Origin of the sequence: Mycoplasma sp. 06067-C1-B144P-99-0482-3 (assembly GCF_051053925.1) — a bacterium.
Classification (GTDB): domain Bacteria; phylum Bacillota_I; class Bacilli_A; order Mycoplasmatales; family Mycoplasmataceae; genus Mycoplasma; species Mycoplasma leachii.
The window spans coordinates 1095757-1153427 of the sequence record NZ_CP144017.1 but is presented as its reverse complement, the minus strand read 5'-3'; the positions used below and the strand labels follow the sequence as shown (position 1 = coordinate 1153427).

Below are 57671 nucleotides of genomic sequence, written 5' to 3'. Positions count from 1 at the left end.
CTAAAAACTAATCAATTGCAGTCAATAGTTATTGAAATTAGATTTGAAGGTTATGTTAAAAAAGAACGTCAATTAGTTGATAAATTGGTTAAACTAGAACGTAAAAAAATTCCTTTAGATATTAACTATTCTAAAGTTGATAATCTAGCAACAGAAGCTAAAGATAAATTAGAAAAAATTAGACCCTTAAATATTGGACAAGCTTCAAGAATCACTGGAGTAAATCCCGCTGATATTCAAATGTTATTATTTTATTTGAAAAAACAATATCCTTTAGAAAGTATCGATGATTAAGAATTGCTATAGCAATTCTTTTTTTATGACATAAAAAAGAATTAATTTTTAGCATTTCTATAGGGTTGAGACTGCCATAGGTTTTTGAAAAAACAATATACTTTGTAAAAGACAAATAATCTAATATTATTTAGCAGAAAATTAATAAAATTGAAGTAAAAAGGAGTCGTAAAAAATAAATCTGTCCTACTTTCAAGAGTCGTCTAACTTGTTTGAAACCAACATCTATGGTGAAATTATCAAAATGCTTAATCAATACAAAAAAACCAAATATCAGGAAAAACTGATATTTGGTATGAAGTAATAATTGCTAAAAAATAAACAAATAATGGATAAAATATTGATATAACTAATTTTTTATAAAAATTTTAATTAATCAAGTAAAGGTTCAATAATACTTCTTAAATCGTCAATAGTTGTCTTCAAAATTTTTTTAAATTTGTTTCTTGATAGATCAAGTTTTATACATATCTCTTTGTTAGAGTAATTATTTAAATACATTTCAAATACTTGTTTTGCCAATTTTTCATTTGAATTTTTAAAATATGTGTCTACTATTTCTTGTATTGGCATACCATTATTTTGATAATTTTCATCTTTTATATTTTCAATAATTTCTCTTTTAATACTAGAAGTAGAAACACTCATATTTAAAATCTTATGTCTATTATTCATATATTTAGTACATACATCAGTACACTTTCAACTAACAGCATCAATAACAGATCAAACAAACTTTTTTCTAATTTTTTTAACCTGATAAACTTTTAAAAGATTATCAAATGCTATTCATGCATAGCTTAGCAAATCAGAATGTTCTAAGGGTAATGAGTGAAATTTAGACATTACTTTTTTTATAGCAAAATTAATAGGGGGTAATAACAGAACAAATAAATTTGTCTTTTCTTCTAAACTTAGTTTAGATAAATCTTTATTTAGGAAATGTTTAATAGGTTCCATATTAACTCCTGATGAAAAATGAATATTATATTTTAATATTGTCTAAAATGATTTTTTAAGTAGTTATTAAAGAAATAAAGCTATTTTGAATTAAATTCAAACTAACAAAAGCGAAATCTAAATTATTATTATAATTATGTATTTTGTTTACAATTAATTGAGTTAATTTACTTAAGAGATAATGTAATGGCCTTTTGTAAATCACGTATTGTATTTTTTATGATTATATTAAATTTATTTTTTGATATATCAAGTGTTGCACATATTTCTTTTTGTGAAAAAATATTTTCATACATTTCAAATACTTGTTTTGCCAATTTTTCATTTGAATTTTTAAAATATGTGTCTACTATTTCTTGTATTGTTAAATTATTTTCGCTATTTAGTATAGTGCTTTTATTTGTTTTTTTATAACTAAGACTACAAGTTGCAATACTAAAATTTAGATTTTTATAATAGTTTTTAATATTTTTTACACAAACCTCTATACACTTTGATTTAATAGCTTCTAAAACTTTTAATAACAATTCTCCATTAAACTTTTTTGCTTTACTTTTGTTTAATATTTCTTGAAAAGTTAATCAAGTATAAAATAATAAATCTTGATATTCTAATGGCAATGGATGAAATTCTAGAATTGCTTTTTTTATAGAAGCATTAATTGGATCTAATAGTTCTGAAAATAATTTAGTTCTTTGTTCTAAACTAAGTTCAGATAAGTATTTATTTAAGTATTTGTTCAACTCGTTCTCCTTTCCAAATTTTCTAATTTCTTTTTATAATAAATTTCTAAAATATGCAATAGTTTTTTTAATTTTTTTTTAAAAATAAATAAATTTGGAAAATTTATAATAACTTTTAAGAAATTTGTAGCAAAAATTATCAAATGAATTAGTGCACATAGATAATTTCATTTTTTTTATTTCTATTAGCTTATAAGTTCAAAACTTAACAAATCTAATTTTTTAAAACCTAAAAAAGTCATTAAACAAAGTTTGTTACGCACACTAACTAAGCAAAGTCTATATAAAGTCATAGTTTTACACAATTAATTTGTGATACTAACAATTTCTTTAATAAAAGTTAATGTGAAGTTAGTTTTAACACTAAAAAATAATTAATTTTAAAATCAATTAATATTAAATTCTTTTTATTCTTTATTCTTTTATATTCATTCCCTTCTGTTTTCACTATTGTTTTAGAATTTTTTTTAAAAGAATGACCAAAAAATAGCAAAAAAATAAAAAATCAGCATAAATATGCTGATTTATAAAAGATAAAGTATAAATTATTTTTTTTTAAAAAAACAATAAAAATTTATAAAAACAGATATAACATAATATATTAAATTGGTTATATTAATTATAATCAAACTGATCTAAATTTAGTTAGACTAAATATTTTTATAGCTTTAAATATCTTTTAGGCTTCAACTATTTGTAAATGTCCTTTAGAAATATCTACTTTTTTTCAAAATCCTAATATTAATGTCATTACAAGTGTTCCTATTAAAATAGCAAGTATAAATAAAGCTATACCCATACTTTTAGCAACACTATGTTGAGTAAATAATTCTGAATTTAATAAAGGAAATACAAATATTCCTCCATGTGGAGCTGGTAAAGTAATTTTAAATGCACCAACCAATAAACCTGTAACAAATCCACCACTTAAAGCTGAAACTGAGATATGTTTTGGATCAGTTACCATAAATGGAATAGCTCCTTCACTTATAAAAAATGACCCCATTAATCAATTTGCTTTTGCTGCGTCTCTTTCTTTTGAAGTTCAAACTTTTTTAAAAAAAACTGTACATAAAGCAATACCTAGAGGTGGAATCATTCCTCCAGCCATTGAAGCAGCCATAATATTTGTAAATATAGCTTCTTTTCCAAATGATCCTGCTACTGAAGCTGTTCCTAAAACATAAGCAATCTTATTAATAGGACCACCCATATCAACACACATCATTAACCCTATAATAGCTCCTAAAATAATTAGTAAATTATTTTTAGCCATATAAGTTAATCCCAATTGAATTCCATATAATAAATAACCAAGTGGTATATTTAACACAAACATAGTTAAAGAAATTACTAATAAAGATAAAATTGGAATAAACACTATGTCTCTTACACCATGAAATGGTTTTTTAAATTTTTGCATTCCTACAGTTAGACCAAAAACAATAAAAGCAGCTAAATAACCACCAACCATAGCACCAATAAATCCTGAATTAGTTGGTAAGTGTTCTGGTAAAATTCTTTTTCATAACCCAGATCAAGATCCTATAGTTCCATATGCAAAACTACCTGTGTTATCTGCTAATAATCCAGCTACAACACCAGGCATTAATCCTTGTGGTCCTACAATTGCATAAGCAATATAACCACCAAGTATTGGAACCATCATCATCATTGCAGTTTTTCCAGCTGCTGCAAATCAACCAGAAACTTTGTTAACTGTTCCAAAATCACCTTTAGCATTACCATTACCAGTAATAAAGTCTAATAAAAAAGCAATTCCTAAAATAATTCCACCAGCTACAACAAAAGGAAGCATTCTAGAAACCCCACCTAACAAATTACCCTTAAAGTCTTTAAATTTTTTTAAACTTAATTCCCCAATAGTTGAATCATCAGCTTTAATATTTTTAATTTCTTTTAATTTAGAATGTTTATCAAAGTTAGAGATCAATTCTTTTCCATTGTAAATTGCATCTTTTGTGCTTGTGTCAATAACTTTACAATTATTAAATCTAGACATTCCTTCAATTGCTTTATCATGAGCTAAAATAATTACTTTAGCATTTTTAATATCTTGTTCAGTTAACTTATTTTCAATTCCTCTTCTTCCTTGTGTTTCAATCTTAATGCTTAGATTTAAACTTTTTGCATATTCAGTTAACTTATCACTAGCTAAATATGTATGAGCAATTCCTGTAGGACAAGCAGTTATTCCAACAACATCAAAAAATTCATTTTTATTAATTTGTTTTTCTTTTAATTCTTTTTTATCATCAAAAATTTCTACTAGTTCTATAAAACTTTCAATTTCTTTTAAATTTATTAAAACACTAGAATCTAAGAATTTAGATGAAAGACCTGCAATTGCATCCATATGATCATTGCCATTTTGATCATTTGTTACTATCATAAAAACTAGATCAACTAATTGGTTATCATTATTATTTCATTTTATTGGAGTTTTTAAACTCATAAAGCAAACTGTTGGTTTTAGTACTGCTTCATTTAATGCATGTGGAATAGCAATACCATCACCAATAGCAGTTGATTCTAATTTTTCTCTTGTTTTAATTGTATTTAAAACCGCAGTTTTATTACTAATAATTTTTTGTTCTAATAATTTTGAAACTAAAAAGTCAATTATTTGTGTTTTTGTTTTAAATTCTTGTTTAAAAAAAGAAGTATTTTGATTAAATAAATCTTTTATTTGCATAACTACCCTTCTATTTTTTTAACTTTAATTTCTTTTAAGTGTTTATTAATTTCTTTTTTTGTTGCTAGTCATTTACTAAAAGCAGTACTTGACCCGCAGCTAGCAGCATATTTTAAAGTTTTTATAATATCTAATTGTTGATTTAATCCGTGAACAAATCCAGCTAACATTGAATCACCAGCTCCAGTTGAATTAACTAGTTTTCCTTTACCAACCCCTATTTTATAAATATCATTGTTTTCTGAAAAATAATAGCTTCCTTTATTTGCCATACTTAATAAAATATTTCTAGCACCTAAATTTTGTAGTTGCTTTATTTTTTTACAAATTTCATCAAATTCATAACTAATAGGTTCATTAAAAACTAAAAATAATTCACTAATGTTTGGTTTAATTAAAAAAGGTTTTGCTCTTAGACCTTCTAAAAGATATTTTTTAGAGGTATCTAAAATAAATAAAGCTTGTTTTTTATTAATAAGATCACCTATAATTTGATAAACATTATCATTAAATGATTTATTAACACTTCCACTAGCTATAACAATATCATTTTCTTTTAAATTATCTTTAAGATATTTTAATAACTTATTTAGATAACTTGATTTAAGATCACAACCAATACCATTCAGCTCTATTTCATCAAAAGTATTTAAATTTTTAATTTTAAAATTAGTTCTAGTTATACCATTGTATAAAAAGAAATGATTTTTTAAATCCAATTTTAAAAATTTATCTAAAAATTGATTGGCATTATTTTTACCTAAAAAACCTGTACTTATAACATCATTTTTTAAATTATTTAAAATAATTGCTACATTAATTCCCTTACCACCAATTAATGAATAACTATTTGTATAATAATTAGTGTTATTAAAATCTATTTCATTAGTTTCAATTACACAGTCAATAGCAGGGTTTAAAGTAATTGTATAAATCATTAATCTTCAATTAGCTCTAATTCTAAATTTGTAGCAAATTTATAAAATGATTTAGAATGTTTTTTAGATTGATCAATTAACCCATAGCTTTTATTTGAGTTCTTAATTACTTGAATTTTTAATTGAGCATGATCATCACTAGTTGTATAAATATTGTTCTGATCATCAACTGCATTAATGCCAATAAAACTTAAATCAAAAGCATAGTTTTTCAAATCATTAACTGCTTGATAACCTAAAATAGAACTAGTAATAACTTGATATTTTCCACCTAATAAATAAATATTTTGATGATTATTTTTACTTAATTCTTGAACATTTAAAATTGAATTAGTAACAATTTTTAAATCCAAATTAGGATCTAAAATTTTTGCTAAATAATAAGTTGTTGAACCTGAATCTAAAAAAATACAAGTTTTAGGTTTTATTTTTTTAAGAGCTTTAATAGCAATTTGTTGTTTAGCTTGAATATTTAAATTAATTTTATTATCTAAATAATCTTCAACAATTAAATTACTTTTATTAAGTTGTACTCCTCCATGTGTTCTAATAACTTTATGTCTTTGTTCTAGTTCTTTAAGATCTCTTCTTAAAGTAGTTAAGGGAATATTTAAATCAGTTGATAGAAACTCTAAAGAAAGCAATTCATTTATTTCTAATTTTTTTAAAATCTCTTTGTATCTTTGTTCTTTAATCATATGAATCCCTCAAGTTTATTATAACCGTTAATTTTTTAGTATAAACCAAAAAAATCCAAATTACACCAAAAAACGCCAAATAAAATCTTTATTTAATTAAAATTTAATAACCACACTATTTTTTGTTAAATTTATTAATAGAAAGAAAATATATGTTTTATTACGCTACGCACTCAGTTTTAATTCAAATAAATAAACTAAATGATAAATATTTAATTGGTGAACAAATTTTTGAACAAATTCCAAGTTATATTCTAAATAGCTTATATACTTCTGCTAATTGAAATAGAGCCTTAAAGTATTATTGTTTTAAAGGTAATTTAGTTGGTTATTATATGTTAAATTTTGACATTTATTTAGATTTTCAAGCTAAAGAGATTAACCTTTTAACTAAAAATAGTTTTTTTATTAATATTATTAATCAAAACCAATTTAAAACTGATTTTTTACAAAAAGTTTTAGATCATAAACATAGACATAGATTAGTATTGAATACTAATTTTGATATTGATAAAGATTTTATTATTAAAACTAATCCAAATATTTTTTTAGATATTTTAAGAATTTCATCTATTAATGGATTTTTTATAAATAATCAAATAGACTTAAATAAATATAAGTTTAAAGATGTATTTGTATTAAGTGATAAATTTGAATTTGTAATCACTAATAAAAACCAAAGAATTTATAAAATACCAAAAGATCAATTAAGTATTGATAATAAGCCAATTTTTATTGATTTAATTAATTGTAAAACCTATTTAATTACTACTTTAAATTGATCTCATCAAATAGTTTTAGAACTAGAATATGAAGATGTTAACAATATTATTAATTTAAAAACACAACTAATTGAGATTTTTAAAAATAACTTTGCAACTGATTTAAACTGACATTTATATAACCTAACTTTAGATGAAACATATTTAGCTAATGCAATTAAAGAAGTGTTTGAAAATAATTCATTTATTATTTCTATTAATGTATTAGAAAAAATTTTTAAAAAATTACTTATAAATTATTTTTTTATTATCTTTCGTTCAAAAAGTTTGATAAATCTTATAAAAGGCTATATTAAAACTAATGAAGATACTTTAATCTTTAATAATCTTTTAAATAGATATAACAAATAATTTACTTAATAATTTTTAAAATTTAAAATAAATTAATTATTAAAAAAATTACTAATAAACAAATGTAATCTAAACTTTTTGTTATTGTATTAAGAAAAAAATGATTAAAAAAGCAAAATTATTTTAAAAATAATAAAAACTAGTAAAAACTAGTTTAAAACTTTTATTAATCTATTTGTTTTTAGTAATCTATAAATAGATATAAATAAACTTAGTTAGGAGAAAAAAGTATGCATATTGATAAAAATGCCGATATTGCTAGTGTTGTACTAATTGCAGGAGATCCTAGAAGAACTAAGTGAGCTTGTGAAAACTTGTTAACTGATTATAAACTAGTAAGCGATGTAAGAAATGCTTTTGTTTATACTGGTTATTATAAAAATCATAAAGTTAGTTTTGCTACAAGTGGAATGGGTCAACCTTCAATTGCTATTTATGCTCATGAGTTATTTAATGATCATAATGTTGATACTATTATTAGAGTTGGAACTTGTGGAACATATAATAATGATATTAAAATAGGAACTGTAATTGAAGCAAAAAATGCTTTTAGTGAAGTAAATATTTTTGAACCAGATAAAACAGGATGACAAAAAAATCAACCTAGTTTAGATTTAAATATTGGTTTTAAAGCAAATGTTCACTGTAGCGATGTGTTTTATAGAATATCTAAATTAGATGTAAAAGAACATAATTTAGATGTTGTTGATATGGAAAGTTTTGCTTTGTTTTATTTAGCAAATCATTTTAATAAAAAAGTAGCTACTATTTTAACTGTTTCAGATAATTTAAACGATCATTCAAATGACTTAACTGCTAAGCAAAGAGAAAAAGCTACACTAAAAATGTATCAAGATGTTCTAGAAAAATTATTTACAAATTAAAAACCTTAGCTGTTTGCTTGCTAAGGTCTAATTTTTATAAGTATGTTTATTTTGTATCTTTTATATTTAATTGCTGTTTTAGTTCGTCAATTTGCTGTTCTAAATCAGCAATTTTTTCTTCTAACTGTAAAAAGAGTTGTTTATAAGAATTAGCACTATTTTTTGGTCTGCCGATTTGATTACTTAAACCTTTTATTCCTTTTTCTTTAAACTGTTTTTCTCACAAAGCAACAGTTGAAGAATTTTTAATACTAAATAGTTTTATGGTTTCTGGATAGCTTAAGTTATATTCTTTTTTATGATTAATAACATGTAGTTTAAATTCTGGATCATATTTAGTATGAACTACACTTTTACTAATTCCTTGCTCAGCAAACATATTATATTGATGAATTCAATCTCTGATTGTTCATATACCAATATCATATTTACTTGCTAAAGATTTAACTGAAGCTCCCTTTTTATGTTCTTCTATAATTTGTAGCTTAAAATCAAGGTCTTTTGGCAGCATATTTATACTCTTTTTCTATTTAATAGTTATTATAAAGATAAAAATTAATAAATTACATAAATTTTAAAATATCTCTTATCACTAAGTTTTTATTTAATTCATTTAAAATTTCATGTCTAAAATTTGGATAAATAATTAATTGAGAACTATAACCTAATTTATGTAATTTATTATTGAACTTAACTGCATCTTTACTAAAGTGACTTACAGGATCATCACCACCAGTTAATAACAAAATTCTTAGATTTTTATTCATCTTTTTTAAGTTCTTAGTTTTTAAATTAAACAACATCCCTTTAAACATATCTTTAAAAGCACTACTACTAAATACAAATCCACATAATTTATCATTTAAAAATTGATTTTGGATTTTTTTATTTCTAGTTAATCATTCAACACCATTTGCATTATCAGTATTAAACTTTTTATTTAATTGTTTATAACTAATATTTCAAATAATTTTATTTGGTTGTTTTTATTTTATAAATAAAGAAGTTAAACTTGTTAAAAATAAGACTGAAATTAAAATAAAACTATTAGTTTGATTAGTTCCACTTAATATTAACCCTTTAATAGTATTTGAATATTTAATAGCATAACTTCTAGCTACAAAACTTCCCATTGAATGGCCAAACATATAAATTGGTAAATTAGTATAATTAGTTTCAATGTATTGATTAACTAGTAATTGATCTTCAATTAAATATTCTCAACCTTTAGTTTTATTAAAATATCCAAGCTCATTGTTTAAAACACTAGTCTCTCCATGACCTCTTTGATCAATACCAATTACTATTACATTGTTTTGATTCATCTTTTTTGCAAAAACCTCATATCTTTTTAAATGCTCACAACTACCATGAACTATTTGAATTACAGCCAGTGGTCTTATAACTTCATCTCATTTATATAAAACTATTTTTTTATTATCTTTAGTGTTAATAATTTCTGTTTTCATATAATCTCCTAAATTATTTATTAGATCAGTTGTGTAGCAAAAACTCATTTTGAGATGAGTTGATGTTTAATTTATAGACAATAAGTGTATTGCTTGTAAAATTTTTCAAGTTATATATTTATTTTATTAACAACTTTCTTAATTTTTTTTAATTACTTTTTGACTTTAACTTCTCTATTTTTAATTCCATTATAGTATTTATTTTTTTTATTTTGTTAGATTTTTAAATAAAATGGTAATCTAAATTGCAATTACAGTCTTAGAGAAATTAGAGAATAATAAACTTAAGAAAATAATTTTTAGACATAATAAAAGCGGCTATGCCGCTCTTTTTAATTTATAAATTTTTATTAGATTATTTTATTTTTTTTAAAAATTTTTTTATTTAAACCAATAGCTGTTCCACAAATACTAATTGCTAGTAAAGTTAAACCAGAACCTATACTAATTGCTATTTTTTGAGTTTTATCTAAAGAATTAGAATCAATTTTATTTTTTGATGAGTCACTATGTGAAAAATGCTTATTTTCTTGACCTATTGCTCTTAATAATTCATCATATTTTTTTAGTTTTTCTTCAGCTTCTACCTTATATTTTAATAATTCATTTTTTGAAGTATATTCGTTATTTAAAAGTTCTTTAAATTCTTCTAATTCTGCTTTTATTTTCAAATAGTCTTTTAAGATGCCTTGAAGTTTTTTGTTTTCTTCTAGTAATTTGTTACTAAAAGTATATTCTTTATCTAATAAATCTTTTGTTTCTAAAAGTTCTTTTTCAAGTTCTTCTAGTCTTTTTTTGTCTGTCTCATTTATGCTTTCATTTTTTAGAATAATACTTGTGTTATTGTTATTTTTTAAATAAATAGCTGTAATAATTAATAAAACTAGTAAAAAATTAATACCTAAAATATTGAATAATTTCTTCATAATTATTTAACCTCAACATACTTTGCATAATATAAGCAATTTAATTATATTTATAATTTCTAGAAAATATAATGTGTATTTTTAAAAATATTAATCAATAATAATTAAAAAATTAAAAATAAAAAAAGAAGTATAAAATACTTCTTAAAAAATTATTTTATAACGATGTAATTATCAGCTTTCTTTTCAGCGAATGCTCCTTTTTTAAAATTATCCTAATTACATCAATAATAAGTATTATACCTAAAGTAACAAAACGTAGTAATCAGAAAATAAATCTTCATAAACCAGGTCTACCCATTCTTTTACTACTATATTTAGTTTAGTATTTGTTATTCTCATTTCTCATGATGGACTACTTTTTATGTATAAAATAATAAAAATAATTAAATAAATACCTAAGGTAAACACTAGTGATAAGGAATCTATAATAGTTTTAAAAACTCTTCTTCAAAATCCAGCTATTTTCATTTTTATTCTTCTATTTTTTACTATTACATTAATAAGTATTTTTTTTAAATATTAATAAAAAGTATTTAAGTAAAAATTAAAATATTTTAAATAAATTTAAGGATTCAAGCTAACAGTTGTAAGTTTATCTTCTTTTAGTTTTTCTATTAATCCATCAATTATTCTAGGTTCTTTATTATTTTTAGTTAAATAATCATTACTTAAATAAAATAACTCCATTAGTTTGAACACGTACTGGTAAACTAACTTTTTGTCCTTGATATTCAAATAAGGGAATTGAAATATATCTACTTCCTAAGACATCTTCAACTTCTGTATTTAAAATTCCAATAACATTAAAAGAAGAATCAATAACCATAGAACCAGACGCACCTTGTTTTAAGGTAATTTGACCAAAAGGAACATTTGTATATAATGTTGAAAATTGATCAGCAATAGTTAAATTCATACTATGCTCATTATCAATAAATGGCTTGACATATTTTTATAGTTTTCATTTAGAGCATTATATTCTTTATTTTTTTGTTCATTATATTTTAGTCAAATATCTCTAAAGTAAATATCTTCTAAAACTTTTCTTTGTGTTGAAATTATTCCACCTTCTGATTTAAGACCTCTAAATTGAGTTTTTCTAATAAATGGATTTCAATGCTTAGGATAACCTGCATAAAATTGAGTTTGTAAAGGACTAAATTTAGAATTTTTAAACTTAATATATCAATCTTTTTCTTGATCTTTTTCAATAACTTTAGCTAAACTTGGCAAAAGTTTCTCTAATTTATTTTTTTGAATTTTTAAGCGTAAAGTTACAAAGTCAGCACCAGAATTATTTGTTTTTGATAAATAGTTGTTATCATTAAAATACTTATTTTTTTATTTATAGTCTTTAAAGAAAATGTGATCAGTACTATATCTAGGCATATAATAAGGAGCTTTTAAGTATTGTGAATAAATTTCAAATACTTCAATAGATTTATCTTTATCAACATCACTTTCAATTAAGCCGTTTTTATTATCTATTTTTTCTGTTCTATTAGCTTTTAAATAAATTTTCATTTTTCTATTATCTTCACTACTTGTTGTATCTTTTCCATCATAAAATCCAACAGGAAATTGTTTTCATTTATTATCTTCTAACTTATTATTAAAAATACTTTTATCAAAAGTTTTTCTTAAACTAAATACATGAATATTTGTAGCTAATAAAAGTTCATAGTTATTTTTATCTTCTTTATTATCAATTCTATCTATTATTCAAGCAGTTCCTGAAGCATTAGCAAAGTTTAATCTTTCAATTTCTTGTAAAGTTTTTTCATCTTGATCAATAACTCATTGTTTTACATTAATTTCTAATTGAAAACTACGTTCGTGAATGTATTTAAAATAATCTTCATTAGTTTTTAAAAAGTTATTTTTATCTTTAGTAGTTTTATAATAGTATTTTTTATTTTTTGTTTTGATCAATAGCTCAAAACTTCCTTTAATATCATCGTGCTTAGATTTTAAATTAATAATATCTTTTATTTTAAAAAGTTTTTCTAATGAATTAAAACTTGCATAAGACAATAATTGACTTAAATTAGATGGTAAAGACCCAAAAGGATTTGTTTTAACTAGAGTTTTAAAATCAAAATCTGTAGAATTTAAACCTTTAATTTCTTCATCTTTTAATTGTTCTAGTTTTTGTTGTTTTATTGAATAAGAAAGTGGAATATGTGGATTATAAAATTTAGTTTTACTAATTTTATCTTCTTCAATGTTTCCATATTCTTCTAATTTTGAAGCAAGTTCTCAGTAGTTTTTTTGATATTCTTTATGATCATAAAGAGTAAAATCAATATTATTATTTTTTACAAAGTTATTAAATTCTTTTTGACCAGTTATATAATCTTTAGTTTGTTTATGAATTTGATATGGTGTTAGGTCTTTTAATTTATTAATATCTAAAAAATGTGAATTAAATAGTTGAATTTCATCATTTTTATCTATTTTATTATTTGAATCACTTTGATTCTGATTTTGATTTGTTTGATCATTTTGATTTTGATCATTATTTGAATTATCATTGTTATTAGGTTTTTGATCAATTTTATTTGAATCAGTTTTATAACAAGAAATAGTAAGAACGCTTGGTATAAGAATGATATTTGATACAAAAAGAAATTTAAGTTTATTTGTTAGTTTATTCATATAAGAATTCTCCAACATAATTTTAGTATTAGTCTATAGGAATTCTTTTTTAAAAGATGAATTAAATTTAACAAAATAAAAACTTTAATAAAACTATTAAGGTTAATTACAATTTAATATCATAAGTTATAGTAGAATTTACTAATTTATTAGTCATTCTTTTTTAAGTACTCTAAAAGATCACTAACATGTTCAATATGATCAACATTTCTAAATTCTTTTAATAAATTTAATTGGTTATCTAAAACAAATGTTGAACGTTCATATTTAACAAATGGTTCATCATCTAAAACAATTGTTTCACTTGTTAAGTTAAATTCATTTACTAAATCTTTGTTTAAATCAGAAAGTAATAAAAAGCTTAAATTTTGTTCACAACAAAATTCATCATTTTTATTAGGTTCATCTTGACTAACTCCAACTACATTAAATCCTAATTGCTTAAATTCATCTAAATGTTTTTGATATTCTATAACTTCTAAAGTACATAAAGAGGTTTTAGCTTTAGGATAAAAAAAGATAACAAGACCTTTTGGTCCAACTAAGCTGTTTAATTCTACTAAGTTATTTTTATGATCTTTTAATTGATAATTTGTCATAACTTCCTCCTTAAAATCATATGAATATTGTAGTCCTTTTTTTAAAAAAAGCTAATCTAAAGTTTTTTGTCATCATTTATTAATTTTTTCAATATTTTAAATTATGAATTATAAATTAATAAATGAACTACACTAAATTTACTTTAAATTTTTTATAATTACGTTATTAAGAAACCTAGAACCCCTTATTCTGCACTAAAATTGAGAAAATAGGGTTTGTGAGAGAATAAATTTTATTTAAATATTTGTTAAATTAAAAATCCATTTTATTCAAGCAAAAACTGAATTAGATCTTCTCTCCACTAGATTTTTACTACATACGTTATTTTCCAGCATAATGCTAATAATTTTTTCCTTGGTTGGGAATTGTTGGTTAGTATAAGTTTGGATAAACAATTCGTTAAATATCTTATGTTCTAGAATTAAATTTACCAATTTTAATTGACGTTGTTTGTAATTAAGTTTTATTATCTTTTTAGCTGTATTAGTCAAAAACACTTGTTTGGTATTTTTATTCTTATCTCACAATTTTAAATATTTACCAGCATTAAAATAATAGTCAGCTTGCCTATCTGTAAAATTCATAATTTGCGCAATTTGTTTTTTAGTTTTAGTTTTTCTTGATAAAAATTCTAATATATCTATAATTCTTCAAAAAGAATCTGCTTGAATAAAAACAGTATCCGATTCATATTGGTTATCTGTGTAAATAACTTTAGTTTCTAAAAAAACTTTATAAATATCATCAAGTGTTATTTTAGTATCGTATAAAGAGTAGCTTTTTTGTTTAATTAGTTTAATCGAAGATAAATTATTAATATCTTCAAATTTATATTCAAATAATCTAAAAATTTGATTAAAGTAATTTATAAAGACTAATCTAATAGGTTTTTCAACTTTATTAGATCATAGTCTAAATGGATAGTACAATTGTCTAATATTAAAGTCTGGATCACTTGATAATTTTGCTTCTAAAATAACAAGTGATTTTTTGTTTTCTAAACCGGCATCTATTTCGCATTGAGAATTATTAACTTCAATTTTCATACTTTTGTTATCTATTTTATCTATAAAAAAATCAAAGTTTTTTGTTCACATTCTACCAAAGAATGTCATTGTATTATCGTTTTCGACTAAAAAATTATCTAATGTTTTAGTTAGAATTAAGCTCATAATAGCACTTGATTCAGAAGAAATATTATTAATGTTAATTGACTGATAATTATGTTCAATTATGATTTTTTCTATATTATGTTTATTATTTTCACCAAGCTGACCAATATATTCATATAGTTTAAAACTAGATAGTATATATTTCTTTTTACTAATAGGTAAAATATTAATATTGTGTTGTTTGAAAATTTCAGGTAGTTTTAAAGAACTATCGAATTTAGCCATTAATCTTGGTTCATTAAATTCCTTAATAGTTTCAGTTTTTATTATATAAAAACCTTTTTTATTTATTTCATCTAGAATTTTGTATTTATCAAAAAGTTTGTTTCAAGCATCATTTATATTCATACTAATAATTCCTTACTAATATTTCGTTAATTTCTCCTCTTTTATCAGATTTGCTATTAATTACTCTTTTAGCCTTGATAATAGTAATTGTATAATTCTTATATAAATCTTTTATAAATGGATGATCTGAATTAGACAATAAAAACTTAACCCCCTTTTTATTCAATGCATCACAGATTTGCTTTAATTTGATTTGTTGATTTGCATCAAAACCGCTTTGTGTATAACCTGTAAATGAAGAAGAGCTACTTAAAGGCATATAAGGAGGATCTAAATAAACAAAATCCCCCTTTTTAAGATTTTTAAGAACTTCTTCGTAACTTTTGTTAATAATTTGAATATTATTATCATTAAAATATCTTGACATTTCTGATATATTGTTCAAATCAAATATATTTGGCTTTTTGTATCTACCATATGGGGTATTAAATTGACCTGCCTTGTTTACTCTAAACAATCCGTTATAGCAAGTCTTGTTTAGGTAAATTATTCTTGCTGCTCTAAAAACGTTATCTAATTGATGAAAATCATTATTTCTATCTAATGATCTTAAGTCATAAAAATACTTTTCTGAATTTAGTGATTTTAATTCTTTTAATTTAGATATTAATTCCTTAGGGTTATTTTTAATAGTGTTATAAACATTAATCAATTCTTTATTTAAATCGTTTACTATAGCTTTTTTTGGCTGAACAAAAAATAATACAGCTCCGCCACCTAGAAAAGGTTCAACATACGTATTGATTTTCTCTGGTATTAGAGGAATAATTTCATTCAATAATTGTCTTTTTCCTCCAACTCATTTTAATATTGGAGTTAAATTGTATTTTGCTTTTTTCATTATTCCACCCCACAGTTTAGTATTTTTTCAACTTATATTTTATATTTATTTTCTTTAAATAGTTAATAATAAAAACATAAGCTTAAATTTGGTTTTGTTGAGTTACAAGTAGCTGCTTATCATTTTTTATAATATGTATAAAAAGGTAAGATTAGACATCTAATTTATTTTATCTTTCTAGAAAATGTAGAAAATAAAATAATATAAGGATTCAATAGATTTTATATATTTGGAATGTCTTCAATAGTTTTTGTTACTATCTTATTCAATAGTTTACTATTTTAGTTAATTAAAGAAATAAAAGCAAGAGATTAGGAGGATAAGACAAAGTTAGTAATTAAGTCAAAAAATAAAAACATAATGTCTTACTTTCGGTAATCTTTTTCTTAAAAATTCTCCACTTTTTAAAATTTTTGCGCTATCTTTAATCATAATTTTGATTTTTTTAAATTTAAGTAAATACTATAAAAACCTAGTACACATAATAGTTTTAAAAATTTTTTGTTCAAATTAACTTATTTTATTAGATAATTTATAGCACTATGTTATTATAGTTTTAAGAAAGAGTGAAATATATGTTCAGAAAGATATTTAAAATACTAATTTCTTTAGTTTTAGCTATTATTGTTATTTTGATTGGAATTATTGTTTTAGGATTTTCACAATCACAAATTGATGCAAATTTCTTACAAAGAGCTACAAAAGTTCTTAAAGACACTAGCACAATTGATTTATTAAAATTAAACGTAGCAACATTAGGACAAAAAATCGGAGTATTATTAGTTATTTACATAGGACCACTAATTTTTATAACTGGTTTTATTTGAAACTTTTTTAAATTATTATTTGGTATATTTAAAAAATAAATAAGATAGAATAATTCAATGAGTAACAAAAAAATAATTATTAATTGAATTTCTTATTTTAAAAGTATTAAATATATTGTTTTAACAGCAATTTTGTCAAGCTTATTAACAGTTATAGCCTTAACTACTTCTATGATTCAAATAGCAGGAACTGCTTTGTTTCAAGTTGCAGATGGGTTGTTTTTAAGTTTGACTTTTTTTATTCTTGGTCCTATGATGCTAGTTGTTGGTTGTGTTTATGCAATGATTTTTAATTTAGTTTCAGGAGCAGCTTTTTATGTTCCTATTTCAATTATTATTCATATTTTAATGTTTGTTTCAATTAAATTATTAATGTATAAATTACCATTTTATTTAAATATAATGATTTCTGAACTCTTTATATTTTTATATGTTTTATATGCTTATGTAATTAATTATTATTCTAATTCTAGTGATACTAGTCAAGCTAATGTTAAAGCACTAATATCTTTAATAGCTGATTTTATTCAATATTTAGTATCAGTAATTTCTGCAATAGTTTTATATAATGTGTTTAATACTCAAAGTTTTTTAAACTTATTTAAAAAATTAGATATTGATATTTATAAAAATAAATAAGCTTTTTGCAATTTTATATTTGATTTATATGTAGTGATAAAATAAAACCATAAATGCCAATCATAAATAGTATGACATTTTATTATATATATTTGTTTGATTAAGGAGAATAATATGAAAATAGGATTACCTAAAGAAATTAAACAAAATGAAAATCGTGTTGGTATTACTCCTATGGGAGTTGTTGAATTAGTTAGAAATAATCATGAAGTTTTAGTTGAATCAGGAGCTGGATTAGGTAGTGGTTTTAGTGATCTTGAATATGAAAAAGCAGGAGCAAAAATCACTAAAAATGTAGAAGATGTTTGAAAACAAGAAATGATTGTTAAAGTTAAAGAACCTTTAAAATCAGAATACAAATATTTTTATGAAAACCAAATTATTTTTACTTATTTTCACTTAGCTGGTTTAAAAGATTTAACAGAAGAATTAATCAAAAATAAAGTCATTGCTATTGCTTATGAAACTGTTCAAACACCAGACAAAGCTTTACCTTTATTACGTCCAATGAGTGAAGTTGCTGGAAGAATGGCAGTTATTATTGCTTCAAATTTATTATTAAAAAATACAGATAAAGATGCTTTAGGAGTACTTGTTAGTGGAACTCCTGGAACTCCAAAAGCTAATATTACTATTATTGGTGGAGGAGTTGCTGGGTCTTCAGCTCTTAGATTAGCAATAGCTATGGAAGCTAATGTTACTATAATTGAATTTAATGAAAATAGAATTAGACAACTATATGAAACATATGGACACAAAGCAAACATATTAAAATCAAATTATGCAAATATTGCAAAAGCTGTTAAAGAAAGTGATGTAGTTATTTCAACTGTATTAATTCCTGGTAAGTTAGCACCCAAATTAGTAACAACAGAAATGGTAAAAACAATGAAACCAAATAGTGTTATTATTGATGTTGCTATTGATCAAGGTGGAAGTGTTGAAACAGTTAATCATATAAGTTCACATGCTAATCCTACTTTTATAAGACACAATGTTATTCATTACTCAGTTCCAAACATTCCTGGAGCAGTTCCAAGAACTTCAACAATTGCTTTGACTAATGCTACACTTACTTATGTAGTAGAAATTGCATCAAAAGGGTGAAAAAAAGCTATTCAAGACAATAGTGCATTAAAATTAGGTGTACAAACTGTTAATGGTAAATTAGTTTATAAAAATGTTGCTGATTCATTAAATATTCAATATACAGAAATAGATAATGCAATATAATAAAAAAACAAAATCTAGCACCCCCCCCCGCTAGATTTTTTATATCTATTTTTAAATCTTAATTAAATTGATTAGAAACAATAAGAATATTTTTTTAATTAGAAAATAGATTGTGTTTTTAGGTTTTAACTTTTTTATTATCAATTTTATTATGTTATTAGTAAGTTGTATTTATGTAATGATTTTTAATTAATATTTATTTTAATTCTTGTGCAAATTTTAATAATTGAGAATAGGACAAAATTATTATTTAGTTGAACTTTTATTAAATTTATTTAGCCTATTAATAAATTAGATATTGATATTTACTATATACTTTATTAAAAAAATGTTAAAATAAATGTTTCCTAGGTTATAATATTATGAAAACTAAAAAGGAGATAGAGAATGAAAAAATATTTTTGCAATTTAAAAACAAGTATTAGTCAAAACAAAAAACAATACTTAATTAGGTTAGGTTGTTTACTAATTGGATTGTATTTGTTTTCATTGTCAATTGCTTTATATGTACCAACAGCAGTAGGAGCAAGTCAAGTAGATTTTACAAACTTTAGTATATTAGCATTGTTTAAAGATTGAGCAAAAGTTGGAGACAAAACTGTTGAAGGATTAGTTGCTGCAACTAATTACAAACTAGCTTTAATGTCATTATATGGATTTTTATTACTAGTTTCAGTTGTGTTTCTAGTGTTATCAATTATTAGAGAATACAAAATAACAAAAGATAAAAAGTTATGATTACAATTAATACCACTAATTGTTTTAGATGTAATAATTAACGTCGGATTATCATATGTAATTGATGGTCAAATTGAAATGTTAAAAGTAATTGGATATTTAGATTGATTGTTTAATCAATCAACTGCTTACCAATTTAGAACAATATTTTTCACAATTGCATTTGTTTTATATATTGTTGGACTAACATTTTGAATTCACTCAGGTTGATTATTAGGATCATATAACTCAATCAACACAAACTTTATGAGATTAACTAAATTACCATTTAATGTTTCAAGAGTGTTAATGGATGTATTAATTATTATTCCTGGAGTTATTATGCTTTTAGTAAATCCTATATCTTGAGATATTAAAGCTAAATTCTTACTAAACTATGTAAATATTGGTACTATAGGATTCTTATTCTTAGCAGGACCAATGTTAGGAAAAACATTAGGATTACTTAATAAGATTACAAAAATATATCAATAATATCAAAACAAGCTACGGCTTGTTTTTTGTTTTAAGAATTACTTATAATATAATTAATTTTAATAAAAGGAGTTTTTTGTAATGCTAGACATTAATTATATTGAACAGAATTTAGATGAAGTAATTCAAAGATTAAATAAACGTAATCAGCAAGATTATAGTGAAGATTTAAAATATGCAGTAGAAAAAAATCTTAAAAGAAAACAAATATTAGTTAAATCTGAAGCATTAAAATCTAGAAAAAATCAGTTATCAAAAGAAATTGGAATATTAATTAAAGATAAAAAAAATGAACAAGCTGACAAAGCAAAAGCTGAAGTTGTTAGTTTAAATGAACAAATTATCAAAATAGATGATGAGTTAAGAACTGTTAATGATCAAATCTTAGAAAAACTATCATATATTCCTAATTTGCCACACAAAGATATTTATTTTGGTAAAAGCGATGAAGATAATGTTGAAATTAGAAAATCAAACCATTCCAATTTATTAAAACATTCTACTCCACATTGACAAATAGCTACAAAATTAGGTCTAGTAGATTTTGAAAAGGGAGTTAAATTGAGTGGGTCAAGATTTTTAATTTATACTGGATTAGGTTCAAAATTAGTTAGATCCATTGCTGATGTTTTATTAAAAAGACATGAAAAAAATGGCTATAAGGAAATTTTTTGTCCTTTAATTGTAAATAAAAGCGTTATGTTAGGAACAGGCCAATTACCAAAATTTAGTGAAGATATGTATCAAGTTGGAGAACAATATTTAATTCCAACAAGTGAAGTTCCTTTAACTAATTTGCATGCTAATGAAATTTTGACTTATGATGTTTTACCTTTAAAATATACTTCTTTTACTCAATGTTTTAGACAAGAAGCAGGAAGCGCTGGAAGAGATACTAAAGGAATGATTAGATTACATCAATTTAATAAAGTTGAGTTAGTAAAGATTGTTCATCCAGAAGAATCAATGAATGAATTAGAAATGCTAATTAAGGATGCTGAAGATGTTTTAAATATGTTTGATTTACCTTATAGAGTTGTTGAATTATGTAGTGGAGATATTGGTTTTAGTTCTGCTAAAACCTATGATTTAGAAGTTTGATTTCCAGAACAAAATAAATATCGTGAAATATCTTCATGTTCAAATTGTACTGATTTTCAAGCTAGAAATATGCAAACAAGATTTAAAGATAAAGATTCAAAAATTAAATTAGTTCACACATTAAATGGAAGTGGAGTTGCAGTTGATAGACTGATTGCAGCTATTTTAGAAAATTATTGAGATGGTGAAAAATTAATTTTACCAACATTATTAAGACCGTATTTTAATAACCAAGAATTTATTAAATAATTATTTGGTTAATTAGTTTATAAAATTTATTATTTTTTGATTTACTATAATTATTTATTTTGTAATTAAAATTACATAGAAAAAGAGAAATTTATTATGCCAATCATTAAGTTTAGTGGTTTAGAAAAAGATCAAGTTAAACAATTCTCAAAAAATATTGAAAAAATTGCAGATTTAGTAAAAGCAGATTCAAAAAATATTTTTGTTATTTGAGAAAATTCTGAAATTTTTATAACAGAATGAAATACTAATCCAATTTATGTAACAGTTGAGTGAATGTCAAGACCAGATAAAGAACAGCTTCTAGCTGATTTTATTATTGATTATTTTAAAAATTATTCTCAAAAAGTATGAGTGTTTTTTACTGATGTAAATTCTAAGTTATATGCACACGGAAAAAGATTGGGTTAAAATGAAAATTGGTAATGTAGAAATTCAAGGTAAAGTAGTTCAAGGACCAATGGCTAGAGTTAGTAATGAAGCTTTTAGAATAATTTCAAAACAACATGGAGCTAGTTTAGTTTATGCTGAAATGGTTTCAGTTGCAGGAATGGTTCATGATAATAAAAAAACACTTGATATGTTAAATGTTAATAAAATTGAACATCCAATAAGTATGCAAATTTTTGGAAATAATGTTGAAGAATTTATAACAGCTACTAAGTGAATTGAAAATAATGTAAATTGCGACATTATTGATTTAAATTTAGGTTGTCCAGCTCCCAAAGTTGCTATACGTTCTCAAAGTGGATCGGCTTTATTAAAAACCCCCGAACTAATTTATGAAATTGTAAAAAATGTTGTTAAAAATACAACTAAACCAGTTACTGCAAAAATTAGATTGGGCTGAGATAAAAATAGTGTTAATGCTGTTGAAGTTGCTAAATTAATTCAAAAAGCTGGGGCAAGTGCAATTGCAGTTCATGCTAGAACTAGAAATGATTTTTATACTGGTCATGCTGATTGAGAAAAAATTAAAGAAGTAAAGCAAGCTGTTAGTATTCCAGTGATTGGAAATGGTGATGTTATTGATGGAAAATCTGCTAAAAAAATGTTAGATGAAACTGGTTGTGATGCTGTAATGATATCAAGAGCTTGTCAAGGAAATCCTTGAATTTTTGAACAAATTAATTACTATTTAAAAACAGGAAAAGAATTAGAAAAGCCTAGTTTTGATGAATGAAAAACAACAGTTTTAAGACATTTAAAATTGTTAGTAGATCTTAAAACTGAACCAGTTGCCATTAAAGAATTTAGAAAGCATTTAACTTGATATTTAGATGTTTTAAATAACAAACAACTAACTAAAATTCTAAAAGAAAAGGCCAATAAAATAGAAATTGTTAAAGATGTAGAAGATATTATTAAGGAGTATAGAGAAGAACAAATATGTTAGATGAAAGAAAATTTAGTGAACAAGAATTAGTTAGAAGAAATAAATATAAAAATTTAGTTGATCAAAATAAAGATCCTTACAAAATAACAAATTGAAAAAGAAACACTACACTATTAAAGTTAAATGAAAAATATAAAGATTATAGTAAAGAGGATTTATTAAATTTAAACCAAGAACAAGTTATTGTAGCTGGAAGAATTAAATTATATAGAGAAGCTGGTAAAAAGGCAGCTTTTGTTAATATTGATGATCAAGATTCAACCATTCAATTATATGTAAGATTAGATGAAATAGGTCAAGAAGCTTTTGAGGACTTTAGAAATTTAGATCTTGGAGATATTGTTGGTGTTAAGGGGATTATGATGAGAACAGATCACGGTGAATTATCAATTAGATGCAAAGAAGTTGTTTTACTTTCTAAAGCTTTAAGACCTTTACCTGATAAACATGCTGGAATTCAAGATATAGAAGAAAAATATCGTAGAAGATATGTTGATCTAATTATGAATCATGATGTTAGAAAAACATTTCAGGCTAGAACTAAAATTATAAGAACAATACAAAACTTTTTAGATAATAAAGGATATATGGAAGTTGAAACTCCTATTTTACATTCATTAAAAGGGGGGGCTTCTGCTAAACCATTTGTTACTCATTATAATGTTTTAAATACTGATGTTTATTTAAGAATAGCAACAGAATTACATTTAAAACGTTTAATTGTTGGTGGTTTTGAAGGGGTTTATGAAATAGGACGTATTTTTAGAAATGAAGGTATGAGTGCAAGACATAATCCTGAATTTACAAGTATTGAGTTATATGTTGCCTATGAAGATATGTTCTTTTTAATGGATTTAACAGAAGAAATTTTTAGAGTATGTAATTTAGCTGTAAATCCAAGTAGTGTAATAGAATATAACAATATTAAAATTGATCTATCAAAACCTTTTAAAAGATTACATATGGTTGATGGGATTAAACAGGTTACAGGTGTTGATTTTTGAAAAAAAATGACTGTAGAACAAGCGTTAGAATTAGCTAAAAAACATAATGTTTATGTTGAAAAACACCAAGAATCCGTTGGACATATAATCAACTTATTTTATGAAGAATTTGTTGAGTCAACTATTGTTGAACCTACATTTGTTTATGGTCATCCAAAAGAAATTTCTCCATTGGCAAAATCAAATCCAAATGATCCAAGATTTACTGATAGATTTGAATTATTTATTATTGGTAGAGAATATGCTAATGCTTTTAGTGAGTTAAATGATCCAATTGATCAATACGAAAGATTTAAAGCTCAATTAGAAGAAGAGTCTAAAGGAAACGATGAAGCAAATGATATGGATATTGATTTTGTTGAGGCTTTAGAATATGCGATGCCACCAACTGCAGGTATTGGTATTGGAATTGATAGATTAGTTATGCTTTTAACTAATTCTGACTCTATTAAGGATGTTTTATTATTTCCACAAATGAAACCAAAAGAATAAAAAAAGTAGAACTTTTGAAGTTCTACTTTTTTTATTAAAATCAAGTTTTTATTTATGATAAAAACCAACCTAGCAAATAAAAAGGTTGGTTTTTTACTAATTAATTAAATTTTTTAGTTGGTCAGGAGTAGCAAAGCCTATATGTTTGTTTTTTTGATTTCCATCTTCAAAAGTTATTAGTGTAGGAATTGACATTACTTTAAATTCTTCAGCAACTTGACGATTTAAATCAACATCCACATCCAAAAATTTAACACCATCTACTTTTTTAGCAAAATTATGAAGAACGGGTGCTAGCATTTTACAAGGTCCACATCAAGTAGCATTAAAATCTACTAATACTTTTCCTTCCTTAATTTCTTTGTCAAATTGTTCTTTTGAAGTAATTTTAATTATATCTGCCATTATAAACTCTCCTAGTCTATATTTAAAATTTTATCACAAATATATCTAGCAACACCATCTTTATCATTTGAATAATCTGTGATATCATCTGCTATCTCTTTTAGTTCAATAATTCCGTTTTTCATTGCAATACCAGTTGTACAAGCTTTTAGCAATGAAAAATCATTTGGTCCATCACCAAATCCATATGAGTGAGTAGTTGTTTCATCTAAATTCAAATATTGCATTACTTTTTTAACTCCACAACCTTTATCAACACCTTTAACTGAAATATCAAATACTCTATTGTTATAACTATCTACTTTATAGTTATCTGAATAATGATTCATTAAGTACTTATATTCATTAAGATTTTCTTCTGGTGTAGCTTTACTATTTGTAACAATATAAAAATGAGTTATAGGTTCATCAATTTGATCTGGTGAATCTATTGAAATGTATTTTAATCCCATAACTTGATGAGCTCAATATTTACTATTTCTACCTTCTGCAAAAACATAACAACAATTTGGAGAATAAAAAATTAATTTAGCAAAAAACTTACTATAATATCTATCAAATATTTCTTTGATGAACTCTTTTGGTAATGTCTGATCAAAAATAAGTTTGTCAGTTTTATAGTCATAAATTTGAGCACCATTACTTGCTACTATAATTCCTTTAAATTTATCAATTCCTAATAAATTAGCTTTTTGCTTTAAGTCTTTAATTGTTCTAGCAGTTATTGGGATTAAGTATATTCCTTTTTTGTATAATTTTTCAACAACTTCAATAGTTTTTGGTGAGAAGATGTAATCATCATACAATAATGTACCATCTAAGTCTGAAAAAATAATAATATTTTTTTTATTCATCATATTCCTTTCGTGTTTCTTATAATTATACCTATAAAATGCTAAATTAATATTCTATAGTATTTTAGCTTTAATTCAAGTATATATTAAAAAAGAACCACTAGGGTTCTTATAAACTGGCAGCTTGCTATTTTCTCACATAAGTAATATCTTCACCGTAATAGAGCTTAACTTCTGTGTTCGGCATGGGAACAGGTGTGACCTCTATGCTATAACCACCAGATTATTTTTTGATTGTTCTTTGAAAACTGATTATTAGTTTGAAATGTAAGTTAAAATTGCTTTTTTCTAAAATTCTCTCGATCTATTAGTAATGGTTAGCTTAATGCTTCGCAGCACTTACACACCCATCCTATCAACCATGTGGTCTACATGGGATCTTACATCTTATGAATGGGAAAATTCATCTTAAAGGAGGCTTCTCGCTTAGATGCCTTCAGCGATTATCCTTTCTGCACATAGCTACCCTGCTATGCCACTGGCGTGACAACAGGAGCACCAGAGGTGCATCCATTCCGGTCCTCTCGTACTAGGAACAGCTCTTTTCAATTTTCCAACGCCCACAACAGATAGGGACCAAACTGTCTCACGACGTTCTGAACCCAGCTCGCGTACCGCTTTAATGGGCGAACAGCCCAACCCTTGGAACCGACTACAGCTCCAGGATGCGATGAGCCGACATCGAGGTGCCAAACCTCCCCGTCGATGTGAACTCTTGGGGGAGATAAGCCTGTTATCCCCGGGGTAACTTTTATCCGTTGAGCGACGGCCCTTCCACACGGGACCGCCGGATCACTAAGTCCTACTTTCGTATCTGTTCGACTTGTAAGTCTCGCAGTTAAGCATCCTTCTACCTTTGCGCTCTATGTATGATTTCCAACCATACTGAGGATACCTTTGAGCGCCTCCGTTACTTTTTGGGAGGCGACCGCCCCAGTCAAACTACCCACCAGACACTGTCCTTAATCCAGATAATGGATTCAAGTTAGAAATCCAATATAACGAGGGTGGTATTCCAAGGTTGACTCCACTAGAACTAGCGTCCTAGTCTCATAGTCTCCCACCTATCCTCTACACGTTATACCAAATTTCAATATCAAGTTATAGTAAAGCTCCACGGGGTCTTTCCGTCTAGTTGCGGGTAACCGGCATCTTCACCGGTACTAAAATTTCACCGAGTCTGCAGCCGAGACAGCGAAGGGATCATTACACCTTTCGTGCGGGTCAGAATTTACCTGACAAGGAATTTCGCTACCTTAGGACCGTTATAGTTACGGCCGCCGTTCACCGGGGCTTCAATTCAAAGCTTTGCTTACGCTGACTTCTCCTTTTAACCTTCCGGCACTGGGCAGGTGTCACCCCCTATACATCGTCTTGCGACTTAGCAGAGAGCTGTGTTTTTGTTAAACAGTTGCCCCTCCCTCTTCACTGCGGCTCATCATAAATGAGCACTCCTTCTTCCGAAGTTACGGAGTTATTTTGCAGAGTTCCTTAGCTACAGTTATCTCGCTTGCCTTAGGATTTTCTCCTTGACCACGTGTGTTCGTTCTAGGTACAGGCAGTTAATTATTAAGTTAGAAGCTTTTCTTGGAAGCGTGGAGTCATATACTTCGTTATTAGGCGAACCGTTCACTCCCCTATTTTCACACTTCAATGTTAATACAATGCGGATTTGCCAACATTGCCATCTTTGTGCTTAGCCCGGGATATCCAGCACCCGGGATATACTATCCTTCTCCGTCACTCCATCACTAATTAACTGGTACAGGAATATCAACCTGTTGTCCATCGACTACGCTTTTCAGCCTCGCCTTAGGTCCTGACTAACCCTGGGTGGACGAACCTTGCCCAGGAAACCTTGGTCAAACGGCATGGAAGATTCTCACTTCCAAACGTTACTCATGCCGGCATAATCACTTCTAAACACTCCACCAGTCTTCACAGTCTGACTTCATTGTATTTAGAACGCTCCCCTACCACTGTATTTACATACAATCCATAGCTTCGGTGGTAAACTTAAGCCCCGGTACATTTTCGGCGCAGAATCACTCGACTAGTGAGCTGTTACGCACTCTTTAAATGATGGCTGCTTCTAAGCCAACATCCTAGCTGTCTGTGCAGTTCCACATCCTTACACACTTAGTTTACACTTAGGGACCTTAACTGACGATCTGGGCTGTTTCCCTCACGAGCATGGACCTTATCACCCATGTTCTGACTGCTGTGCAGAAATTATGGCATTCGGAGTTTAATTCTAATCAGTACCGCTAGGTGCAGCCATCATAGATTCAGTGCTCTACCTCCATAACAATTCACACAACGCTATCCTTAAAGATATATCGGGGAGAACTAGCTATCTCCAGGTTCGATTGGAATTTCACCGCTAGCCACAAGTCATCCAAAGTCTTTTCAACGAATACTGGTTCGGTCCTCCATTAGGTTTTACCCTAACTTCAACCTGCTCATGGCTAGATCACCTGGTTTCGTGTCTACTACTACATACTAAACGCCCTATTAAGGCTCGCTTTCACTACGGCTCCGTTTATATCAACTTAACCTTGCATGCAATAGTAACTCGCCGGCTCTTTCTACAAAAAGCACGGTATTACCCATTAACGGGCTCTACCTTCTTGTAAGCATATGGTTTCAGGGACTATTTCACTCCCCTTTCGGGGTGCTTTTCACCTTTCCCTCATGGTACTGGTTCACTATCGGTAAAATGGTAGTATTTAGGCTTACCAAGTGGTCTTGGCAGATTCCGACAAAATTTCACGTGTTTCGCCGTACTCAGGATACTTTATTGAGATCATTACATTTCATATACGGGGCTATCACCCTCTATGGCGCTACTTCCCAGTAGCTTCTATTATATAATGATTTTCTAACTCGAACAAAAGTCCTACAACCCCATTCCATAGAATGGTTTGGCCTGTTCCGTTTTCGCTCGCCGCTACTAACAGAATCATTATTATTTTCTTTTCCTCTAGGTACTAAGATGTTTCAGTTCCCTAGGTTCCCATCATATAAGCTATGTATTTACTTATAGATAACATGAGATAAATCATGTTAGGTTTCCCCATTCGGAAATTCCGGGATCAAAGCTTACTTCCAGCTCCCCCAGACTTATCGCAGGTAATCACGTCCTTCTTCGGCTCCATTTTCCAAGGCATTCACCATATGCCCTTACTATTTTTTAGAAAATCTTTCTAGCAATTTGTAACTCAATTAATTTTAGTTAATTGTTTTTGATGTCATTACGAATTTAATATCGTAATAATTATCTAATTATAAATATTGTTATAATCAGAAAATTACATTTCATCTAATATTCAGTTTTCAAAGAACAATCTATATTTTTAGAGATGTGTGACGATCTCTGAAAACTAAATAGAATTAAATAGTCAGTAATGTGAATATCTCCATAGAAAGGAGGTGATCCATCCGCACGTTCCCGTACGGATACCTTGTTACGACTTCACCCCAATCGCTAGTCCTACCTTGGGAAGCGCTCTCCAAATGGTTAAGCTACCTACTTCTGGTATTACCAACTCTCATGGTGTGACGGGCGGTGTGTACAAGACCCGAGAACGTATTCACCGCGACATAGCTGATTCGCGATTACTAGTGATTCCGGCTTCATGAAGTCGAGTTGCAGACTTCAATCCGAACTGAGACTGGTTTTTTGAGATTAGCTCCCCTTCACAGGATTGCAACTCTTTGTACCAGCCATTGTAGCACGTGTGTAGCCCAGGACATAAGGGGCATGATGATTTGACGTCATCCCCACCTTCCTCTAGCTTACACTAGCAGTCTCGTTAGAGTTCTCAACTTAATGTTAGTAACTAACGACAAGGGTTGCGTTCGTTGCGGGACTTAACCCAACACCTCACGGCACGAACTGACGACAACCATGCACCACCTGTCTCAATGTTAACCTCTACTATATCTCTATAGCTTTGCACTGGATGTCAAGCCCTGGTAAGGTTCTTCGTGTTGCTTCGAATTAAACCACATGCTCCACCACTTGTGCGGGTCCCCGTCAATTCCTTTGAGTTTCACTCTTGCGAGCATACTACTCAGGCGGAGTACTTAATGCGTTAGCTGCAGCGCTGAGTTACCCCAACACTTAGTACTCATCGTTTACGGCGTGGACTACTAGGGTATCTAATCCTATTTGCTCCCCACGCTTTCGTGCCTCAGCGTCAATAACAAGCCAGTAAGCCGCTTTCGCCACAGGTGTTCTTCCATATATCTACGCATTTCACCGCTACACATGGAATTCCGCTTACCTCTCTTGCATTCTAGTAATACAGTTTTCAAGGCGAACCGGAGTTGAGCTCCGGACTTTAACCTCAAACTTGCAAAACCGCCTACGCACCCTATACGCCCAATAAATCCGGATAACGCTTGCCACCTATGTATTACCGCGGCTGCTGGCACATAGTTAGCCGTGGCTTTCTGGTAAGGTACTGTCAAGATAAAGTCATTTCCTACTTTATTTTTTCTTCCCTTACAACAGAGCTTTACAACCCGAAGGCCGTCATCACTCACGCGGCATTGCTTCATCAGACTTTCGTCCATTGTGAAAAATTCCCTACTGCTGCCTCCCGTAGGAGTCTGGGCCGTATCTCAGTCCCAATGTGGCCGATCAACCTCTCAGTTCGGCTACGTATCATCGCCTAGGTGGGCTATTATCTCACCTACTAGCTAATACGCCGCATCCCCATCTCATAGTGAACCAAACGGTTCTTTTGACCTTTTCTCATGTGATAATAAGATCTACATGCGGTATTATCTTTCGTTTCCAAAAGTTATCCCCCGCTATAAGGTAGGTTAGATACGTGTTACTCACCCGTTCGCCACTGAGGTGCAAGCACCCCCGTTCGACTTGCATGTATTAGGCATGCCGCCAGCGTTTATCCTGAGCCAGGATCAAACTCTCATTTTAAAATTTTAAATAAAAGTGATTCTGACTATTTTTATTGTTATAAGTTTTTTATTACTCAAATAAATCTTTTGACAAGATTTGTACAATAATTATTCTATTTAGTTTTCAAAGATCGTGATTGCTAAGATATTTTATATCTTAGTCACACAACATAAAGTATATAATCATTTAAATTTTTTTTCAATATATTAATTACTTTTTTTTTAACTTTTTTATTTTTAAAAAATAAGGTTTTAAAATTTCAAATAAAAAACCAGAAAAATCTGGTTAAATTCAAAATTGGTGGGGGATAAGGGACTTGAACCCTTACGTCAAAGACGCTAGATCCTAAGTCTAGTGCGTCTGCCAATTCCGCCAATCCCCCATGGTGACTCGTCGGGGACTCGAACCCCGGACCCACTGGTTAAAAGCCAGTTGCTCTACCGGCTGAGCTAACGAGTCACAATGACCTATATAATAATAGCATTCTCAATTTTTAATTTCAATTAAACTAGTTAATATTTTTATTTATATTTTTAAAAAATTTTTTTAAATTAGAAATATTTTAATTTCAACAAAAATAAACAAATTGTTTAAGTATTTTTTTATTAATAAAAATTATTTAAAAAGTATTGGACTGACAAATTTAAGGTATAAAAAAATTTTATTTTTGATCAATATGATTTAAAACATCTTGATTAAAAAGAGGCATTTTTTCTTTAATTAAATTATTTTCAATTTCCTTTCTAAAATTTTGTGCCTTTACAACTTTTCTGACATTTCATTTTTTTAAAGATTGTCTAAATGACTTTGCTCTAGCAAACATTCCATACATATCAATTACGTTTGATGTGTCTCATTTTGAAATGTCTTGATTAAAAGACTCGGCATCTGCAAACATATTATTAGTTGATGTATTTCACTTATCAAGGTTAATAATATTTTGAGTTTTTAAATTTTGAAATGCATTATAGAATGAATTAATTTTTAATGGTAATGTTACAGGAACCTTTGTAATAGTCTTTTTTTCAATATTCAATCGTATATGAGTTTCATATTTTTTATAACCTATTTGTGTTATTTCATCAAGATTAGTAGGTGAATATTTAGTTTTTACTTCATCTTGTAAAACAGTTTTTAGAACAAATGGGATTTCTATATCAAAATATTTAAGTTTAAAATTATTTTTATTATCACCAGGAATTAAATTCTTATTAGCTAGTGTCTTATCTAAAAGTTCTAATTTATCCAAGTCTTTAATACCTTGGTTTTGAGCATAAACTTTAATTTGATCAACAACGTCTTGGAAAGTATGAAAACTACCAAAAGCTTCACTTTGTTGTTCTAAAATATTTTTAATTTCATCAATTGTTTGTTTATTTGGGCTAAAAGTTGGGGTTGGGTTTTTTGGTTTTTTAACTTCTGTGTTCGGCTTTTTGGTTTTTTTAGTTTCTTTTGTTTGCGATGTACAACTTATTACTAATAAACTTGTAGTTGGAATTAAAGTAATCACATTTAAAAACTTTAAGATATTTTTCATATACTTTCCTTTCTTTTATTGTTAAGTTTACAAAAAAAAAAAAAAAAATGTAAAGAATTTGACTTTTTATTTTGTATTTTTCTAAAACACTAATGAGGAAAAGAAAATGAAAAATATTAAGATATTTATAATTGATTTTTATAACTTTTTAATATTAAAGCACTATTTTTTGTTATTTTTATTGTTAAGTATTTGTATGAGTGTTAATTTTATTTTAACTTTAAGTTCTAATTATTTAATTCTAGCAATTTTCTTTTTAAGTTTAACTATTATTTTAAATCATAAAAATATTTTGAAAATACTTTTAATTTTTATTTCTATTAATTTAGTGTTTTTAGTATATATGTTTTGGTTTAAACAAACTGATTTAACCTATTTAAATAACAAAACTATTACAAGTAGTGTTATTGATAAAAAAACCAATTATGCTATTTTAATATATAAAAATATTAAGTTTTATATTAATGACTATAACAATAAGTTTTTATTAGATCAAATAATAGAAATATCTGGTGTATTTAATAAATTAGAAAGTAACACTAGTTTTTATCAATTTGACTTTTTTAACTATTTAAATAAACAATTTATTGATTTTGAAATGATTAATTATAAAGTAGAAAAAATTAGTAATGGAATTAGAAGTAATTTCTTTTTAACTAATTATTTTTACACAAATAAACTAGCTAGTATGTTTTTATTTGAATCAATAGATAAATCTACTAAGTTTGGTGAATTAATAAAAGATTTGAATTTAGGTTTTTTAATAGTTATTAGTAGTTATAACATTCATTTTTTTACTAAGTTTTTTTATAAACTAAACACTAAATTTAAATGAACAGCAATAATTACTTACTTATTTTATTTAATAGTTTTTTTGTTATCTTATTTAGCAAATTTTTCTTATACTAGTTTAAGAATAGTTATTTTTTTTATTATTAGTTTGTATTTTAAAATAACTAAAAAACCTACTTCATTAATTTTTAAAAGATTTTTAACTCTTTTAATTTGTTTTGTTTTAACTCCTAGTTTTTTAACTTCAAATAGTGTTATTTTTGTAATTATTAGTTTTATGTTTTATTATGAAAAAAATTTTAGAAATAATTTTTTAGATTTATTGTTAAGATCTTTACTTTTTACTTTTTATTTCATACCTTTACAAATCTTTTATTTTTATAGTTTTAGTGTCGTTATTCAAAGTTTATTAATCATTTTAAGACCGTTGTTTAGTTTTTTATATTTTAGTATTTTTATTTGAATTTGATTTGATCATAATTTTTTAACTAATATATTAATTAAGATTTTTGAGTTTATTAAAAAGATTAATATTAATTTTAATATAGGATATGTTAATGTTATTTTTTTGATTTTAGCTTATTTAAGTGTTTTAATAATAATTAAATATAACTTTAAATCAATATGAAGTTGAATAAGTTTAATTTTTATTTTGTTATTAAGTTATTTAATTAGTTGATTAATTAAACCAAGTGTGTTTTTAGTAATGTTAAATGTTGGTAATGGTAATTGTTTTGTTTTTCATGATAAATTTAAAAATACAACTATTATAAATGATTGTGGAGTTGGAAAAGGTTTTTCTAAAAATATTGGTTATGAGTTTTTAAAATATTTTGGTATTAATCATGTTGATTTAATTATAATTTCACACAATCATGCTGATCATTATAATGCAATTGAAGCTATTAGAAAAAATATTAAAGTTTATGAAACAATTACTTATAATAACTTTTTACCTTTTAAAAGTATTAAAAATGTAAATATGTACTTTTTTTGAAATAACTTAGAAAATGAAAATGATAAATCTTTAGTTTATTTGTTTGAATATAGAAATATTAGAATTTTATTTACAGGAGATGTTGAAAAAGAGGCTGAAAAACTATTAGTTAATAATGATTATTTTAAATATGTAATTAATTTAAAACCAATAGATATTTTACAAGTACCACACCATGGTTCTAACACTAGCTCAACTGATCAATTTATCAGTTTAATAAAACCAAAATATGGATTAATATCAGGTAATAAAAGAACTTATAATTTTCCAAGAATTCAAACACTAGAAACTTTATACAAACACAATGTTAAATATTTTATAAGTCAAATTAATGGTAATGCTTTTTATAATTTTTTAACTAATAGTTTTTGGTTTAAAAAATAAAAAACCTAGAGTTTTTAAAATCCAGGTTTTAATTAATAATCTAAATTTCAAAGTTTGATAGTTCTAGTTTGTTTTGTAAATAAAACAGTTTTTTTATACTCTCTTTTTAGTGATTTTTTTAAGTCTTTAATGCTTGTCAATTTAGTTTTTTGATCTTGTAATTTTTGATTTAGTGTTTTAGATTTTTGATTACTATCTTTAATTTTTTGTTTTAAATTACTTATAATTTGTCTTTGGTCTTGTAGTTTTTTTTCTAATTCTAGTTTTGAGTTTAAATAATTAGTTTTAGCTATTTTTAAATAGTTTTGAGCTCGACTATTAATTTGATTAACTAATATTTTTCTATTATCTTTAAATTCTTTTATGTATTTTTTATGCAAACTAATTACTTCTTTATATTTTTGATTAACTAAAATTTTATTATTATAATCAATATTAATTTTTAAATTTTTTAAAAAGATAACTTTTTTAGAAATATATTTATCAGGTATTTTATCTAAACTTATTTTACTTTTAACATAACTATTAAAAGCATTAGCTTGTCAATAACTCATATTTAAATCTTTTTTAAAAAGTTTTAAAGTAGCTTTGTAAGTTGCAAAACAACAATGTTGACATTTATTAATCAATAAATCAATTCATTTAGGATTTTTATTTTCTAAAAATTTTACTCTTAATGTATTTGAAATACTTTCAACAATTAAAGTAAAAATAATTAAACCAAACACTAAAGCACCAAATTCTGGATATAATGCTTCTTCAAAATATCCTTTTAATAATTTACCCAAACTTCCAGCTCCAACAATTCCTAAAGTAGCTACTTCTTTAAAGTTAATTTCAAAACGATAAATGATATATGAAATTATTTCATTTTGAGTTTGAGCAAATACACCATATCTAAACACTTGAAATTTGTTTAATCCTAAAGCTTTTAATTGGTTAACTATTTTAAAGTTTATTGTTTCATAAATTTCTCTATTATATTTTGTTAGCATTCCAATTGTTCCAATAGATAAAGCTAGTGATCCAGCAAAAGAACCTATACCTACTGCAAAAACAAAAATATATGCATACATATAAGTTGGAATTGCTCTAATTAAAGTAGTTAAACACAAAATTGGTTTTGCAATAACTGGATGAACTATTTTTGATGAACTTAACAATCCTAATATGTAAGCAAAAACAGCCCCAATTACAGTACCTAAAATAGCAATTGTTAATGTTTCTCAAAGAATATGTATAACTGAATATGATTGTGCAGTTTTGTTTGTTACACTAAGAGGGTTAGCATAGTATAATGATTCTCAATTAATATTTAAAATATCTAAAATTCTTTGATTTGTATTTTTTATTGATGAACTACTTGATAGTGAAAAATTAATATCTTTAATTAAAAAAATAAATAAGAATAAAATAATTGTAAAAAACATAGTTCTTTTAATATATGTTTTTGGCATTTTTTTTAACACTAATTCAGGTGTTAAAGTTTCTTTAAATTTTTCAGTCTCTGTTTTTATTGTATTTTCAACTTGTTTTTTTATTTGTTCTTTATGAATTAAACATTCATTTGCAAGTTTAGTTTGACTAATTTTATCAATTCTAACTAAATGATTTACAAAATCAACTTTTACAAATAAGTTCTTTTTATTTTCTTTAAATAATTTTTTATATTTTTCTTTATCGTTTGTTACACTAAGTCTATATTGTTTTTTAAACTCAGAAATTAGTTCTTTTTTTTGTTGTTTTAAATCTTGAATTTCTTTTTCATCAGAGGTTTTAGCTATTTTTTCATTGATTTGCTTTGTAAGAATGTAAGCAATATAAAATTGAATATCACTTAACTTATCAATGTTTTTATATGGTTTTTTAATTTTATTTATTAGTTTTCTTTCTAATAAAAAATCTTTTTCTTCAATTATGTAGTTTCTAATTAAAAATATGAATAATTCAATTAGTAAAATAGTTATTGCAAATATTGTTAATAAGAAACCAGCCTTATTATATTCTGAAGAATCAAGTGTTGCTCTAATTAAATCCCCATAACTATCTAACCCTGTTACAATTGCAATAACTGAAAAATAACGAATATTAGTTTCTAAAGTATATAGAGAAATTGATAATAAATTAGTTGAAATTTGTGGAATTACAGCTTTTTTAAATGATTGAAATTTATTTGCTCCAGTAGCTTGCATTGTAGTGAATACTTTTGTATCAATTTGTTCTATTTTTTCATAAAACAATTTACCAGCTACTGAAAATGAAAAGAATATAATACCAATTACAGATGATCCATAACCAGTTAAAAAATAACCAGTTATAATCATAGCCATCGCAAAACTTGGTATAGTTCTAAATATTGCTAAAAACCCTCTAGAAATGTTATTAACATATCTATTTGAAATAATACTTCTTGAAGCTAATACTGAAAAAGGCAAGCATAAAATTATTCCTAAAAAAGTACCAATAAATGACAGTTTAATAGTTTGTCATAAATTATAAAAACTAGTTTCTAAAAAGGTGTTTGGTAATCCATGTTTTTGATTTCAATTATTAAGATCTCATTTAAAAAAATCTTTAAAAAGATTAATTAACTTATCAAAATTATCAAAAAACTCACTTCATCTTTCATCAGCTAAAACAAATCCTAAAACTACAAATATTATTACTCCAATAGTAAAACAAATTGTAAAAATTCGTTTTGGTGGTTTTGTATATTGGTTTTCTATTTTAAATAAATTTCTATCTTTAATTATCTTTTTATTAAACATTATCTATTCTCCATAGATTTTTTTCATTGCCTGAGCGTCCAATTTACTTGGAACATCATCAAAAACAATTTCTCCATTATTTAATCCAATAACTCTTGTTGCATATTTTTTAGCAAGATCAACATGATGAATATTGATTATTACAGTAATTCCATCTTTTTTATTAATGTTTTTAAAATCTTTCATTACTTGATTTGCAAGAATTGGATCTAAAGCAGAAACTGGCTCATCTGCAATTATTAAAAAAGGTTGTTGAGCTAAAGTTCTAGCTAATGCCACACGTTGTTGTTGGCCACCACTTAAATTATCAGCTCTTATGTATGCATAATCTAATAGATTTAACTTATTTAAAGAATTTAAAGCAATTAGTTTATCTTCTCTTTTAAAAAAACCAATAATCTTGTTAATTCCCTTTTGACTACTTACTCTAGCATTTAAGACATTTTGTAAAACCGTTTTATTTGCAATATTGTTATATTCTTGAGACATTAAACCAATTTTTTGTCTAAGCTTTTGGAGTTTTTTTCCTCTAGTTTTAGTTATTTCATAATGATCTTTTGTCTTATCAAAATCAATGATAATTTCACCTGAAGAAATATCGTTTATTTTATTAATAGTTTTTAAAAGTGTTGTCTTTCCAGCTCCAGATAATCCAATAACTGCAACTAATTCACCTTTATTAATTTCTAAATTTATATTTTTTAAAACTTGTTTTCCATTAGGTCAAACTTTATTTACATTATTAAATAGTATCATTATTTACCAATTTCTATCAACTAATATTTTTTACCATTTTCTTTATAGAATCAATATTTTCATTAAATTTTGAAATTTCTTTATCTATTGTTTTTTCAGGACGAACGTATGTTACATGATCGTAAATTTTAAATATTTTTTTAGCTTCTTCATTTTTGTTAATTAGATCAACGAATGATTCCCTTACATCTTCTAAAAGTTTTTCATCTCTAAGAACAGATTTTTTTGATTTAGAATAAGAAATACCATCATTATAAATTGACTGAGAAGCACCTATAACCATTGAGTTTTTAAATAAATTCATTTCATTTTTACGTTCTTCTTTTACTTCATTTTCGGTTTTACCATCTGTTTGGCGATCTCTAAAACGAATATCAGAAAAACCAAAAGTAATTGCATATGGACTATTTTCTAATTTTGCTTCTTTATTTCCAATAATTGTAGCAGATTCAGTATATGATAAAGCTTTTACAATTTTTCTTTCAGTATCTTTTTTAGTCAACATTTGAAGTATTTCAGATTCAGTTAGGCCAACAAATTCTTTAAGTCATAAAATTGGGTATAAAAATCCAGAACTTGAAGTCTTAGATTTTCCAATACCAATTTTAACTTTAGGATCAAGTATAAGCATTTTAAGAACTTTTTGATACTTAGTTAGATCTCCACTTTGAAAAATACTATCTATAGTCTCTTTATAACTTTTTCCCTTTCACTCGCTATTTGCGTTGTTATCTGAAATTTTTAGTTGTTGTAGAATTGGAATATTTGCAAAAACATATGATCTATAATAAATTTTTGGATTTTGAGAGTCATGCAACCCTTTTGAATAACCATCCTTATCATATTTAGGATTTGCTTCTTTAACAGCCTTTTTATAATTTTTTACTAAATTAAATGAAACGTCATTGCTTATATGTGCTATAGCTTTATTATTATCGAATTTATTATTATTCTTAAAATCAGAAAGTGTAGTTTCTGGAGTTACTCCTAATCTTCCAGCGGTTAATAAAACTCCTAGCTTATCATATGTTCCATCAGATTGTTTGTCACCTCTATAAGCTGAATAAGTATTTACAGGCAGAAACGCAATATCTTCATTTCCATTAGCTAAAGATTGACCAGCGATTTCATAATTTTGACTAGTTGTTATTTTAACTCTTTTATCAAATTTAGTTCCTCTTTTTTCAGCTTTTTTCTTTAACTCTTCAGTTAATAATTTTCCTAGTGGTGCTATTGTTGCTTCAACTTCAGTTTGGTTTTGCGAAGGAATAAATACAACTCTTAATTCATTTTCTCTTTTACCACAAGCAACCGTAACTACAGTAGCACTAGAAGCTATTAAGCTAACTCCCATTAATGATAGTAATTTTTTCATAATTTATTATTCTCTTTCTCTTTTCATTTTTATTTTACAAACTAAATATAAATATTTAGAAAGTAGATATTTATTATATAACTTAATTATATAAGAAATCAAATAAGCAATATAGTTAATAAAAACCTTTTATAAAACCTATTAAAAATATAAAAAATATTTCACAATTTAAAAACTATTTCATAAGTAAATAAGCAAAAAAGCACTATTTTTTCATATTTTGTGCTTAAACTTTTGAGAATAAAAACAAATGCAATTATAAAATTGCATTTGTTTTTTTAATTAGAATAATAAGTTTTTTGGAGTTCTTGGGAATGGAATAACATCTCTAATGTTTGATGCTCCAGTAATATACATAACTAATCTTTCAAATCCTAAACCAAATCCAGCTGATTTATAATATCCATATAATCTTAAGTTGTTATATCACTCTAATTGGTCAGTATTTATATTTACTTCCTTACATCTTTTGATTAGTTTTTCATAATTATCTTCACGTTGACTTCCACCAACTAATTCTCCAATTCCAGGAACTAACAAATCAACAGCGGCAACAGTTTTATTATCATCATTTTGTTTCATGTAAAACGCTTTAATTTCTTTTGGATAATTAGTTACAAAAGTTGGAGCTTTATTTACTTGTTCACAAATATATCTTTCATGCTCAGTTCCTAAATCTAATCCAAATTCAATATCTGAAACTTCGAATTTGTGACCATTAGCAACTGCTTGTTTTAAAATTTCAATTGCTTCAGTATAAGTTGTAACTTTAAATTCTGAATTTCTAACACTATTTAATTTGTCAATTAACCCATTTTCTAAGTGTTCATTACAAAATTCTAATTCTCTTCTATTGTGTTTAAAAATGTAATTAATGATATATTTAACCATATCTTGAATTAATTGAATATTATCTTTTAAATCAGCAAAAGCAACTTCTGGTTCAATCATTCAAAACTCAGCAGCATGTTTTGCAGTATTTGAATTTTCAGCTCTAAAAGTAGGACCAAATGTATAAACCTTTTTAAAGGCTTGAGCAAATGCTTCTGCATGTAATTGACCTGAAACTGTTAAACTTGCTTTTTTAGCAAAAAAGTCTTTTTCATAATCTGCATCTTCTCTAGTTGTTACTAAAAAAGCCTCCCCAGCTCCTTCAGCATCATTTGAAGTAATAATTGGAGAATGTATATAAACAAAGCCTCTGTCATTAAAAAACTTATGAATAGCATAAGCAGCAGCAGATCTTATTTTAAAAATAGCATTAAAAGTTTTTGTTTTTGCTCTTAAGTGAGCTATTTCTCTTAAATATTCAGTTGTGTGTTCTTTTTTTTGTAGTGGATAATCTTCAATTGCTTGATCAATAAGTTCGATAGCATCAGCTTGTAGTTCGAATTTTTGTTGTTTTTCTGGGGTTAAAACAACTCTTCCAACAACTTTAACAATTGAACTAACTCTTGCTTGAAGTGCTTGTTCATATCCTTTAGTTTTAGTTTTATAAACTACTTGTAAATCAGTAAAAGTTGTTCCGTCATTTAAAATCATAAATGAAACAAATTTACCTTGTCTATTAGATCTAACCCTACCAAGTATTTCAACTTCTTTATCAAGTAATTCAAAGTGTTGTTCAAATATTTGTCTGATTTCCATAATAGCTCCTAATTTAAAATATATTTTTCTATAAATTTACCTACACCACCATTTATATTTGTATCAGTGATATATTTTGCTTTTTGTTTAATTTCTTCAACTGCATTTTCTACAGCTACACAATTTAGGATTTCTTCAAACATTGTCATATCGTTCATATTATCACCAAATACTACAACATCATTAATATCAATATTTAAGATTTCAGCCATTTTTTTAATAGCTTTTCCTTTAGTTGCTGTAATATTTGTAAATTCATAAATCGGAATAGTTTCAATATGATTTCTCATACTTGTTAAATGATCATCTAATTTTTCAGCTTTAAATCAATCTTCTAGAATTTTGTTTTTTTCTAGTGGAACAAAAATCATAATCTGAACTGGATCAATAAAATCAAAATTACCATCAGTAGAACATATTGTTTTATTAAATCTATCAAATCAATTTCTTTTATTCATACTTTCAACTTCAAAAGGAATGTTGTTTCAATAAACATCACTAGCTGTTGCTGTAAATATAACTGTACAAATATTTAATTCAGTTAATTTTTTAACCATTTTATTAACAATAGCATTATCAATTTTATTTACATAAACTGGTTCAAAACTACTGATTTTTGAAATTAAAGCTCCATTAGATAAAACAGCTAAATCAACGTGTTGACCTATATTAAATAAATCTGCTCTAGGTTTTGCTGATTTATAAGGTTGACCTGTTGCAATTGTTACATGAATATTGTTTTTAATAGCTTTTTCTAATACTGGTTTATCAATATCATTTGCTAATTTTCCATGATGTAAAACAGTTCCATCTAGATCTGTAACAATCAGCTTAATATTTTTTAACATTTACTACTCCTTAATCTTTATAAAAAAATGTTGAAATTTCTTTTTTTTCATTAAAATTATTTAGAATGATTTTATCAGTAATTCCCATCTTTTCTAAAGCTCTATTTGTTTTATTATTATCTTTTATAATCTTGTTTTCAAATTGTAAAATTCTATAAATAGTTTGATAATAATGCTCTTTTAAACTTAAGCAATGTTTAGAAGTTTCATAAATTAAAATTTCATCATTTAAGTTAAATTTTTTTCTATTTATAAACATTCTTATTGAATCATTATGACTAGTAATTTTATCTTCAATTGAATGAATAAATAAAATTGGAATTTTAGCTGGACTAATATTTTGCTTTTCAAATTTATTAAATAAATTCATTTCATTTCAATCAGATAAAGTTAAATCTTTTTGTTTTTTTAAAATTCGTTTAATTAAGTAAATATCATATTTTTTTAAAAAAAATCTTTTAATTGTTAATTTTTGTAATTTATTTATTAAAGAACTAATAGTTGCATAACTACTATCACTAATAATAAATTTAACTTTACTTTCTTCTAAGAATTTTTTTTTTGTTAAAGTTAGATAATTAATTATAAAAGCACCCATACTTAAACCAACTAAACCAATAATTTGTATATTTTCAGTTTTATTTAAAAAATTAATAGCAGCAACTAAATCTTTACTTTCCAATAATCCCATTGTTACAAATTGGGTCTCTTCTGAATCGCCATGATTTCTAAAATCATAAACTAACACATTATATCCAAGTTCTATAAATTCTTTTGATCAGTATAAACTTCAATATTTATCACCAGAAAATCAATGGCTTACAATAATTCATTTTTTAGAATTATGATCTGTAATATATTTAAGTGCTGAAATTGTTATATTATCACTAGTTTTAAATTTAACTGGAATTAAGTTATCATTAATTTTAAACTCTAATTCTTTATGTTTAAAAAATAATCTCATCACTTTATTTCTTTTATTAATTTCAGGATTCATATAAATATGTTTTTTAGAATGAGATCTTTTAAAATCTACTGAAGTTTCTAATAGTTTATGAAATTTAAGAAATGAAATGTTTATCGATCGAAATATTTTATTACCCGTTTTTTTAATAAGAGCTCTTTTTTGTTTATGTGTCATAATAATCTTTCTTTTTAAAGTTATTATAATTTGTTTTTTAAAAGAATTTTTTCATATGCTAATTTAGCGATCATAGCTGCATTATCAGTACAATAACTCATTTTAGGAACAAATGTATTTTTAATATTATATTTTTGACCTAATTTTAAAATTATTTTTCTAATTTCACTATTAGCACTTACTCCACCAGCAACAGTTAGAGTTTTTGGGTCAAATTCTTTTATTGCTTTTTCTAGTTTTTTTTCAATGATATTTGTTGCTGTATATTGAAAACTAGCTGCAAAATCTTCTAAATTAATTTCTTGATTTTTTTGTTTTAGATTATGAATTAAATTTATACAAGCAGTTTTTAATCCAGAATAAGAAAAATCATAACTATTATCATCTTTTAAAAAAGGTAATGAATAAAAATCTTTATTTCCTTTTAAAGCTAATTTATCTAAAATAGGTCCTCCTGGATAAGAAAGCCCTAAAACTCTAGCAACTTTGTCATAGCACTCACCAATAGCATCATCTCTAGTTGATCCAATAATTTTAAAATCATTTGCAGAATTAATAATTTCAATTTGAGTATGACCACCAGATACTACCATTGCTAAAACTGGATATATAAATTCATTTTCAATACTAGCTCCAAAAATATGTCCTTGAATATGATCTAAAGCTAAAATTGGTTTGTTTATATATAAACTAATAGTTTCAGCTACAAGTTTTCCAACAATCAAAGATCCGATTAATCCTGGGGATTTTGTATAAGCTATATAATCAATTTCTTCAATATCTAAATTAGCTTGACTTAAAGCTGTTTTTAGAACTCAATTAAAATTTTGAACATGTAATCTAGCTGCTAATTCAGGAACAACTCCACCAAATATTTGATGATCTTTTATTTGTGAAGAAATTATATTAGTTAGAATTTTGTTATTATCAATAATTGAAATAGAAAATTCATCACAACTTGATTCAATAGCTAAGATTTTCATTTCTCTCCTTTAGTTTATTAAAACTACTTAAAATATATAAGAATAAATAATAAAAAAAAGAATACCCATATTAGTATTAAAAATGGTTGAGTAGTCTTATAAAGTTATATTATTTTTTCTTTACTTTGTTATTAATACTGTCTCTAACTTGACCAGTAGTTCTATGAATAATTACTGATCCCTGACGTTTTTTAGTTAGTTCATTAGCATAAGCAATGGCTTCTTTTTGTGTGTCAAATAATTTAGTAGGGCGTGTGTTTCCAACACCCTTTACTTGTCATTTACCATCATATGGTGTGATATGATAAACTGTTGCTTGTTGTTTTTCAGCCATAGTTCTCCTTTGTTAATAAATTATTAAATATATGTATATATATATTTTATTTTACTATACAGTTTTTTTAAATGGCTCAATTTTAAATGCAAATGGCTCAATTTTAAATGCAAATTATATGACAATAATTATAAAATTAAAGATATTTATTTTAATGATTATTAAATACAAGTTTTCAAGCAGTAAACTTGTGAATTTAAATAATATAATTTAATTGAGAAAAGAGATGATTTTATGTTAATAAATGATACAGTAGTTGCCCCTGCTACAAATATTTCAACTCAAGCTATTGCTTTAATTAGAGTTAGTGGTTCTGAAGCTTTTTTAATAGTTAACAAACTAATTAAAGATAAAAAGCTAGAAGAAAAAAGAGGACTATTTTTAAGAAAATTGTATTTTGAAGACGAATTAATTGATGAAGTAGTTTTATCTTGTTTTGTTGCTCCTAACTCTTTTACTGGTGAAAATGTTGTTGAAATTGCTTGTCATGGTGGAATTTTAAATACTAATAAAATCATCAATATTTTAATTCAATCAGGAGCTAGAATGGCTTTAAGAGGAGAATTTAGTCAACGCTCTTTTTTAAATGGAAAAATTGACTTAATTCAAGCTGAGGGTATTAATAATTTAATTCATGCAAAAAACGATTTAGCTTTAAAAATTGGTGTTGCTAATATGAGTGGATCTAATAATAAAGCAATTATTGAATTAAAAGATAATTTATTAGATATTATTAGTCGTATTCAAGTTTCAATTGATTATCCTGATTATGATGATGTTGAAGGCTCAAGTATAGAAAATTTAACTAATTTATTAGAAATTATTAATGATCAAATTAATAAACTTTTAATGAGATCTAAAATGGCTTTTAAAAACTCTGAAGGAATTAAAACTGCTATTGTTGGTCAAACTAATGTTGGTAAATCATCAATTTTAAATGCTTTAATTAATGAAGACAAAGCAATTGTTACAGATATTCCAGGAACTACTAGAGATATAGTTGAAGGACAAATTAATTTAGAAAATGTTAGTTTAAATTTAATTGATACTGCTGGAATTAGAAAAACTAGTGATGTTGTTGAAAATTTAGGAATTTTAAAATCTAAAAACTTAATTAATGAAGCTGATTTAGTTTTATTTGTTGTTAATAAAGAAAATATCAATGATTTAGATAATCAAGAAATTTTTGAACTTTTAAAAAACAAAACTTATATTTTAATTGTAAATAAAGCTGAAAAGCTAAGCAAAACTAAAAAACAAAACTTAGAAAAAAAATATGAAAATATTGTATTTACTAGCGCTATAAATCACGATATAGACCAGTTAGTTTTAAGAATTAATCAAATGTATTTAAATGAAGAAATTAATAAAAACGATGAATTAATTTTAATTGGATTAAATCAAATTACTTTAGTTGAACAAATCAAAAACAAACTTTCAACTGCTTTGAGCGTAATTAAATCAGGAATGCCAATTGATATAGTTAATGTTGATTTATATGATGCTTGAAACTTGTTAAACGAACTAATTGGTGTTGAGTATGAAGACGAAATTATTGACAATATTTTTAGAAAATATTGTTTAGGAAAATAAAAAAAATCAACCTATTTAGGTTGATTAATATTATTTTATGGATTGAAAAATTAAGCACTCATTAAGCGTGACTTTTCTCTAGCAGCTTTATTATCTTTAAAAATTCCCTTTTTTAAACCTTTATCTACTAAACTTACTGCATGATTAACTAATTCAGCTTTATTTGCTTCATCATTAGATTTTGCATTTAAAGCTTTTTTAATAGCTGTTTTAATTTCTGATTTAAAAGCTTTATTTGCTAATCTAGATTTTTCATTAGTTAAAACACGTTTTTTTTGAGATTTAATATTTGCCATTTTTTCAACTCCTTTTATAAAAAATAATTATAATACAAAAATAAGTATAACAAAATTTACCTAAATTTAAAAAAAATATTAATGGTTCGTTGGATTATTAAACAAAATGGTACCAGACCAATTATAAGACCACAGATCTGTGGTCTTATAATTGAACAGGAGGTCTAATGTTTGTTATCCAAGAAAATAAAAAGTTTAATGAAAAAAAGAAACTTATAATAGATACTTTTGAAAAAGAGCCTAACAGAAAGTTGTTATCAATCGCTATACAGTTTCAAAAATCACTTTCTACTGTAAAAAAATATAAAAGTGAATATATTAAATGAAAGAACAAGGAAGCAGAGCTAATTCTTTCACATAAAAACACTAATAATAAAAATGCTCAAAAATATAGTGATGAGATAATACATAATTTAGGTGAAAAATACCAAGAACAAGTAAAAATAACTGGTGGAGATGTAAATAATGCTAGTTGTTCTTATTTAACTTTAGAAAACTATCACAGCACTCTTATGTCAACTAACACTAAAAATAAAATTTCTTATTCAACTTTAAATAGGAGACTAATACAACAAGGTTATGCAAGCCCTTATTGCAAACGTAAAACCAAAAAAGAAGTTAAAAAAATAAGAAGACAACAAGAAGAAGGAAAATTAATTAGGTATAGCAATGAGCTAGTTTTTTATGTGCCTAAAAACGTAGAAAAACACAGACTAGCAGTAGCAAACAATTATAAATTTGGACAGGTAATAGAAGTAGATGGATGTACTCATTATTATTTTCAAAATAACACAATAGCAACATGTGTTATGGCTGTTGATGTTGGAACTAATCAAATACTTGATATGTGTTTTGAAGAATACGAAGAATCTTTAAATTCTTATCAAAAAATTTTTGAAACAATATTTAGAACTTATGGCTATCCTCAAAGAATTATTACTGATAATAGAGCTAATTTTAAAAAAGATGAAAGAAATAACGCTAGAACGCGTTTAGAGCTTGAAAATAGGGGTATAGAGGTGATTTCTTCATCTAATGCTAATGCAAAACCACATGTTGAAAGAATGTGAGATACAGTCCAAAAAAATGCACCTTTCTTCTTTAAACAAAATGATATAAAAACAATTGAACAAGCAAATCAAATAAAACACAAATTAATAGATTTTGTTAATAGTAAATGTAAAAAAAGAAAAAGAGATAATGCATTTAGACAACTAGGTGAAAATGAAGTTGAAAAATTCTTTGACCTACCTATACCTAGAAAATTTGCAAATGGTGTAGCAGAGTATAAAACTAAAATTTATGCTCCATACGATGAATTTGGTAAACGTTTTAGATTTTATAAAAAAGAAAATATTCAACTTGTAATTGGTTCAGATGAACAACTTTACTTTAGAACAGATACTAAACGCTATATTGCAAAGCCATTAGAAATTGGTTCAACTGATTGAGTTGAAGTTGATTTTGTTAGAAGAAAACAATTAGATGAAAGTAGAAAAGAAGATTTAAAAATACTAACAATGATAAACCAAACAAGAAGAATTCATAGTGGATTAGACAAAACACTCTTATACATAAAAAAATACCCCAATGGATTACCTAGTGAGTTAGTTGACGAGATCTCAGGAATCGTATTGAGGGTTAAAAGTGATTGTTCAAGGTTTTCCCATGAACTCAAAGATAAATTAGGCTTGTTAGAATAGATCTATTATTCTCTAATTTCTTTGATAATATAATTATAACTTATAGTACCATTTTGTATAATAACCCACGAAATTTAAAAAAAATATTAATGGTTCTTTTTATTTATTTTTTTTAATAACTTATTAATTTTTATTATTACATATAATATAAAAAAATGAACTTATAAAAATTCATTTTATAGTTAAAACTATTAATCAAATTGATTAGATTACAAATATTTAAGATTAATTATATTTAATATTTATATAGTTTTTATTTAAGCTTAAATATAATACTAATTTGTATTTTAAAAAATAGTAAGCTAATTTAATTTTCTATACTTTATGTTTTTATAAAATCTAATCTTTAAAATAATATAATTTTATTAATGTAAAAGGAGAATTATGTATAAATCAAAGCTAACTATTAAACAAACTCAACAAGCTATTCAAGATATTAAATTTAGTTTAACTAAACAATTAAAACAAAATTTAAATTTAACAAGAGTTTCAGCTCCACTTTTTGTAACTTCAGAATCTAAAATTAATGATGGTTTAAATGGTGATATTCCAGTTGGATTTACTCCAAAGCAATGAACTGAAGATTTAGAAATAGTTCACTCACTTGCAAAATGAAAAAGATATGCATTAGATAAATATAATTTTAATATTGGTGAAGGAATTTGAGCTGATATGAATGCTATTAGAAAGGATGATATTGTAGATTATAAGCATTCTTTATATGTTGATCAGTGAGATTGAGAACTAATTATAAGTAATGATCAAAGAAATTTTGAGTTTTTAAAACAAGTAGTTATTAAAATTTATGATTCAATTAGATATGTTGAACATAAAATAAATTTTAAATACCCAGAATTAGTAGACAAATTACCAAAACAACTAACATTTATAGATTCACTAGATTTATATAATAAATATCCTCATTTAACTGCTGAACAAAGAGAAGATGAAATTGTAAAAGAATTTAAAGCAGTATTTATTTATAAAATTGGACATAATTTACCAGATAATCTTCCACATTCTAAAAGAGCTTTTGATTATGATGACTGAAATTTAAACGGTGATTTAATTTTTTATGATAAAGTTAATGACAAAGCTTTAGAAATTAGTTCAATGGGAATTAGAGTTAATGCTAAAAGCTTAAGTGAACAAATTAAAATATTAAATAAAACAAATTCTGATTTAGGTTTATATCATAATCAAGTACTTAATAATAAATTACCTTTAACTATTGGTGGAGGAATTGGTCAAAGTAGGTTAAGTATGTTTTTATTAGAAAAAGCACATATTGGTGAAGTACAAGTAAGTGTGTGAGAAAAACAATATAAAGAAGACTTAAAAAAACAAGGAATAACTTTATTGTAAAAAGTTATAAAACTTGTTTTTTGTTATGTATTAATAAAAGAAAGGAGAATTAAAAAATGTCAATATCTTTTATAAAAAAGAATTATGAAAATGAAATCAAAAAATTAGTTAAGTATTTAGATCTAATTTGAAATGTAGAAACAGTTTGTCAAAAACTTAAGTTTTTAGAAAACAATATGTTTAAAACAACGCCATTTTTTAACCCTAATTAATTAAAAATACTATTTAAATTAATGTTAATAAATAATGATTTTAAAGATAAAATTACAAGTGAAATTCTTAACATTATTCTTAGTAAAGAAGTTTTAGAATGAAAGTTTTTAGACGATTTAATTAAGTTTTACACTTTAGTTTTAACTTATGATGATGTTTGACAAGAAGATAAAATTTCACAATTTGCTATAGAAAATAATATTATTGATATAGAACAATTTTTCACAGATTATTTAACTAAAAATAATTTAAAGAGCATGATTATCAACAAAAATATATTAAACAAAATTTAAATGATTTAAAAAAACAAAAACAATTTTTAAAAGAACTTGAAAATATAGACGACTCTGATTATATAAATATTGATCTTAATACACTAACTATAATTAGCAAAGTGAATGCTTCAGATATTAATTTTATGTATAAAGACTATGTTATAAAAGAGTTTATAGATATATTAAAAAATTAGTAGTTAATTTATTTGTACATAGATTTTACAAACAACTTAGTTTATTAAAAAATGAGTTGTTTTTTATTATTTAAAAAAGTTACTTAAATAAACTAGTTATTAATAAAATAAAATATTTATAAGTTAAATTTATAAATTTTAAAAAATGTATTTAGAAAGGAAAAAATGAAAAATAATTTTAAGTTATTTATCATTACATTTGTGTGCATAATGTTTTTTCTCTGATATTATGCCAATATTGATGACATAGTTTTATATAGTATACCAATAAACAAAAATGATGAATCAGTAAAGATTACTATGGGTTCATCTAATTGGGTTGAAGAGTGAAATAAAATTTTAAATACTAATTTTTATTCAACAACTCCTATAAATGTTTGAAAAGAAAGAATCGATATGGTTGGTCTAAAATTGTATGGTTTTATTGAACATAACTCAATTTCAAGTTATTTAATAACTCTGTCAAAAGTTGGGTTTGGATCTTTATGTTTTTTCTTATTAACATTTTTTTGTAAAAGAACTATTTTCAATCCTTTTAGAAGCGTTTTTAGATATTTAAAAAATAGAAACAACTACATTACTTTAGAAATGAATCAAACATTAAATTTTCTTAATAAATTAGATAAAAAAGTAAAAAAGCGTAAAAAGAAAAAAGTATTGAAGTCTATTAATGATTTTAAAATAATTTCTTACAAGCCAGTTTATTTAATAAGATTAATAGACGATCTTAGAAATTCTTTTTTAACAGACAAATTAAAATATGAATGGTCTTATTATGAAAAATTAATTTCTTTAGTTATTGGGTATATAGAAGAAATTATAAACAAAGAAAGAAAAGCAATAAAAAATCATAATAAACCAGATGAACTATTTCCTGTAGTTAAAAGAGCTATAGAATATTATTCAACAAAATCATCTTATTATAATTATTATTGTATAAACGCAAGTCAAAAAAATCGAGATTCTATAGAAATAATAATTACTACTAACACTAATTTTTATATAGCTTCACTTTTTGCTATTAATTTTTCATTTTTTATAATTTCATTTTTTATAATTGGGTTTGCTATTAATTTTATATGATTTAAAAAAATAGATTTTCAAATATTTTCTAGTTTAAGAATTATTTTACCATTTATTTTGACTGCTTCTTTACTTTCTATAATCATAACCTCTTTATATGTTTCAAAACAAACTAAAAGTTTTAATAATATTATTGAAAATAAGAAGTATAAAAAAAACAAATCTAACTTTGATCGAAAGAACTATTTATATATAATTCTATATTTTCTAATTTTACTTATATTTTTGGTTCCAATTTTCTCTTATGGAAAATTATTATCTGCCATCGAGCCGGATTTTACAAAACAAAATGGTCCATTATTAACAAGACAAATAGATGTGATTATGTATAATATCCTTTTTTTATGCCTAATGATATATTGATTTTGTTCACTTGATGATCTACTTAGAAAAGAAAATAAAATAACTATTTTACTATGTATTAAAAATGTAATACCACAGGTTTTTTGTTTTATTTTCTTTATAATAATTAGTCTTTGTTTTAAAGATAGTTGACAAAAAGGGTTGATAAGTAACTATAGTAGATTGCTTTTATTAATACTTATTCTTGAATGAGTATTTTTAATTTTGTTTGAACCAGTAATATATAATATATTTTATTTTTCATATTATAAATGTTGTGTAGGATTTAAATTTATAAAGGAAAAAATAAAATTAATTTATAGTAAAACGAAGTGTTTATTGTAAAACCATAACCAAAAAATGGTATAAATCTTTCAAAATAAAAATCTTTATTTAGATTCTAAAAAAGCAACTAAATAAGTTGCTTTTTTTATTTTGCTATGTATTTATGCTACTTTTTATATAAAAATATTTATTAAATTATTAAAAATAATTTAATTTGGTTTTTGTGTTAGATTCTAAGTCTTTAAATATTGTAAAATACAAGAGAAAGCAGAAAAAGATCAATTTTGAAAGGGCGTATATGAAAACTGTAGAAAAATGATCGCAAAATAATAGAATGCTTTATGGAACCATTCTATGAGCTTTTATTGGTTTTGGTTATTTATTATTTATTGCTAACTGAGCTTTTGCAATTGGTTTAGCTGGTGGAGGAATCAAAGATGGTGTTCATTCACCAGGGTTTTTATCTTATTTTCAAATTGAAAACACAGCTTCATTCCAATTAATAGATAAAGCTGCTAACTGAGCAATTACTTTTGGTAGAGGTATTGGCTCAGTTGTTGTTGCCTTTTTGTTAGTAAAATTTGCACATAAAAAAGCAACTTTAATTGCTTGTATAATGACCTTATTTGGTTTACCAGCAATTTTTATGCCAGGTGCAAAATATGGTTATGTATTGTTTTTAATTTTAAGAACAGTTATGGCTATTGGTGGAACAATGTTAACTATATTATTTCAACCAGTTGCTGCTAACTTCTTTATTAAAAAAACAAAGCCTATTTATTCTCAAATAGCAATCGCATTTTTCCCATTAGGTTCAATTATTTCTCTTGTACCATTTGTTATTGCTGGAGATAGTGCAAGTGTTGATATGTTAAGAAGTAATTGAAGAACAATCTTTTTAGTTATGTCATTACTTTATCTAATTCCATTAATTGCAGTATTTTTATTAGGAACTAATTTTGATGTTAAAAAAGATTCAAATGAACCTAAAGTAAATGGATTTAAAGTATTAAAAGGTTATTTAAAAACCAAAGCTACTTATGCTTGATTATTAGTCTTTGGTGGTTGATTAATTGTTGCTGTGTTTCCAACTTCACTAAGCTTAGTGTTATTTCCTTGAATTTCTGGCTTACAAAATGAATCAATGGGTACTCAAATAAGAATTTGACAAATATTATTTTTATTTGCAGGAACTATTGGTCCAGTTGTAATTGGATTATGATCAAGATTTAATTTAAAAAGAAGATGATATATAGCAACACTTATAGGATTTGGAATTATATTATTTATAATCTCAATTGTTGTTTATAAATATGGATTAGCTCCTAACTATAACAAAGAAACTAAATTTTTAGAAGGTAATTATAAAGGTTGATTAGTATTATTCTACATTTTAGGATTTTTAACTGGATTTTGTACTTGAGGAATAGAAGCAGTTATTTTAAACCTACCTCATGAATATAAAGATGCAGATCCTAAAACTATTGGTTGAATGTTTAGTTTAATTTGAGGATTTGGATATATGTTCTTTACATTATCTCTAATTATCATTACTTCAATTCCTTTAATTAAATCAATTAACCAATCTACAATAGCAATTATTCAATTAGTACTAATAGTTATATTAGGATTAATGTCATTTATTGGATTATTGATGTTAAAAGAACCAAAAGATGATGCAAAAACTTTTCCAAGTTTTAAATCTAAAGAAAAGCAAGTAAAATAGTTAAAAAATTCCTTTGATCTTATGATCTTAGGAATTTTTTATTTTCTTTATTTTTTACTTTAATTTTATTAATAAAATAAATTGTAATATCTTTAATAATTTATAAAAAAAAGTAATCTAGTTAGCTTTTTATATTTTATTTAGTTTAACAATTAGTAAGTATTTTTTATAAAAGCTTAATGTTTCAAAAACAGCTTTATTTATTAAAAAAAGACTTTTATTTTATCAAAATTTAAGCCTATATTACAAAATTTTGTTTGCTAAATAAATTCATAAATTAATAAAATATATAATTATTTATAGGTAATAATTATTAAAAATTTTTTTAAAAGCCTATTTATATATGTATTGATTAGCTATTTTAAATAGCAATCTATAATCAATAGAAAGAAATAAAGAGATATGAAAATATCAAAAAAACCATCAAGTAAATATCTACTTGTAGCTAGAATACTTTTAGGACTATTTTTCGTTGCTTTTATTACTATTTTTGTTTTAAAACTAATTAATGTAAATAAGACAAACGGAAAAATTGGTGCTGATTTTATGACAGTTTTAACTGGTTTTGGAGTAACATTAGCTAAACCAGTTAAATGAGGAGCTGGATTAGATGAGTTTTGTAATATTGCTTTAATTACTTGAATACCATTAATACTAATAGTTTCTCTGATTTTTTACATTTTGTATTACAAGAACTTAGTAAAAACTATTCAAGTTGAAGATTCAACAACTAAATTAGATATCACAATTCAAACTGAAGGTGATGTTATTGTTGAAACAGAAACTGAAAAACTTGATAAAAAAGAAGAAATTATGGTTGCTGAATCAGAATCAATGGCTGAATCTAAAACAATGTTTGAATCAAAAACAATCTTTGAACCAGAACCAACGGCTAAATCAAAACCAGCTGCTGAAGTAAAACCAGTAATTGAAACTAAATCAGTTATGCTTCCTACTCCTGTTGAAATTAAAAAAACAACAGAAAAATCAGAACCTAATAAAAAACGTAAAAAGAAAAAAACTTATCCACAAGTTACAAAAGGTATGTTATTAGAAGAACTTTATGAAGATCTTGAGTTTGTAGAGATGACTAAAGTTTCAATTAAAACAATTTTTGATAAAGCTTTTATTGTAGCAAGTAAAAACTTAGCTGCAGGAGATCATGTTGTTCTTGCTAAATTTGGTAAATTTGAAACAATAGAAAAAGAAGCTCAAATGAAAATTAATCCTTTAACTCAAGAACAAATTGAAGTTCCTGCACATAAAATTGTTAAATTTAAATTATCTAAATCTATTAAAGAAAAAATGAATAAATAAGGACAAAATGGCAAGTATATAACTGCCATTTTTTATTTGTTTTTATTTTGATATATGATTATTTAAAGAATTCCAAAAATATACACTATATAAGACAAGATAAAATCATTTCTTCATCTTTTTTTGAAATTTTACCAACTATTCAAAAATCACCTATAATATTTATTTTGTATTTTTTATAAGAGTTAAATACTTTTAGTGCTTCACTAAAAGTTTTTTCATTTAAGATACCTTTTTCTTCGAATTTATTTTTTATTCTATAACCAATAATTGTAGAAAGCATTTTAATAAATTCTGCTCCATAAATTGAAATATCACTCTTTTTATTTACTTCTTTAAGGTTCAAATTATCTTGATAAAACTTGTTAACTAGTTCGATTTCTCATTTTTGTTTGTACATTTTATAAATATCAATTGGTTCTAGATCTTGATTAGATATATAAACTATAGTTCCAAACTTATCTTTTAGTTTTTTATAATTTTCTATTGTATATTTTTTACTTTTTAAATAGTCACTGTGTTCTTTTGAAAATCTATTATTATCTCTAAAAGCATAATAAAATTTATTTTCATGCTTTAGTTTTTTGTAAAAAATGGTGTTGTCTTTATTGCTAAATTTTTCTTCCATATCATAAATATTAAGTTTATGTAAAATACTCAAAGAACGTTTTATAGGAAATATATAAGCTACTTGATCTGGTATATTTTTACCATTACTAACCCATTTATCTCCTATAATAACCCCAGTTTTTATATTAGTTTTTTCTAAAAAATCAGGAAAACTAGTAAAATTAACGCAATTACCACGATATGGTAAAGAACAAATTATATCTTTTGTTGTTATATTAAAAGCAGTAACGATTGATATATTTTTTGTATTTTTAATTCTCGATTTATATGATAAAGAACCAAATGATGTTATTTTACTATTGTAATTTTTAAGCATACCATCAATAGCAACAAGGTCATTTGTATTTGTTTTTTCAACCCTTTTTCTAATAAATTCAATAATTTTATTGGTGTCACAACCAAGCTTGTAAATAAAATTTGAAACGGTACTTTTTGATAATTTTATATTTGAAAAATCTACTGATAAAAATGATTCTTCATAATATTTCTCTATTAAAGAATCGTTTGCATCTGGGTTTAATGTTTTCATAATAGCAATTGCAAAAATTCTAAATGCCTCAACACCATAAACGTGTGTCAAGTCTTTCAAAATATCATTTGAAAGATTCTTAGCAAGCATATAGTCACCATAATTTTTTGGTCTTAATTCTATTGATATTTCTTTTTTAGGTACGTATACTCCATTTATTATATGACCTATGACAGGTCCATTTTTTGGATAATTCTTACCATTTTTATATTCACATCCAATTCTTTGAATAACAGCTCATGATTTTCCTGTTAATTTAACGATAGTATTTTTAGGTCTTGGAACTTGCCTTATTTCTAATGGTACAGCCACAATATCTTTTCTTTTCTATAGTGTATTATATAGTTTATTATAACATAAAAGACAAGTCTTTTAAAAGTATTTTTTTAAAATTTTATTAATTTTTCTAAATAAAAAGAGTACATTTTATTACTAAAACATACTCCTTTATAAAAAATCTTCATTTTTAATCTGTTTTTGCGCTATTTTAACCGAAAATATAGTGTATATTTTTGGAATTAAATTCAAAAAGTCTGCTTAATAAACAGACTATTTTTTGTTTTTAACTTTTTTAAAAATATAATAACTAGACACTAATAAAACAACAATAACTAATGAGCTTGAAATTAAAATAATAACCAACTTATTAGAACTTTTTATTTTAGGTTCTTTAATAACAACAAGCTTAATAGTAACTTTATCATTTGAATTATTTTTTAAATAAACTTCAGCTGTATTGTTATTTTTTAGTTCTACTATTAGTTCTCTATTAGATAAATTTGGATTAATTTCTAATAGTTTATTTTTTATAGTATTTAAATCATTTTTAGTAATATTTAGAGATTTATTTTTAATTAATTTATCTAAACTAGATTCTTTATTTTGTTGAGTTTGATTATTGTTGCTTTGTGGTTGTCTTTTGGGTTTTTGGTTAGTTTGATTTTTTGACTGTTCTATTGATAAGTTATTTTGATTAATTAGATCATCACTTGATTTTCATTTAGTTTTTTTAGCTTCTTTAATAAGTTCTAAAAGTGTGTTTGGATCATATAAATCTTTAGTATTATTATATACATCGTTTTTTAATTTCACATCTGGTTGAATACCAAATTCTAAACTTTTAAAGTTTTTATTTGTAAAAACATTATTAGTACTTAACTGAATAATATCTCCAGTTGGTAGAATTGAATAACCAATTGCTGAAGCCCCACCAAAAGTTTGATGACCAATAATTTTTGCTAAATTATTATCTCTTGCTATTTGAGGAAAAATATTTCCAGCTGAAAACGAATAAGGTGAAGTTAAAATATAGTAATCAAAGTTAAATTTATTATATTTTGATTTTATAGTTTCAACTTTTTGTTCTTTTGATAAAGGATTATAAGTATAAACATTAAAAGGATTATTTGTTAAAAAGCTCATTATTTCATAAGCAGCACCAATATAACCCCCACCATTTTGTGTTAGGTTAAAAATAATGTTTTTAACATTTTTACTTTGAGCTTGTTCTAAACTGTTTTTAATATGTTTAGCAGAATCTTCTTCAAACTTTTTAAAAGAAATCATATAAGTATCATCTGATATAACATTGTTTTCATATTCAACTTTACTTGGATCATTTTTAGCTAATAAATCTAGAAGTTTAATTTGTTTATTAGATCTATTATTTGGATTAGATATTTTTATTGGAGTTTTATTAAAATCTTTACTTTTGTTAAAAAACCCATCTAAAGCATATGCTGAGTGAGGATCATCAAGATCATCTATTAATTGTTTTGTTGTAAGATAATGCTCATCATTAGTTCCATTTACAATTTTTGTTTTATATTTTTT

46 protein-coding genes, 2 tRNA genes, 3 rRNA genes and 1 pseudogene (2 of these 52 only partly in view) are annotated in these 57671 nt (G+C 25.0%); 20 read left to right on the top strand and 32 right to left on the bottom strand.

Features of this window, described 5'->3' with window-relative positions; genetic code table 4:
* Positions 1–294, top strand: the end of a protein-coding gene (gene mnmG / locus V2P32_RS05070) for a tRNA uridine-5-carboxymethylaminomethyl(34) synthesis enzyme MnmG (RefSeq protein ID WP_434343577.1). 1596 nt of this gene lie to the left of the window's left edge; the window shows 294 of its 1890 coding nt (coding positions 1597–1890); its start codon lies beyond the left edge, outside the window; its stop codon occupies positions 292–294.
* A 372-nt stretch (positions 295–666) separates the two neighbouring features.
* Here mnmG and V2P32_RS05065 read toward each other — a convergent pair whose 3' ends face one another.
* The 5 genes from V2P32_RS05065 to V2P32_RS05045 all read right to left on the bottom strand — a co-directional run bounded on the left by V2P32_RS05065 (position 667) and on the right by V2P32_RS05045 (position 6349).
* Entirely contained in the window at positions 667–1254 is a 588-nt protein-coding gene (locus tag V2P32_RS05065; RefSeq protein WP_107669852.1) for a sigma-70 family RNA polymerase sigma factor, read from the bottom strand.
* A 167-nt stretch (positions 1255–1421) separates the two neighbouring features.
* Positions 1422–1997, bottom strand: coding sequence for a hypothetical protein (locus V2P32_RS05060; protein WP_434343576.1), 576 nt, complete (start codon positions 1995–1997; stop codon positions 1422–1424).
* 679 nt (positions 1998–2676) lie between these two features.
* Positions 2677–4713 carry a PTS fructose transporter subunit IIABC gene (locus V2P32_RS05055; protein ID WP_434343575.1) on the bottom strand — a complete coding sequence of 679 codons (2037 nt, stop codon included), beginning with the start codon at positions 4711–4713 and terminating at the stop codon, positions 2677–2679.
* A 2-nt stretch (positions 4714–4715) separates the two neighbouring features.
* A complete protein-coding gene (locus V2P32_RS05050) occupies positions 4716–5651 on the bottom strand; it encodes a 1-phosphofructokinase (protein WP_434343574.1) in 936 nt (311 codons plus the stop codon).
* Positions 5651–6349: a DeoR/GlpR family DNA-binding transcription regulator gene (locus V2P32_RS05045; protein WP_434343573.1), complete on the bottom strand. Its 699-nt coding sequence runs from the start codon at positions 6347–6349 to the stop codon at positions 5651–5653. The genes V2P32_RS05050 and V2P32_RS05045 overlap by 1 nt, the downstream gene beginning before the upstream one ends.
* Before the next feature lie 152 nt (positions 6350–6501).
* Here V2P32_RS05045 and V2P32_RS05040 point away from each other — a divergent pair, with 152 nt between their 5' ends.
* Both V2P32_RS05040 and V2P32_RS05035 read left to right on the top strand, forming a co-directional pair.
* A complete protein-coding gene (locus tag V2P32_RS05040; RefSeq protein ID WP_434343572.1) occupies positions 6502–7482 on the top strand; it encodes a hypothetical protein in 981 nt (326 codons plus the stop codon).
* Between the two features lie 230 nt (positions 7483–7712).
* On the top strand, positions 7713–8366 hold the full coding sequence (locus V2P32_RS05035; protein ID WP_434343571.1) for a purine-nucleoside phosphorylase: 654 nt from the start codon (positions 7713–7715) through the stop codon (positions 8364–8366).
* Between the two features lie 46 nt (positions 8367–8412).
* Here the strand turns inward: V2P32_RS05035 and V2P32_RS05030 are convergent, their stop codons facing one another.
* The 8 genes and pseudogenes from V2P32_RS05030 to V2P32_RS04995 form a co-directional block, all read right to left on the bottom strand.
* Positions 8413–8877, bottom strand: coding sequence for a helix-turn-helix domain-containing protein (locus V2P32_RS05030; RefSeq protein WP_041159724.1), 465 nt, complete (start codon positions 8875–8877; stop codon positions 8413–8415).
* A gap of 52 nt (positions 8878–8929) precedes the next feature.
* On the bottom strand, positions 8930–9220 hold the full coding sequence (locus V2P32_RS05025) for an alpha/beta hydrolase (protein ID WP_434343999.1): 291 nt from the start codon (positions 9218–9220) through the stop codon (positions 8930–8932).
* 132 nt (positions 9221–9352) lie between these two features.
* Complete coding sequence (locus tag V2P32_RS05020; protein WP_434343570.1) at positions 9353–9835, bottom strand: alpha/beta hydrolase; 483 nt, start codon at positions 9833–9835, stop codon at positions 9353–9355.
* 350 nt (positions 9836–10185) lie between these two features.
* A complete protein-coding gene (locus V2P32_RS05015; protein ID WP_434343569.1) occupies positions 10186–10761 on the bottom strand; it encodes a hypothetical protein in 576 nt (191 codons plus the stop codon).
* A 567-nt stretch (positions 10762–11328) separates the two neighbouring features.
* Positions 11329–13422, bottom strand: a pseudogene (locus V2P32_RS05010) (MAG2960 family serine endopeptidase lipoprotein).
* A gap of 149 nt (positions 13423–13571) precedes the next feature.
* Positions 13572–14021 carry a peroxiredoxin gene (locus tag V2P32_RS05005; RefSeq protein WP_434343568.1) on the bottom strand — a complete coding sequence of 150 codons (450 nt, stop codon included), beginning with the start codon at positions 14019–14021 and terminating at the stop codon, positions 13572–13574.
* 237 nt (positions 14022–14258) lie between these two features.
* On the bottom strand, positions 14259–15542 hold the full coding sequence (locus V2P32_RS05000; protein WP_434343567.1) for a type II restriction enzyme: 1284 nt from the start codon (positions 15540–15542) through the stop codon (positions 14259–14261).
* A gap of 1 nt (position 15543) precedes the next feature.
* Entirely contained in the window at positions 15544–16383 is an 840-nt protein-coding gene (locus tag V2P32_RS04995; protein WP_434343566.1) for a DNA adenine methylase, read from the bottom strand.
* A gap of 575 nt (positions 16384–16958) precedes the next feature.
* Between V2P32_RS04995 and V2P32_RS04990 the strand changes: the two genes are divergently transcribed.
* The 8 genes from V2P32_RS04990 to lysS all read left to right on the top strand — a co-directional run bounded on the left by V2P32_RS04990 (position 16959) and on the right by lysS (position 24536).
* Positions 16959–17249: a hypothetical protein gene (locus tag V2P32_RS04990; protein WP_434343565.1), complete on the top strand. Its 291-nt coding sequence runs from the start codon at positions 16959–16961 to the stop codon at positions 17247–17249.
* Positions 17250–17267: 18 nt separating this feature from the next.
* Positions 17268–17849 carry a hypothetical protein gene (locus V2P32_RS04985; RefSeq protein ID WP_434343564.1) on the top strand — a complete coding sequence of 194 codons (582 nt, stop codon included), beginning with the start codon at positions 17268–17270 and terminating at the stop codon, positions 17847–17849.
* 114 nt (positions 17850–17963) lie between these two features.
* Positions 17964–19082, top strand: coding sequence for an alanine dehydrogenase (gene ald / locus V2P32_RS04980; protein WP_434343563.1), 1119 nt, complete (start codon positions 17964–17966; stop codon positions 19080–19082).
* Positions 19083–19469: 387 nt separating this feature from the next.
* Positions 19470–20294 (top strand): SPE_1075/MLC_0560 family membrane protein, encoded by an 825-nt coding sequence (locus V2P32_RS04975; protein WP_434343562.1) that lies wholly within the window; start codon positions 19470–19472, stop codon positions 20292–20294.
* An 81-nt stretch (positions 20295–20375) separates the two neighbouring features.
* The gene (gene serS, locus V2P32_RS04970) at positions 20376–21644 is read left to right on the top strand and encodes a serine--tRNA ligase (protein WP_434343561.1); all 1269 of its coding nucleotides are present in this window, start codon (positions 20376–20378) and stop codon (positions 21642–21644) included.
* Between the two features lie 96 nt (positions 21645–21740).
* Positions 21741–22055, top strand: a complete 315-nt coding sequence (locus V2P32_RS04965; protein WP_434343560.1) for a DUF1904 family protein — start codon at positions 21741–21743, stop codon at positions 22053–22055.
* A gap of 1 nt (position 22056) precedes the next feature.
* Entirely contained in the window at positions 22057–23040 is a 984-nt protein-coding gene (dusB, locus tag V2P32_RS04960) for a tRNA dihydrouridine synthase DusB (RefSeq protein ID WP_434343559.1), read from the top strand.
* The gene (lysS, locus tag V2P32_RS04955) at positions 23034–24536 is read left to right on the top strand and encodes a lysine--tRNA ligase (RefSeq protein ID WP_434343558.1); all 1503 of its coding nucleotides are present in this window, start codon (positions 23034–23036) and stop codon (positions 24534–24536) included. The genes dusB and lysS overlap by 7 nt, the downstream gene beginning before the upstream one ends.
* 96 nt (positions 24537–24632) lie before the next feature.
* On the opposite strand, the gene trxA is transcribed toward lysS, so the two are convergent.
* The 8 genes from trxA to V2P32_RS04915 form a co-directional block, all read right to left on the bottom strand.
* Positions 24633–24941 carry a thioredoxin gene (trxA, locus tag V2P32_RS04950; RefSeq protein WP_434343557.1) on the bottom strand — a complete coding sequence of 103 codons (309 nt, stop codon included), beginning with the start codon at positions 24939–24941 and terminating at the stop codon, positions 24633–24635.
* An 11-nt stretch (positions 24942–24952) separates the two neighbouring features.
* Positions 24953–25795 (bottom strand): Cof-type HAD-IIB family hydrolase, encoded by an 843-nt coding sequence (locus tag V2P32_RS04945; RefSeq protein ID WP_434343556.1) that lies wholly within the window; start codon positions 25793–25795, stop codon positions 24953–24955.
* Positions 25796–25909: 114 nt separating this feature from the next.
* Positions 25910–26018 (bottom strand): 5S ribosomal RNA (gene rrf / locus V2P32_RS04940).
* A 63-nt stretch (positions 26019–26081) separates the two neighbouring features.
* Positions 26082–28992 (bottom strand): 23S ribosomal RNA (locus tag V2P32_RS04935).
* Between the two features lie 228 nt (positions 28993–29220).
* A 16S ribosomal RNA gene (locus V2P32_RS04930) occupies positions 29221–30743 on the bottom strand.
* Together the 16S, 23S and 5S rRNA genes with 2 tRNA genes alongside form the textbook arrangement of a ribosomal RNA operon.
* 280 nt (positions 30744–31023) lie before the next feature.
* Positions 31024–31107, bottom strand: a tRNA-Leu gene (locus V2P32_RS04925).
* Between the two features lies 1 nt (position 31108).
* A tRNA-Lys gene (locus V2P32_RS04920) sits at positions 31109–31184 on the bottom strand.
* Between the two features lie 202 nt (positions 31185–31386).
* A complete protein-coding gene (locus V2P32_RS04915) occupies positions 31387–32262 on the bottom strand; it encodes a BspA family leucine-rich repeat surface protein (protein ID WP_434343555.1) in 876 nt (291 codons plus the stop codon).
* Positions 32263–32368: 106 nt separating this feature from the next.
* Between V2P32_RS04915 and V2P32_RS04910 the strand changes: the two genes are divergently transcribed.
* Complete coding sequence (locus tag V2P32_RS04910) at positions 32369–34435, top strand: ComEC/Rec2 family competence protein (protein ID WP_434343554.1); 2067 nt, start codon at positions 32369–32371, stop codon at positions 34433–34435.
* 32 nt (positions 34436–34467) lie between these two features.
* Here the strand turns inward: V2P32_RS04910 and V2P32_RS04905 are convergent, their stop codons facing one another.
* From V2P32_RS04905 to V2P32_RS04870, 8 genes are all read right to left on the bottom strand, one after another.
* Positions 34468–37203 carry an ABC transporter permease subunit gene (locus V2P32_RS04905; protein WP_434343553.1) on the bottom strand — a complete coding sequence of 912 codons (2736 nt, stop codon included), beginning with the start codon at positions 37201–37203 and terminating at the stop codon, positions 34468–34470.
* A 3-nt stretch (positions 37204–37206) separates the two neighbouring features.
* On the bottom strand, positions 37207–37959 hold the full coding sequence (gene phnC / locus V2P32_RS04900) for a phosphonate ABC transporter ATP-binding protein (RefSeq protein WP_248565948.1): 753 nt from the start codon (positions 37957–37959) through the stop codon (positions 37207–37209).
* A 13-nt stretch (positions 37960–37972) separates the two neighbouring features.
* Positions 37973–39334, bottom strand: coding sequence for a Vmc-like lipoprotein signal peptide domain-containing protein (locus tag V2P32_RS04895; RefSeq protein WP_434343552.1), 1362 nt, complete (start codon positions 39332–39334; stop codon positions 37973–37975).
* A 282-nt stretch (positions 39335–39616) separates the two neighbouring features.
* Positions 39617–40981 carry an asparagine--tRNA ligase gene (asnS, locus tag V2P32_RS04890; protein ID WP_434343551.1) on the bottom strand — a complete coding sequence of 455 codons (1365 nt, stop codon included), beginning with the start codon at positions 40979–40981 and terminating at the stop codon, positions 39617–39619.
* Positions 40982–40989: 8 nt separating this feature from the next.
* A complete protein-coding gene (locus tag V2P32_RS04885) occupies positions 40990–41829 on the bottom strand; it encodes an HAD family hydrolase (protein ID WP_434343550.1) in 840 nt (279 codons plus the stop codon).
* 10 nt (positions 41830–41839) lie between these two features.
* A complete protein-coding gene (locus V2P32_RS04880) occupies positions 41840–42970 on the bottom strand; it encodes an alpha/beta hydrolase (protein WP_434343549.1) in 1131 nt (376 codons plus the stop codon).
* Positions 42971–42993: 23 nt separating this feature from the next.
* Positions 42994–43953, bottom strand: coding sequence for a tRNA (adenosine(37)-N6)-threonylcarbamoyltransferase complex transferase subunit TsaD (gene tsaD, locus V2P32_RS04875; protein WP_434343548.1), 960 nt, complete (start codon positions 43951–43953; stop codon positions 42994–42996).
* A gap of 109 nt (positions 43954–44062) precedes the next feature.
* On the bottom strand, positions 44063–44287 hold the full coding sequence (locus tag V2P32_RS04870) for a DUF2188 domain-containing protein (RefSeq protein ID WP_013448098.1): 225 nt from the start codon (positions 44285–44287) through the stop codon (positions 44063–44065).
* Between the two features lie 234 nt (positions 44288–44521).
* On the opposite strand from V2P32_RS04870, the gene mnmE reads away from it, so the two are divergent.
* Positions 44522–45880, top strand: coding sequence for a tRNA uridine-5-carboxymethylaminomethyl(34) synthesis GTPase MnmE (gene mnmE / locus V2P32_RS04865; RefSeq protein ID WP_434343547.1), 1359 nt, complete (start codon positions 44522–44524; stop codon positions 45878–45880).
* Between the two features lie 50 nt (positions 45881–45930).
* Here the strand turns inward: mnmE and rpsT are convergent, their stop codons facing one another.
* Complete coding sequence (gene rpsT / locus V2P32_RS04860) at positions 45931–46176, bottom strand: 30S ribosomal protein S20 (protein ID WP_013448096.1); 246 nt, start codon at positions 46174–46176, stop codon at positions 45931–45933.
* Between the two features lie 167 nt (positions 46177–46343).
* Between rpsT and V2P32_RS04855 the strand changes: the two genes are divergently transcribed.
* The 7 genes from V2P32_RS04855 to V2P32_RS04825 all read left to right on the top strand — a co-directional run bounded on the left by V2P32_RS04855 (position 46344) and on the right by V2P32_RS04825 (position 54679).
* Entirely contained in the window at positions 46344–47879 is a 1536-nt protein-coding gene (locus V2P32_RS04855) for a hypothetical protein (RefSeq protein WP_434343361.1), read from the top strand.
* Positions 47880–48263: 384 nt separating this feature from the next.
* Entirely contained in the window at positions 48264–49244 is a 981-nt protein-coding gene (locus tag V2P32_RS04850) for an aspartate--ammonia ligase (RefSeq protein WP_434343546.1), read from the top strand.
* 56 nt (positions 49245–49300) lie between these two features.
* Positions 49301–49456: a hypothetical protein gene (locus V2P32_RS04845; RefSeq protein ID WP_434343545.1), complete on the top strand. Its 156-nt coding sequence runs from the start codon at positions 49301–49303 to the stop codon at positions 49454–49456.
* A 21-nt stretch (positions 49457–49477) separates the two neighbouring features.
* Positions 49478–49750 (top strand): hypothetical protein, encoded by a 273-nt coding sequence (locus tag V2P32_RS04840; RefSeq protein ID WP_434343544.1) that lies wholly within the window; start codon positions 49478–49480, stop codon positions 49748–49750.
* Positions 49751–50136: 386 nt separating this feature from the next.
* Positions 50137–51696 carry a hypothetical protein gene (locus V2P32_RS04835; protein WP_434343543.1) on the top strand — a complete coding sequence of 520 codons (1560 nt, stop codon included), beginning with the start codon at positions 50137–50139 and terminating at the stop codon, positions 51694–51696.
* A 238-nt stretch (positions 51697–51934) separates the two neighbouring features.
* The gene (locus tag V2P32_RS04830) at positions 51935–53362 is read left to right on the top strand and encodes a hexose phosphate transporter (protein ID WP_434343542.1); all 1428 of its coding nucleotides are present in this window, start codon (positions 51935–51937) and stop codon (positions 53360–53362) included.
* A 402-nt stretch (positions 53363–53764) separates the two neighbouring features.
* Positions 53765–54679 carry an HU family DNA-binding protein gene (locus V2P32_RS04825; RefSeq protein WP_434343541.1) on the top strand — a complete coding sequence of 305 codons (915 nt, stop codon included), beginning with the start codon at positions 53765–53767 and terminating at the stop codon, positions 54677–54679.
* 85 nt (positions 54680–54764) lie between these two features.
* Here V2P32_RS04825 and V2P32_RS04820 read toward each other — a convergent pair whose 3' ends face one another.
* Complete coding sequence (locus tag V2P32_RS04820; protein ID WP_434343540.1) at positions 54765–56150, bottom strand: transposase; 1386 nt, start codon at positions 56148–56150, stop codon at positions 54765–54767.
* A 237-nt stretch (positions 56151–56387) separates the two neighbouring features.
* Positions 56388–57671 carry the 3' portion of a S41 family peptidase gene (locus V2P32_RS04815; RefSeq protein WP_434343539.1) on the bottom strand. 783 nt of this gene lie beyond the right edge of the window, so 1284 of the gene's 2067 nt are visible here — the last part of the coding sequence; the start codon falls outside the window, past its right edge; its stop codon occupies positions 56388–56390.